This is a genomic window from Ignavibacteriota bacterium (assembly GCA_016212665.1).
In the GTDB taxonomy this organism is placed as follows: Bacteria; Bacteroidota; Ignavibacteria; order UBA10030; family SZUA-254; genus FW602-bin19.
Genome location: JACREZ010000015.1, coordinates 1 through 57,671 on the forward strand (window position 1 = coordinate 1; position 57,671 = coordinate 57,671).

Below are 57,671 nucleotides of genomic sequence, written 5' to 3' on the forward strand. Positions count from 1 at the left end.
ACTTCTACAAGTTAGAAGCGACAACGACCGATGAAAAAGGAAACCGGAATACGTTCAACAATATCAAGAAGATGATGTTGATGAAGTAACGCCACGTGCTTATCAAAAGCGCAGGTTGGGAACAACCTGCGCTTTTTTTTGCACTAAACTGTATTGTGTTGATTTAAAACTTGCAAAAAAAGTAGAAAGCCGATACCTTACGCATGATTAGTTTTTTCAAACAAATAGCAGTAAAATTTATTCGATACGAAAATGATGAAATCAGATGATACTAGTAATTGGCTCAACGCGTTCAAGCCGTTGTTTAAAAAGTACAGTGCAAGAAAACACCCGCTTGACCATAAAAGCCGTTATCAATTAGTGGTGATGGTGATTCTTTCTGCGCGTACCTCCGATAAAAGTGTGAACGTTGCGGCGGAAAAATTATTTCAACAATTTCCGACTTTTGCTTCTCTCTCAGAAACAACAATCGAAGAGTTATACCCATTCATCAAATCCATTCCCGGTTTTCGGAAGAAGGGCGAATGGCTGATTACCTTGGCAAAACAAGTGCGAACGGAAGAACAGATTCCACACTCGCAGAAAGAACTCGCGAAACTGCCCGGCATCGGAAGGAAATCTGCCAATGTCATCATGAGTGAATCAGGCGATATAATGGAAGGAGTGATTGTTGATTTACATGTACTGCGTACCGCTCCGCGTATCGGTATTGCAACGGGAACGAATCCTGAAAAAATCGAAAAGCAATTGATGGAAAAAATTCCACAGAAGTATTGGAAGCAACTTGGAATGAGTCTGACGTTTCTCGGTAGAGAAATTTGCCGACCGACAAATCCAAAATGTACGGAGTGTCCCGTAAATTCTGTTTGTGAATATTTCAAAACGTTGAAATAAAATCATAAAGAACGAAGAACTAACAGTGGCAGAGCTCATCCCCATCTCCTTCGATAAACTTCTGAAACGCATCTACTACGAATATCAGAAGAACGATTCGATTTTCGATTTGCCGTCGAGAAAATTTTATCGTCCGAATCCTGAGTTGGATTTATCGGTGATGTTTTGCGGGAACAGGGCGGCGAATCCTGTCGGACCGGCGGCGGGCCCTCATACACAACTTGCTCAAAACATTGTACTCTCGTGGCTTGCAGGCGCGCGTATTCTTGAACTGAAAACAGTTCAAATCAAAGATGAACTCCAACTAACACGTCCATGCATTGACATGGCAACAGTTGGCTACAACACTGAGTGGTCGCAGGAATTACGGTTGGAAGATTCGCTTCGAGAGTATGTGAAGGCGAGTATGATTATTGAGATTCTGAAAGAATCGTTTGGAGTTTCGGGTTTTGAGTTTCGGGAGAATGAGAAACTAACCCAACCCCCCAACCCAAAACTCGAAACTATATTCGATATAAGCGTCGGTTATGACCTTGCGGGAATCCACTCTCCCCAAATCAGAAGTTGGTTGCAAACTATGCGCGATGCTTCAGAATTGATTTCAGATTTAAGATTTCAGATCCCCGATGAGTTTGGAGTGTTTCGGGATTTGCCATTCAAATCGGAAATCGGAAACAGCATCACGCTTTCTACATTTCATGGATGTCCGGCAAATGAAATAGAAAAGATTTGTGAGTTTCTGATTTCAGAGATGGATTTTCATGTTATCATCAAAATGAATCCGCCGATGCTTGGGAAGGAACGGCTTGAACATTTACTGTATGAGAAACTCGGATACACTGACATCGAAGTTCATCAGAAGGCGTACGATACGAGTATCAAGTTCGATGAAGCGGTTGATATGGTGCGACGGTTACAATCAGTTGCAATGCGTTGCAACAAGACAATCGGTGTGAAGTTCGGCAACACACTTGAAGTCGTCAACAAAGGAAATTTTCTGAAAGATAAGATTCAATATCTTTCAGGTCAGCCGTTGCATATCCTCCATCTTGCGCTTGTGAATGAATGGAGAACGGTGTTCAGCACAGAATTTCCGATTTCTTTTTCTGCCGGAGTTGATGCGAACAATTTCGCTGATATAGTTTCTATCGGACTTGTTCCCGTAACAACCTGCACTGATTTGCTTCGCCCAGGAGGATACGGGCGGCTTCCCCAATATCTCTACAATCTTGAACGGAAGATGCTTGAACTTGAGGCAAGAACGGTTGCAGAGTTTATTCAAAAAAGTGATATGCGATATGAGATATGCGATATGGACAATGATAAACTCACATCACACGACTCATATCCAACATCCCATATCTCACATCTCACATCAAGAGTGTTAGAACAGAGCATTTCCAATCCACGATATCATTTTTCCACCAACACAAAAGCCCCGCGGAAAATCGGAAGCCAATTGCATCTTTGGGATTGCATCAACTGCGACAAGTGTATTCCTGTCTGCCCGAACGATGCAAACTTCTATTTTGAAATTGAACCGTTTGAAATTGTAGTTAAAAATATCGAAATTGTAAACGGCTCGTGGCGATTGATAGACGGTGGCGTGTTTTCTATTAAAGAAAAACATCAGATAGGAAACTTCGCCGATGCGTGCAACGAGTGCGGTAACTGCGATGTCTTTTGTCCAGAAGACGGCGGACCATACATAGAGAAACCAAGATTTTTTAGTTCGTTAGAAAATTGGAAGAAGTGGAATTCGCAGAGCGGATTCCATTTTGAAAAATCAAATGGTTCGATAATTCTCTATGGAAGATTTGCAGAAAAAGAATTCACTCTGACACAAGAGGGTGATACGACAAAATTTCAATGTGGTAATATTTGTATCGTGATGGATCCGATTACGAATTCTTTTCTTGATATAGAAATTCATGAATCCATAAACAAAACTATCGATATGAGATATTATTTTGTGATGAAAACATTAATACGCGGTATGATGAATAAAAGCCGTGTGCATTTTGTGAATGTTGGTTTGTTTGAAACCACATAAAAGAGCCGAAACCCCACAGATTCACACTTAGTAAGTTAATCAGAAACCAAATTAGCGTCAAAAAATGAAATTAGATTTCACCCTCAACGGTCAACAATTTCAATCAGAAATTTCAGACAATCTCTCGTTGATGGATGTTCTCCGCGAGCAAGCGGGATTGATTTCTCCCAAGAACGGATGCGCGCCACAAGGTTCGTGCGGTGCGTGTACGGTTATCGTTGATGGAAAAGCGGTTTCATCGTGCGCTGTTCCCGCGAAGAATGTCGAAGGGAAATCTGTGCATACACTCGAAGGGTTGAATGAGAACGAACGCGACATCTTCGCACGCGCATTTTCCTACTCAGCCGCGATGCAATGCGGTTTTTGTATTCCCGGAATAGTTGTTCGAGCGAAGCACCTTCTATCTAAAAATCCCGAGCCGACACGAGACGAAATTGCTCATTCATTGAACAATAACATTTGCCGATGCACGGGCTACGTGAAAATCATTGATGCGATTGAACTTGCAGGAAAAGCATTTCGGGGCGAGCCGTTGCCGGAACCGGATTATTCAGGAAAAATCGGGACAAGTTTGCCGAAGATGGATGGCGAAAAGTTTGCTATGGGCGAGCGTCCGTACATTGATGATATGAAATTGCCGGGCATGTTGTATGCTGCGTTTCTCTTTTCTCCGCACCCGCGAATCAACATCAACAAAATTGATTACACTGACGCGGAAATACTTCCCGGCGTTGTTCGTGTTGTCACCGCAAATGATGTTCCCGGTCAACGGAAGCAAGGATTGATTTACAAGGATTGGTCCCTGTTCATTGCTGAGGGAGAAATCACTCATTGCATCGGAGATGTTCTCGCGGCCGTTGTAGCCGATGATGTTCGGACGGCGAGGAAAGCATGTGAACTCATCAAACTCGATTACGAAATACTCCCCGGGGTATATGACCCTGAAGAGGCATTGAAACCCGATGCGCCACGAGTTCACTCAGACCATGACAATCTTCTTTCAAAATCTGTCATCAAGCGGGGTGATGTTGATTCAGCGCTTGCAGAATCTGCGTTTGTTGAGACGCGAACATTCGAGACGCAGATGATTGAACACGCGTTCCTCGAACCGGAAAGCTCGATTGCTCTGACAAACAACGGAACGCTTGAAGTGTTCAGTCAGGGGCAAGGCGTGTTCGATGACAGAAAACAAATCGCTTCTTTTCTTGGATTATCGGAAGAGAACGTGAAGGTTACACTCATCACCAACGGCGGCGCGTTTGGAGGAAAAGAAGATTTAAGCATTCAAGCGCAGGTTGCATTGATGGCAATGCTGGTTGGAAAACCTGTTAAGGCGACCCTGACACGCGAAGAAAGCATTCGACTTCATCCGAAACGCCATCCGATAAAGATGACGTACACAGTTGGTTGCGACAAGAACGGAAAGTTGACTGCTGTTCGTGCGCGAATGATTGGCGATAAAGGAGCGTACGCTTCGGTCGGTACGAAAGTGTTGGAGCGAGCGGCAGGACATGCGTGCGGTCCGTACAATATTTTACATTCGGATGTTGAAGCGCTTGCAGTGTACACAAATAATCTCCCTTGCGGCGCGATGCGCGGCTTCGGAGCGAATCAGGCGGCATTTGCGATTGAAGGAATGATGGATATTCTCGCGGAGAAAGTCGGGATTGACGGATGGGAAATGCGATGGAGAAATGTTGTGGATGTCGGCGATACGTTCTGCACGGGACAAGTATTCGAGAAAGCGGTCGGCATCAAAAAAACTCTCCTTGCAGTGAAAGACATTTTTTACTCATCGAAGTACGCGGGTATCGCGTGCGGTATTAAAAATGTCGGTATTGGAAACGGGATGCCGGAATACGGACAGGCGATTGTGCGAATTCATCCTGACGAAACAATTACCATCAACACCGGCTTTACAGAAATGGGACAAGGTTTTTGCACGGTGATGATTCAGTTTTTTTCTGATGTTACAGGAATTGACCCGCGCAAGGTCCGTGTTGATATTGACACGACACAACCAACCCCCTGCGGAATGACTACTGCTTCCCGTGCGACGGTACTGGGCGGACGCGCTGTTATCGAAGCGGCGAAGAAAATGAAAATTGATTTGGATTCGGGATTGAAGATTCAGGATTTAGTCGGGAAAGAATATTTCGGTGAAGTGGTGATTGACTACACAACAGCTCTCGACGCAACAACGAACAAACCGATTACTCACATGACGTTCGGATTTGCAACACAGGTTTGTATTCTTGATGATTCAGGAAAATTGAAAAAGTTTGTCGCCGCGCATGATGTCGGAAAAGTCATCAACAAAAAAATGCTCGAAGGACAACTCGAAGGTTCGATTCACATGGGACTCGGTTACGCATTAACGGAAGAACTGAAGTTGAACAACGGTATTCCCGAATCGTTCAAACTCCGCTCGCTTGGATTGCTGAGGGCGAAGGATATGCCGGAGACGGAAATTATTCTCATCGAAGAACACGAACCGGAAGGTCCGTTTGGTGCGAAAGGTGTTGGCGAAATCGGTCTTGTGCCGACTGCCGGCGCCGTTGCTTCTGCGTTGTATAAGTTTGATGGCATTCGTCGGTACAAATTGCCGATGAAAGATTCTCTTGCGGCGAAGGCAATTCACCACGGATAAACACGGATGCGACGGAATAACACATATGATGCTTCATCAGGATATAACAGATAAAATCATCAACGCATTTTACACTGTGTACAATACGCTTGGTTCTGGATTTCTTGAGAAGGTGTATGAGAATGCCTTTGTCATCGAACTTGAGAAAAAAGGATTGCATGTTGAACAGCAAAAGAGGATTGATGTCTTCTACAAAGGCAAGAAGGTCGGAGAGTATTTTGCTGACATCTGTGTTGAAGGACTGGTCGTTCTTGAATTAAAAGCAGCAGAAGGTATCGCACCCGAACATGAAGCACAACTCATCAATTATCTCAAAGCAACAAATATTGAACTTGGATTTTTATTTAACTTCGGACCTAAGCCGATATTCATCAGAAGAATTTTAACAAACGATAAGAAAGGAATTAACCACGGATGAACACGAATGCGACGGATTTTTCACAGAGATATCAGTGAACATCCGTGCTTCTACAGTGTAAATCGGTGGTGAATTGAAATGATCATCAAGAAATTTAAACAAGACGTAATTAAAAAAACTGCTGCTCGCTGTAAAAAACACGGCATTACCATTCCCACATTCGCGCAGATGCGAAACCCGAATCTCGTTCCGCAATCAGTCAAGGAGAAACTTCCAAAGATTGGTTTGTGGGATGTTGACCCGGCTAATCTCTTCCGCATAACATGGAAGAACGACACGCAAACGGGACTGTATGGCGGAGTCAATTATCTTGAAATTCCGAAAGAGATTACGGGAGTAAAAGCGAGAATCATCGGACTTATCGGAAAATATTTTCCGACAGGAGCGCATAAAGTAGGTGCGGCGTTCGGTTGTTTGGTGCCGCGACTTGTCAGCGGCGAGTTTGACCCGGACAAACACAAAGCAGTGTGGCCCTCGACAGGAAATTTTTGCCGCGGCGGAGCGTTTGTTTCTTCCTTGCTTGATTGTACTGCGGTTGCAATCTTGCCTGAGGGAATGTCGAAAGAACGGTTCGCTTGGCTGAAAGAAATCGGAGCGGAGGTGATTGCAACTCCCGGTACCGAATCGAACGTGAAAGAAATTTATGATAAGTGCTGGGAACTGAAACGAGACCCGCTCAATGTCATCTTCAATCAGTTTGAAGAATTCGGCAATCCGATCTGGCATTACAATGTAACGGGTCCTGCAATTGAAGAAGTGTTTCAATCGCTTGGAAAAAATCTTCGGGCATCGGCGTACATTTCGGCAACCGGTTCGGCGGGAACGATCGGCGCGGGGGATTATCTCAAAAAACAATTTCCACATCTGAAGGTTGTTGCGACAGAAGCGTTGCAATGTCCGACTCTGTTCATGAATGGTTTCGGTGCGCATCGTATTGAAGGCATTGGTGACAAGCACGTGCCGTGGGTTCATAATGTTTTGAACACAGATGCAGTTGCGGCAATTGACGATGAAGATTGCATGAGAGTTCTTCGGTTGTTCAATGAACAGGAAGGTCAAAAATTGTTATGCGGTGAGCAGGGAGCGGTGAGCGGTGATTTGTCTATTCTTGGAATCTCAGGGATCTGCAATATGCTTGCAGCAATCAAGACAGCGAAGTATTACGAGATGAATGAGAACGACGTCATCTTCACGATTTTCACCGATTCGTCTGACTTGTATCAATCTCGTTTGAAAGAGTTGGAAGAGGAGCGCGGCAAATATTCGATCATGCAGGCGGCAAAAGATTTCGCCGGACCGCTTGAACATCAGAGCATTGATTACTTCAAAGAACTTTCGTACTATGACCGGAAAGCAATTCACAATCTCAAATACTTTACGTGGGTTGAACAGCAGGGACGAAGTTCCGACGAACTGAACGCTCAGTGGAACCCTGATTTCTGGACGAGAATGTTTGAGGAAGAAGTGAATGAGTTTGATAATCTCATAGAAGAGTTTAATCGTCATGCGATGTGAGATATGCGATTGAAAGAATAGTAAAACACCAAGTACAAAGAACCAAAGAGTTGGATATTCAAGATAAAATAAGATACGCCGGTATCGTCGGCGCAGGCGGCGGCGGGTTTCCCGCGCACGTGAAAGCCGCGTCGAAGGTTGATACCGTCATTGCGAACGGCGCTGAATGCGAGCCGCTCATCCATAAAGATTATGAGTTGATGGTGAACTATCCTGAGCGAGTTGTTCATGGACTTCTTCTCTTGATGGAATCAACGGGTGCGAAGCGGGGAATAATTGGCGTGAAGGAAAAGAACAAAGCGGCGATTGAGGCATTGAACAAGGTGATTCAGGATTTAGGATTAAAGATTCAAGATGAATCAACGACTACTCACCACTTTCACCCGCCTACGGCGGGCATGCCAATAACGATTCACCAACTGGGCGATTTCTATCCGTCCGGCGACGAGTACATTCTCGTCTATGAAGCAACGAAGCGGTTGATTCCTCCGCAGGGAATTCCGCTCGATGTTGGTATTGTGGTGAACAATGTTGAAACGCTCTACAATATTTCCAAAGCGAAAGATGATGAGCCGGTGATTGAGAAATTTATTACCGTCTCAGGCGCGGTGAAGCATCCTGTTTCATTTCTTGCGCCGATTGGAATGAGCTATCGTGAGGCGATTGAATCGGCGGGTGGTGTGAGTGTGAAGGAGTATGGCGTGTTTGTCGGCGGGGTGATGATGGGGAAATTGGAATTCGATTTGGAAAAACCAATTACGAAAACAACTGCCGGGTTGATTGTTCTTCCGAAGGAACATACGCTCATTCAGCGAAAGAGTCAACCGGAGAAAGCAATGCATCGCATCGGGAAATCGGCGTGCGACCAATGCAGTTACTGCACGGAACTTTGCCCGCGGTATGTTCTTGGTTACGATGTTCAGCCGCATAAGGTGATGCGAAGTCTCGGCTTCACAACAACAGGAGAAAACATCTGGAATCAGTTTGCGCAACTTTGTTGTGCCTGTGGCTTGTGTACGTTGTACGCATGTCCCGAAAGTCTTTTCCCGAAAGAAGCGTGCGACAAAGCCAAGCACGACTTGAAAGAACAAGGCATCAAATGGTCTGGAAGAAAGGAAGTCGAACCGCATCCAATGTATGAAGGACGAAGAACACCGCTCAAACAACTGATGAAGCGACTCGGCGTTGAAGAGTACAATCACGCATCGGAATTTTGTAAGGATGGCTGTAAGCCATCGAAGGTTGAAATTCAGTTGTTGCAACATATCGGTTCTCCTGCGTTGCCGATTGTCCGAGTCGGTGAAACGGTGAAGCGCGGACAGTGCATTGGAGAGATTCCTGAGGGAAAACTTGGGGCGAGAGTACATGCGAGTATTGATGGAGTAGTTACTCATATCAATGGAAGTATTATTATTCAGGCAATGCAAAATTAAAAATGCAAAATGCAAAAAAGGGTTTAGAAATTCTTATCTTTGAATTATCATGACACGAAACTCCATAGGACTTATTGAACTGACGAGCATCGCCGCGGGATATCAGGTTGCCGATGCAATGTTGAAAGCGGCTGACGTTGAGATTATTCTCTCACGGACAATTTGCTCGGGCAAATACATGGTGTTAATTGGCGGAGATGTTTCTGCGGTTACCGCGAGCGTACAGGCAGGCGGAGTTGCCGGGCGCGGCTCTATTATTGATGTGTTCATCATTCCCAATGTTCACCCGGCGGTGTTTCCCGCAATTTCGGGGATGAACAAGGTTGAAATGCTTGAAGCGCTCGGTATCGTTGAATCGTTTTCGGTTGCTTCGTTAATTGAAGCCGCCGATGCCGCAGTAAAAGCATCGCGTGTAGAGTTGATTGAAATCCGGCTTGCGATGGCGCTTGGCGGAAAAGCGTTCTTCACTCTAACCGGCGATGTTGCCGCAGTGCAAGCTGCCGTTGACGCAGGCGCAGCAGTCATTGCAGAAAAAGGATTGCTGGTGAATAAAGTCGTTATTCCGCATCCGAGGAAAGAGTTGTTGTCGGAAAAGATTTAGATATTTTGTACTTTCGATTGCAATGAGCATAGACCTGAAAAATCCTTTGACTATAGATATTCAAAAAAGACTTCATTCTTGTGGAGTTGAACTTGTTTATCTTTTCGGTTCGCACGCGGAAGGAACGGAACATCCTCTCAGCGATGTGGATATTGGCGTTGTTTTCTCTTCACCGCTCTCTGATGAAAACGTATCAGATATGTACAATGAACTCTATGATATTTTTACAGATGTTTTCCCACAGCATAGCGTTGATATTGTTTTGTTGCAACGAGCAGGTTTAGAATTGTGTTTCGATGTTATCTCGCATGGAAAAATTTTGTTCGAAGCGAAACCGGGGTCAAGATACGACTTTATAGAATACATACAGATAATGTATGCAGATTTTCGACCGCACCTGGATGAGTTTAACAAACAAGTTCTGGAGAGAATAGGATGATGGAAACGCCGCTCAAAGCACAATCTATTATTCCACGGATTGATGGAATACAACGGGATGTAGAAAAACTCAAGGAACTTGTTGGGCTTTCATTTGAACAATTTGAGAACGAAACAAACTTTGTCCTTGCTCAATATTATTTACGTCGTGCATTGGAGGGAGTCTTCCATATTGGTTTGCACCTTCTCTCCCGATTACCGGGCAACCGTTCTACAGAATACAAAGCAATAGCAATTCAACTCGGTGAGTGCGGGGTTGTTGAAAAACAATTTGCACAAACCGCTCTCAAAAACATGGCTGGCTATCGAAACAGGTTGACTCACTTTTATGCTGATGTTACACCGAAAGAAATTTATTCAATACTGCAAAAGAATCTCGGTGATTTTGATGTTTTTCTAAAAGCAGTAAGAGAAGTTATGAAACATCCTGAGAAGTACGGCTTTAGTGTTGAGAAGTAACTGAATGACATTTTATTGAAAAGAGTACTTACTATGAAAGCTACTTTTACACTTAGTATCTACATTCTGTTCTGCTCACTTGTATCCGTCACAAACGCGCAGTTTGTGAACGACAACCTATGGGCAACGGATGGACGAGTGTATGCTATTGTTACTTCCGGTAATACTATTTATATAGGAGGACAATTTACGTATGTTGGACCGCCGACGGGGCCTGGAGCAGCGATTGATATTGCAACAGGGCAACCTGACCGAGCTTTACCAAAAGTGAATGGAGATGTTTATGCAGTGGTTTCCGATGGCGCGGGAGGATGGTATATTGGCGGATACTTCTCTGAAGTTGGAGGGGTACCGAGGAACAATATCGCCCACATTAAAGCTGACAAAACGCTAGACTTGAATTGGAATCCGAATGCAAACAGTAATGTTAATGCTATTACCGTTTCAGGAACAACTGTGTATGTAGGAGGGGAGTTCACAAGCATCGGCGGACAGGCAAGGAATTATATTGCCGCACTTAATGCCTCATCGGGCAGCGCAACAAGTTGGAATCCGAATGCAGACAATAGGATTTATGCATTTGTTGTCTCAGGAACGACTGTGTATGTAGGAGGGCAGTTCACAAGTATCGGCAGACAGGCAAGGAATTGTATTGCCGCGCTTGATGCAACAACTGGTAATGCCATAAGTTGGAATCCGAATGCAAACAGAACGGTTGATGCTCTTACAGTTTCTGGAACAACCGTGTATGCAGGAGGCGCTTTCACGAACATCGGCGGTCAATCAAGAAATCACATCGCCGCTCTTGATGCTACTACGGGTAATATTACAAACTGGAATCCGAATGCAAGTTCTTCAGTTATAGCACTTGTCGTCTCAGGAACCACTGTGTATGCAGGAGGATGGTTCACAAGCATCGGCGGACAGGCAAGGAATTATATTGCCGCGCTTGATGCCACGACAGGAAACGCCACAAGTTGGAATCCCAACGCGAATTACGTAGTTAACGCTCTTACTATTTCAGGAACAACTGTTTATACGGTAGGAGGTTTTGATAGCATTGGTGGTCAGTCAAGAAATCGTATCGCCGCTCTTGATGCTTCAACTGGGAACGCGACAAACTGGAACACCGATGCAAACGGAGAGGTTAATGCTCTTGCTATTTCAGGAACTACGGTGTATGCCGGAGGTATGTTCACGAGCGTTGGTGGACAATATAGAAATAACATTGTTGCTCTTGATGCTACAACAGGAAATGCAACAAGTTGGAATCCGAATGCAAACGATGTGGTTCGTGCACTTGCAGTCTCGGGAACAACCGTCTATGCCGGAGGATACTTCACAAGTATTGGCGGTCAAACAAGGAATCGTATTGCCGCGCTTGATGCTACGACAGGTAACGCAACAAGTTGGGACCCGAATGCAAATGGTGATGTTGATGCTCTTGCAGTTTCAGGAACTATTGTGTATGCAGGAGGACTTTTCGGTAGCATCGGCAGTCAATCAAGAAATTTCATCGCTGCACTCAATACCACAACGGGCTACGCTACAAGTTGGAATCCGAATGCAAACGATTTTGTTGAAGCTCTCGCCATTTCAGGAACAACCGTCTATGCCGGAGGATACTTCACAAGTATTGGTGGACAAACAAGAAATTGTATCGCCGCACTCAATACCACAACGGGCACCGCAACAAGTTGGAACCCGAATGTAATCGGCGGGGTTCTTGCACTTACTATCTCAGGAACTAAAGTGTATGCAGGAGGACAATTCGACAGCGTAGGCGGGCAAGCAAGGAATAATATTGCCGCGCTTGATGCCACTACTGGAAATGCAACAAGTTGGAATCCGAATGCAAACAGTGATGTTCGTACACTTGCTGTCTCCGGAACAACCGTGTATGCGGGGGGAAGTTTCGATAGCATTGGTGGTCAGTCGAGAAATTATATCGCCGCTCTTGATGCCACCACGGGAAATGCCACAAACTGGAATCCTAATGCAAACAGTGTTGTTCGTGCACTTGCTTTTTCCGGAACGACGGTGTATGTAGGAGGAAGTTTCGATGACATTAATTACAGTGGACACTCTTATTTTGCCGGAATTGTACCGCAACTGTTTAACGTAACTTCATCAGTGGCTGGTAATGGTACTATCTCTCCAATCGGTAACGTCAATGTCGTAATAGGAGAACAGCAAAGTTTTACTGTTACCCCAATTACTAACTGGCACACTGACAGCATTGTCGTTGACGGTCAACGTGTTGATTCACTGTCAAGTTATACGTTTTACGACGTAGATACAACCCACACCATTATCGCTTATTTCACGCCGGATAGTTCTTTCTCGACCATACAAATGAATGCAAGATGGAATCTTGTTTCTGTTCCCGTTCTGTCAAATGATTACAGAAAAACCACGTTGTTTTATTCTGCAATGTCATCTGCCTTTGCTTATCAAGAAGGTTATGAAGAGAAGGATACACTCGCCGTTGGTGTCGGTTACTGGATGAAATTCTCTACTGCAGAGCCGGTGTACATTCCGGGTTCAGTCGTTACTACCGAAACTGTGAATGTTGCTGAAGGATGGAATATCATAGGTTCAATTTCTCAGTCTGTTCAAACATCAAACATTACAAGCCTTCCTCCGGGAATTGTTACCACTGAATTTTTCGGGTACAATGCAGGCTATTCTCCAAGTTCAACAATTGAGCCGGGCAAAGGTTACTGGGTAAAAGCTAACGAAGCAGGGCAACTTATTCTTTCTTCTGTTATCTCTTCATCAGTTTCAAGCAGAATAAAAATTATTCCAACTTCGGAGTTGCCTCCGCCTCCGCCCGATGGTGAAATCACTAATCACGAATCACAAATTCCGAATCACTTTATTCTTGAACAGAACTATCCCAATCCGTTTAATCCATTAACCGTTATTCGTTATCAGTTACCTGTAGGTCGAGACGCTGTCTCGACCGGACGACTCGGCGAGTCGTCCTACAATGTTACACTCAAAGTGTACAATCTCCTTGGCGAAGAAGTCGCTACGCTTGTAGATGAGATGCAAGAAGAAGGAAACAAGTCGGTAAACTGGGATGCAAGCGGGATTCCGAGCGGAATATATTTCTATCGCCTTCAAACTCAATCATTCAACGAAACAAAAAAACTTGTCCTGATACGTTGAACAGTCAACAGTAACGAGTAATCAGTAACCTGAAATCGGTAACCCAAAGCCCAAAACTTGAAACACGAACCCCAAAACCATACTCATGAAACCTTCATTCGAACACATCTACAAAACAGCACAAAAGAACGAACCACAAGTCGCTCAATTTCTTCGCGACATTATTGCCATCAAATCATTAAGTTCGCAGGAGGAGCAAGTCATTCATCGCATCAAACAGGAGATGGAGAAATGCAACTTCGATGAGATTACGATAGACGGCATGGGTAACATTCTCGGTCGCATCGGTCACGGGAAGCACATCATTGCGATGGATGCGCATGTGGATACGGTTGATGTCGGTAACCCGGCAAACTGGACGATTGACCCGTTCAAAGGCGCGGAGAAGGACGGTATCATCTACGGTCGCGGCGCATGCGATATGAAAGGCGCGCTCGCTTCAATTGTCTATGGCGGAAAAATTATCAAAGAACTTGGACTTGAAGACGACTACACGCTTTATATTGTCGGAAGTGTGCAGGAGGAAGATTGCGACGGACTCTGCTGGCAATATATCATCAATGAAGATAAGTTAAGACCGGAAGTTGTGGTGATTACCGAGCCGACAAACCTTGCTGTCTATCGCGGTCACCGCGGGAGAATGGAAATTGAAGTACGCACAAGAGGAATTTCGTGTCACGGCTCTGCGCCGGAACGCGGAGTAAATGCTGTCTATAAAATGGCGCCAATCATTCAGGATATAGAAAAGTTGAATGAACGTCTTGGCGGCGAACCGTTCCTCGGAAAAGGAACGGTGACGATTGCTGAAGTCCGTTCGACTTCGCCTTCGCTCTGTGCCGTTGCTGATTCAGCAACGATTCATCTTGACAGACGACTTGCCGCAACCGATACGCTCGAATCAGCCGTCAAAGAAATTCAAGAACTGCCGAGTGTGAAGAAAGCGGGAGCCGAGGTTGTCGTTCTCGATTATGCAGTCCCGAGTTGGAAAGGATTAACATATCCAACAAAAAAATATTACCCGACATGGCTGTTACCGGAAAATCATTCTGTGCTTGATGCTGGCGTAAAAACGTTTGAGGGATTATTTGGCACCAAGCCGGAAGTGAGTCGCTGGGTATTTAGTACGAACGGTGTTGCCGTGATGGGAATGCATGGTATTCCTTGTATCGGCTTTGGTCCCGGAAACGAAATTTATGCGCACATGGCAACCGAGCAAATCCCGATTGAGCATCTTGTGAAAGCAAGCGCGTGGTATGCGGCGTTTCCTTTGAATTATTTTAATGGTCAACGTGAACGGTGAATCTTCAACGGTGAAATGTATTTATCGCGAGAATTTCCTACATTGTAATACAATCAAACATTGAACAATAAGAAATATATTTATGGCTGAAGCAATTCGAGCAAATTCAAATTTGAAATCAAGGAACAATACTACGAAGAAAAAATTTTCCCAAGAGGAGATTCGTCGTGTTTTGAATTTGCTTCAATCTGCACAATTCGATCTTGGTCGAAAGACGGATTCGGTGAAGATTATCCGCAGAGAACGCTCCTCATGATTCTTTTTGACAGTTCTGTTTGGGTAGCGTATTTTCACAAAAGAGACGCTCACCATCAAAAAGCAGTTCATCTTGTATCGAATTCATTTCAAAACAATGAACAGATTATTGTACCGGAATTCGTGTATGCAGAAGTATTGAATTCAGTATGGAGACTCACACAAAACGAGCATGATGTTAACTCTTGCAAACGTGTTTTTCTTCAAGGCTCACCTCTCATACAATTAGAATTAGGTGGCTCTGTTTTCTGGTATCAACTAATAGAACAAACAATGATGAAGGTGAACCTGAAAGCTTCAGACTTAATCGTTGCTGCATCTGCTGTATTTTATCAAGTTCAAAAATTTGAAACGTTTGATGAAAAACTTCGTCGTGAAATGAAAAAATTATTTTTTTAGTATTTTTAAAAAGGAACATATGCCAACAAAACTCCCCATTCTCCCGAACGCCGTTCGGGGAAAAGACTATATCGAAACCAAAGACTGGTCAATCAAAGAAATTGAACTCGCGCTGAAAACTTCTTCAGATTTGAAGAAGATGTTCAGAGCAGGAAAGTCGCACCGGTATTTACCGGACAAAACGATTTTCTTATTCTTCTTTGATAAATCAACACGCACAAGAAATTCGTTTGAAGCAGGAGCGACACAACTTGGAGCGCACGCGCATTTCATCGCGGCGGAAACATCACAGGTTGCTCATGGAGAATCGCCGAGAGATATGGGAATCATTCTTTCGAGTTACGGTCATGCGATTGCCATTCGCCACGACCTTGTGCCGGGGGAAGGAAATTCATACATGCGCGAGGTTGCAAAGAATTCAGACCGACCTGTGCTGAACATGCAATGCGATATTGACCATCCGTTTCAAACGCTTGCCGATTTGATGACAATCAGAGAAGAATTCGGAAAGAATTTGCGCGGGCGAAAGATTGCTGTTTCGTGGGCGTACGCACCGAGTTATGCGAAGCCAATGTCTGTCCCGCAAGGATTGATTACATTGATGCCGCGCTTCGGACTTGATGTTGTTCTCGCTCATCCGCCGGAATATAAATTGATGAAAAGCGAAATGGAGTACGCGAAGAAAGCCGCGAAAGAAAACGGAACCAAGTTTGAAGTTGTTGATAACATGGATGAAGCGTTCAAAGATGCCGACATCGTGTATCCAAAATCGTGGGGAATTGAGACACTGTTTCATAAGCCGGAAGAAGCATTGAAACTCTCAAAGAAATACAAGTATTGGATTTGCGATGAGAAGAAAATGAAACTCACAAAGAAGGAGGCGATTTACATGCACTGTCTTCCGGCAGATCGAGGTTACGAGGTCACCGATGCAGTGATTGATGGTCCACAATCGCGTGTGTTTCCCGAAGCAGAAAACCGTCTCCATACTTGCAAATCAGTGATGGCGTTGACAATGTGAAATCAGTTGCAGGTTTGAGGTTAGGGGTTCGCGTATGAAGCCGTACTGTTCAAACCTCAAACCTGTAACCTCAAACCAAGAATCTATGGATATATACTCAGAAATACTTTCCGCGCTCGAAACAGAAGAGAGCATCATGCTCGCAACAGTAATTTCGACGAGCGGTTCGACTCCGGCTTCCGCGCTTTCAAAAATGCTTGTGAAGCGTGGCGGTGTTTTGACTGTCGGGACGATTGGCGGAGGTTGCATGGAAGGTGAAGTTGTGCAACATGCTAATCGGATTTATGGAAGCGGGAAAGCAGAAATTCATTCATTTGAATTAAATGAAGATGAAACTGAATCGGGATTGATTTGCGGCGGAACTCTCGAAGTGCTTCTCGAACCGATTACGAGAGAGCATATCAAACTGTTCACAGAGGTTAAAGCGATTCGCGACGAAGGCGAAGATTGTGTTGTAACCACATTGGTTTCGCCTGAAGGAACAATCGCGATGAAAGAAGTTCTTCCGATCGCGCCGCAACATACAACCGAGTGGGGAAGCCGTGTTGTCAAGAAAATGGAAAAGTTGGTGTTCGCTTTTTCTGACCCGGAATTTCAATCGAAACCGATTTCCGATATTGTGAAGAAAGCCTTTCACAATCAGCAGACAAAACGAATGAAGACTGAGCAAGGAGAATTTTTCCTTGAGCCGGTACGCGGTACGCCTTCGCTTATTATTTTCGGAGGTGGTCATGTCTCAAAATATATTTCTTCATTTGCTTCGATTGCCGGATTTCAGGTAACGATTGTTGATGACCGTGAGAAGTATGCAAACCCGGTCCGGTTTCCGGAAGCGACAGCAACGCTTGCGCTTGATTACGGACAAGCATTAGAGAAATTGAAAATCCGCGAATCAACATACGTTGTGATTGTCACGCGCGGGCATCAGTATGATGAGGAGATTCTCAAGCGTATCATCAAGACTCCGGCACGGTACATTGGAATGATTGGAAGTAAGAGGAAAGTTCTGACGACGTATGAACACTTACTTCCCCGCGGAATTTCTATTGAGGCGTTGAAACGCGTTCACGCTCCGATTGGAATTGAAATCGGCGCAGTGACTGCGGAGGAAATTGGCGTCAGCATCGTTGCACAACTTATCAATGAACGCCGCGGAGGAGTCCCGTTACGAAATAAATCTGCGGAACTGAATGAGCAACTCCGGGCGTTTGAGCAAAAGAAATCAATTGCCTGAAATAGTATGAGATACAATCTGAAGACACTAACATTGTTGCTGATGTGTTGTGTTACGGTAGTAATATCGCAACGTCAACGTCCGATCGTGCTGGAAGAGGCAACGGTGATAGATTCGTGGAATACGGGACCAATCACAAATTGCTTTATCGTGATTGAAGGAAACAAAATCTCGTACATCGGAAAACGGTATGAAGTTGAGATTCCGGAAAATGCTCAGAAATTTAATTTAAAAGGAAAATACGTCATTCCAGGATTAATTGATGTTGAATCCCGGTTCAGAACACCGGAAGAACTCAGGACGCTTCTTTCATGGGGAGTTACTTCGGCGAATTGCTCGTTTGAATCTATTGAAGAGGGAGAGCGATTTTCTCAAATGACAAAAGTTGATTCCGCTCAATTTCCCGACATCTATGTTACGGCGCCAATGTTTGGTTCGCCGGGTAATGATGTGGTTCTCAACGTCAAACCAAAAACACCGGAGGATGCACGCGCTCAGGTTCGATTGCTTCATTCAAAGAAAATCAGCCGCTTCAAAATATTGTGTAACAAAAAACAGACGAACGAAGGTTTACCGGTTGAACAATTGGATTCATCCGTTATTCTCGCATTGATTGATGAAGCAAAGAAACTTGGAATCTCTACGGCGATTCAGACATCGTCAATCAAGGAAGCACAGATGGCGATTGAAGCGGGAGTTTCCATACTCGTTGGAGGAATTCAGGATGAGCAATTGGGAAGTTCTCTTATTGATGAGATGGTACAGCGAAATACGTACTATGTTTCCACTCTCTCGCGATATGAAGCATTTTCCGATGCAAAAAAATTCCTCAACAATATTTTGTCCGATTCTCTTTTTCGTTCAACATTGACACAATCTGAACTTACAACCTATGCTCAGCCAGAAGCCGTACGTCTCAATGATAACAGGTTCCCGGAGTTCACTGTTTCTCCCGAGCGTCTTGCTCTAGTGTATGGTAATTCCGGTGCGATAGTGAAGCATTATATTCCTGTGCCGATGGGAACTGATGTTCCGTCTCTCCCCGGCATCAGCGCACATATTGAATTGGAAAATTTGGTGAAAGCCGGATTGACACCGATGCAGGCTATTGTTTCCGCAACAGCAATTTCTGCCGAGTGTCTTGGTCAGAGAAAGAACTTGGGATTTCTCTACATGAATTATCAGGCAGATATGCTCGTGTTGGAGAAAAACCCTCTCGAAGATATTCGTAACACACGCACAATTTCGATGATTATCAAAAAGGGGAAAATATTTACCCCGAAAGAGTTGCGCGAACCGGTTCAGAAATAACTACGCAATGATAGTCGGTGTTATTCTTGCGGCGGGGGCTTCCAGCAGAATGGGAACTCCCAAACCATTATTGAAAATTGGGGAGGAAACATTTCTTCAGCGTATTGTTCGTGTTCTCCACTCAGCAAGAGTGATGGAAAATATTCTGGTTCTTGGTTCACACGCAGAGCAACTTCAAGCCTCGTTGTCGTGGTTTGATGGAAAAATTGTAGTGAACAATCATTGGGAACAAGGGCAGATGTGTTCGTTACGAGCAGGACTTTCAGCAGTAGAAATTGAAAAAGCGCACGGCGTTATTGTTTGTCCGGTTGACCGACCATTGCTGACACAATCGCTTGTAGTTGATTTATTGCAGGGCTTCTGGAAATCAAACAAAAATATCGTTCTCCCCAAGTACAACGAACGACGGGGACATCCCGTAATTTTTGGAACCTCTATGTTTGATGCGCTTCAAACTGCACCGATGAATGAAAGCGCCCGGTTCATCATCCATAACCATCCGGAAGAAATTTTGGAAGTTCCTGTTGATGAAGAAGGTGTCCTTGTGAACATTGATACGCCGGATGATTACAAGTTTTTGCAAATGAAATTTGCTCAATGATAAACGCACAGGAAGCATTACAAATTGTTTCAGACTCAGTCCAATCTCTTGGTACGGTAACTATTTCGTTTGAGAACGCACTCGGTTACGTCCTTGCTGAAGATATTCTATCAAGTGAAAACATTCCGTCGTTCGATAACTCAGCAATGGATGGATTTGCCATTCGATCGGAAGATGGCAAAAACGTTCCCGTTGTTCTGCAAATCGTTGATGAAATTTCAGCAGGAACTTTATCAAGCAAAACTATAGAACGAGGAGAGTGTACGACAATTATGACCGGTGCGAAAATTCCACCGGGTTGCGATGCTGTCATTCAACACGAATGGACAGAAAAGATACATGAACATGAAGTGCGATTACTCCGAAGTGTAATTCCCGGACACAACATTCGCCGTGCGGGAGATGACATCCAACAAGGAGAAACAGTTTTGGAACGCGGGCAACGGATTCGACCTCAGGAAGTTGGTGTTCTTGCTTCACTTGGAAAACAATTTGTCTCTGTGTACAGAAAACCAACGGTTGCCATTCTCGCCACAGGAAACGAACTAGTGGAAATTAACAAACCTCTGACAGAAGGAAAAATCAGAAACAGCAATCTCTACGCGCTGAAATCATTAGTACGTGAACTTGGTTGCAATGTTATGGATTTGGGGATAGCAAGAGATGACAGAGAGGAGTTAAAAACAAAAGTGGGACAAGGCTTACTTGCTGATATGCTCATTACGTCTGGCGGAGTTTCGGTCGGTAAATTTGATTTCGTCCTCGAAACAATGAAAGAACTCGGGGTAGAAAAAAAAAATTGGAAAGTCAACATCAAGCCGGGAATGCCGCTTTTCTTTGGGATGGCTGGAAATGAACCTGTGTTTGGGCTTCCGGGAAATCCTGTCTCTTCCTTTATAACATTTGTCGAGTTTGTGAAACCGGCAATTCTTCAGATGTCAGGAAATAACGTATCGAGAGAACGAGTACCGTTGATGGCAACACTCGCGACAGAAATAATGAAGAAAGATGCCAAGCGGCATTTTGTTCGTGGCATTCTTGAAAACAGAAACGGGACGTTACACGTGAAAACGACAGGAACACAATCATCGAACGTGTTGACTTCATTGACGAAGGCAAACTGTTTGATTCATTTGCCTGAAGAGAAAGAGGCGTTTCGCGTGGGTGATGTTGTAGAAGTTGAGTTGCTATGAACATACAAGTGAAGTTTTTCGCTGTAACGCGAGATATTGTGGGGGCAAGCCAGAAAACTATCGCTTTGCCCGAACAGGCAACAACGAATGATTTACTTGAGCATCTCATTCATTGTTATCCGAAGTTCGCTGAATGGAAACCATTTATTCGTATTGCTGTAAACCATGAGTATATTATTCAAGAGAGAGTTTTGTCTGAACAGGATGAAGTTGCACTTATTCCTCCGGTAAGCGGCGGATAAATTCAATACAAAATGAAATAAAGTAGATGAGTAGTTGAGTCATTGAGTAGTTGAGATTTTCTTAGCAAAGAGATTTTATCCGACTGTCATAGAAGTACAAAGTATATAACTTTATCACTTCAATACGAATGACTAAAGACCATCAGCTAAATTTAAGAACAGCAACTGCAAACCACGAACCAGCAACCACGAACCTTCTACTGTCAACAACTATGATAAATATCGTACAACATTCAATAAACATTCAGGAAGTTATTGCAAGCGTGAGCGACGCAGGCGCGGGAGGAATTGATGTATTCATAGGAACAACACGAGACAATGCTAAGGGCAAACGCGTTCTCTGGCTTGAGTATGAAGCCTACGAACCGATGGCATTGAAAACGATGCAACAGATTGTGGATGAGGCAAACGGGCAATGGAAATTGAAAAAGGTTTCAGCCGTGCATCGCATTGGTCGAGTTGATATTGGTGAAGCGAGTGTTGTTATTGCAGTCTCTTCCGCTCACCGAAAAGAAGCGTTCGAAGCATGCCGATTTTTGATTGACCGACTGAAACAAATAGTTCCCATTTGGAAAAAGGAATTTTTTGAAGATGGAAGTGTTTGGGTTGATTCAAGAATTAACAATTTGAAGGAATAATCCCCCGATTTACTTTATTTTTGAATTTATTGTTCAAGTGAAAAATATGAACCGACAAGAAACTTTCTCACACGGATGCAGTGTTATAAAAGGCGTTAATTCACATCAATGTTTAATAATCACAAAAGGTAAAATTTTATGAAAAAAATAATTTCAATATTTGTACTTCTTGCTGTCTTTTTCACAGTCCAACTCACAGCAGTGGCACAAAATAAAACTGCAGAAAAGATGGAAAAGAAAGGGGAAAGGATGCAGAAAAAAGGTGAGGTAATGGAGAAAAAGGGAGAAATGATGCAAAAGAAAGCAGAAAGGATGGAAAGGAAAGGTGAAGCAATGGAGAAAAAGGGGGAAGCAATGCACGACCACGGAATGGAAAAGCACGGAGAGATGATACAAAAGAAAGCGGACAAAATGGAAAAGCGCGGCGAGATGATGGAGAAGAAGGGGGAGAAAATGCAAAAGGTTGGTGAGAAGATGGAAATGAAAGCAGAGAAAATGAAAGACCATGTTTGTACCGGCGATTGTAAGGGTGGTAAGCATAGCTACGCGCACGGAGAAAAAGGACATACATGCGGAAAAGAATGTGAACACATGATGAGAATGAAAGAACACAAGTGTTCTGGTTCTTGCAAAGATGGAAAACATTCTTACGCTCACGGGGAAAAGGGACACGTGTGCGGAGAAGAATGTAAATCGCACACGCATTAATTACGGATTGATGAACAGAACGAAGAGCGACGGAGACGTCGCTTTTTGTTTTATTGGGGAAGGGGAGTTGGAAATTTGAGCGACGTGATGACGCTCTGTTGCACTGAAAAAAGATTAATCAAGAATGTTCCGTCGAACAAGCTATTTACCGGAGTTGCTTCACATTCAAAGAAATGATTATTTATTGAAAAGACAATAACGCGTTTTGTTATCACCGCGGAATGTTGTTCATAACTAAAAAACTTCGTCTTTCCGGAAGAAAATTCTAATTGATGTTGATAGGTCGTCGAAGTATCAGTTTCACCGAAAGATTTACTTATCTCTGCAAGATATTCCAATCCTTCCTCCTCGACCTGTCGTTTGGCTGTTTCATCCAAATGTAATTCTCTGATGACGATTGCAGCCGTAAAGTCATCGTTCAGCAACCACGCTTCTAGCGATTGAGCGACCGAGGTATCGGATGAAGAAAACCATCCTTTGGGGATTGTTCCGGAAAAATATCCGCTTCTGGAATGGAACGTTTCATCGCTCATTGGAGAGGTGAGTGAGTATGGGATTTTTGTTGCGCAAGAACAGAGTAGAACCGCGCAGGCTATCAAAAAAAGAAATGAACGAAGCAATGTCTCAGTAAAAAGAAATTATTCCGATGCCCGTTTGAATTGTTCCGCTTCGAGCGTAAAGGTAAGCGAAACGCGATGGGTGTTGCCAAGTTGGTTTTCCGCATCGAACTTGGCGAACGTGTAATCAATATCGAGTTTCGGAAGATGAATCCCCGCTCCGAAGTTCAGCGAACCAATATCACTGTAACCAACACGGAGCGCGGCGAATTGCTGATACTGAATTTCTCCGCCAAGATGAAAATCCAAACTTGCCGGACCGAGGTGCGCTTGTGCAGAATATTCCCTTCCTTCAAAACGTATGTCTGTATCAATCGTCGGAATCAAACGGAAGTCACCAAGCGGTTGAATGTATGCGCCGCCAAGTTTGAATGTCGGCGTAAGGAATTCATTTCGTCCGGTATTCCATGCAATCAATGTCGTTGTGATGTCCTGAATGGTTGCGCCGAGAAAGAGATTCTCTGTTGCATGATATTGCGCGCCTGCATCAAACCCGATTCCTGTTGCCGAGCCTTCGTCTTGGTCGCGGCGAATGATTTTCAAATTCGCTCCGTAGGAAAAATCTTCGCTTTGTTGTTTTGCGTAGGAAAAATACAATGCCCAATCCGCCGCATTAAAATAGGTGACGCGTGACGGGTCAATTCTAGAAAAATTCTGAATTTGGTCGGGAGGTAACAAATTGCCGTTCGCATCAAGTCCGGCAAATTGTGTGTTGGGAATGTTATCAACACCAAGCCGGATAGCGCTCACTGCAAATGTTGTTCGTTTTCCAAACGGTAGCGCGAGCGCCGCGAAATCATAATTCACCAAACCGGCGAATCGTTCATCGTGCATGAGTGAGATTTGCGGGTACTGAAGTTTGGAAAGCCCGGCAGGATTCCAATACGCCGAAGTCGCATCGTTCGCGAGTGCAACGTACGCACCGCCAAGTCCCAATGCTCTTCCGCCAACGCCGATTGCAATAAACTCACCGGCATATTTCGCGCCTGCATAAACGTTTATAAAACTACAAACTACAAACCACAAACCGCAAACCACAAACCACAAACCATTGTTCTTAACCATAAACGTCCTTCTTATTCAACAACCTCACATCCAAACTCTTTAATTATGAGTTGAGTAATTGGATGATTCAGTAAGTCATTGTATGCAGTTGGAGGTGCGGCGTTCGTTGGTTCTGCCTGCTCGGAGTTTGTTCCGGCAGAATGTTGCAACGGTTCGACTTGTGAGACAATCGCTTCAAGCCGGACTTTCGCGCCATAGACCTGTTCTGCAAGCGTAAACAAAAACTGTTTGTGGCGGTTAAAAGTTTCCAGATGAAAATCATCGGGGCAGGAAATCTGAAGACGGTTTTCTTTTACGTCTTTCAGTTTGCTTTCGGAAAGCATCGTGCCGACGTGAATCTTCTCTTTTTTCGCTCCGTTGACAAACATCTGCCACTTACTGAACGCTTCATCCATACTGATGGGCGTGACACGTTGTTCAAACGATTGTGTTACAGTTTGCTGTGGCGTAGTAATATTCTTTGATGTTGCCACGTATGTTCTCGTTGGTTCGGATGTTGCCCGCAACGGTTGCGACGGAAGATTGGTTTCATCGTCCATCTTTTTTAATGGGGATTTCAACGCAGGTTTTCCGGTCGTCGCTCCGCCGAACAAATCTGATTCACCGCTTGCTTGTTTGGAAAAACCTCCGTTCATCTTCTGTTTGATGGATTCAAGTTGTTGCAGAAGTTGGTCAATCAGGATACTGCTATCCATCTTTTGCATTTGCAACAAAGCGATTTCCAATTTGTAGCGCGGTTGTTGGCTCCATTTGATTGCCGCTTCTGTATCCGTTCCGATTTTGATGAGCCGCAATAAATCCGTTTCTGTGAACGAAGAACTTTCCTGTTGATACCTTTTCTTGAACGCATCCGATGCTTCGATGAATTTCACCGAACCGGTGGAGCGGGCAATCAACAAATTGCGGAGATGCTCAATGAAGCCGTTGACAAACTCGCGGAAGTCGTATCCCTTGCTCATGATTTCTTCCACGAGCGATAACATTCCCTGCGGCTCTTTTGATTTGATGAGCGAGGTAACACGGAAGTACAATTCCTGGTCAACGATGTTCAACGCCTGCATGATTTGCTGAGCGTCAATGTTCGTACCGCAGAACGAGACAACCTGGTCGAAGAGACTTTGAGCGTCGCGCATCGAGCCATCTGCCTTGTGCGCAAGGAGAAACAGTGCTTCATCATCAATGACGATGTTTTCTTTTTCGGCGATGAAGCGAAGCCGCGAACAAATTTCTTCAACCGTCACACGGCGGAAATCGAATCGTTGACAACGGGAAAGAATAGTGAGAGGAACTTTGTGTATTTCTGTTGTTGCAAAAACAAAGATGACATACGACGGTGGTTCTTCGAGCGTTTTCAATAACGCATTGAACGCCTCTTTCGTGAGCATGTGAACTTCGTCTATGATATAGACTTTGTATTTTCCTTTTGCCGGACCGTACCGCACCGCCTCGCGCAACGAACGGATTTCTTCGATGCCGCGATTGGATGCGCCATCAATTTCAAATACATGAACGCTCCGTCCTTCGGTTATTTCCGTGCAGAACTCGCACGAGTTGTCCGGGTCAATATTATTCGGGTGAAGGCAGTTGATGGCTTTCGCGAGAATCCGCGCCGTAGTCGTTTTGCCGACACCACGCGGTCCGCTGAACACAAATGCATGATGCAACCGGTTGGTTGCAATTGCATTTCGCAACGTTGTCGTCACATGCGATTGCCCGACAACATCGCCAAACACCATTGGTCGCCACTTACGGGCGGTAACAATAAAACTCATTTATTTTTTCCTACCAACGCTTCTATTTCTTTGATAACTTCAGAGAGTTGTGGCGCTCGTGACGAAACTACTCGTAAAGCAGTATGTTTGTGATGAGGAAAGTTTTTCATGCCAGGATAATGTTCAACGTTATCGTATCGGAACACTAATGTATTTTTCTTATCCTGAAGATGATATGCGTACATATATCGCACGGGCGAAGTGTGCGCCAATTTGATAAACTCTCTTGCTGAAAATCTATAGCCGCCAATAAGCGAACAATCTGCTTTGAAAAAGCCTATCGTCTCCGAACGTTTTTCTTTATGGATTGTATAGAATCGAATTACCGGACTTACCATAAATAATCTTTCAACGGAATCAAGATAACTCTGTATCAAGAAAGACGAATCTCCTTAAGAGTTTGGTACTCTTCGTTCAACATCTCAAGTGTTTTCGCCTCACCAATCCATTCGATGAAGTCCATGTTGGAATCATCGAATCCTTTCTTGATTTTCGAGAGGAATCGTTTCGTCGGCATTTTATATTGAGATTCAAAGAGTTGTATTTTCTCTCTCGTTTTGCCAAGACTCATTTCGAGCAAATTCAATTCTTGTTCCAAGGCATTGGAAATCAATGCTCGAACTGTCTGTTTCTGTTTCGATGTTTTAATCGTGAGAGTTGTCATGTCTGTTATTGTTTCATCTGATATTTATTAAAAAACTCAATTCTTATCCTGATACACTTCTTTACGATGTTGAATTCTTTGAACGAATATCGTTCGTTGAGTATGAGCAATTTGATAAATGATTCGATAATCTCCAACACGGAGTTTATAACAATCTTTCCATTCTTTCCCATGTAATCTGTAGTGGGGAATGTTTTCAAAATTGCTTCCTAGCCATTCGAGTTTGTCAATAATGCGCTCGGAAATTATTGACGATAAAGAAGATAAGTCCGTTATTGCATTTTCAGAAAGTTCAATTTCAAACATGAATCAAATACCTAATGTTTTCCTCACTTGTTGAAGCGGTATAGTCTTTCCTTTTTTGGTTTCTCTTAGGGATTTCCGCAATCCCTTCTTGAAGTCTTCCCGCAATTCAAGATGGTCTTCATCGTCCTGAATCAGAGCAATCTTGATTCCATGTTCATCCTCGTAGAAAGGGATAAAGTTCTTTGTCAGTTCTTCTCTGACAATCTTCCGTACAATCTGTTTGAACTCTGTAAGACTAATGTCTGCAATTGTTTTTTTTCGTGCTTGTGCTACCATAGTTACTTACTTTCTTTCATCAAATGTTTCTTAAAAAATTCTTCAATGCGTTTGTATTCATCCAACCAACTTTCCGGTTGTGAAAACGAGTGTCCTTCATCGGGATAGACCATCACTTCAAAATCTTTTTTTGCTTTCTGAAGTTTGTCAATCAACTGCGCGGCATCCTGAAAAAAGACGTTGTCGTCAGCCATGCCGTGAAGAATCAGAAGCGGTTTCTTCAAACTGTCAACAAATGAAATCGGAGAACTTTTCTTGTACGCTTCAGCATTCTCTTCGGGCTTGCCGAGCCGTGCGCCGGTGTACCATTGATTGTGGCGGTAATAATTTTCCCAACTCGTTACCGCGCGCAACGCCGCACCGCACGCGTACTTATCCGAGAGCATCAAGCCCATCAATGCCATGAAGCCGCCGTAACTTCCACCGTAAATTCCCACACGCGCAGGGTCAATGTAGCCAAGCGAGTTCAAATAATCAAGCCCGTCAAGTTCATCCTGCAAATCTTTTCCGCCGAGGTGCATGGAAACATCCGTGCGGAAATCTTTTCCCAATCCGGCGCTTCCTCGATACTCGACTTCAAATACGACATAGCCAAGTTGTGTCAGCCGATGATGAAACATGTATTCCCGGTAATAATAACTCCACCCGCGATACACATTCTGCAAATATCCCGCGCCATGGACGAACACAACAACCGGGTATTTTTTTGATGCGTCGAAATCGTTCGGTTTGTAAATCATCGCGGGAATTTCTTTTCCATCCGAACTTTTGAACGAAACGATTTCCGGCTTCACCCAATTGATGTTGGCAAATTCATCAGGGACAGATTGAGTGAGTTGTGTGACTTCCGCTTTGAGCGGAAGCAGAAGCGACATTCCTTCATCAACCGCGACCTGTGCGCTCGAATCGCTCAGATGTGTTTCCACCCGGACAAGTTCTGTTGGTCGTGCAAAATCCGAATGTTTTGCAATAATGAACTTTCCGTTCTTTGAAAGAGTTGCCTCTTCATACGAACCGACGGTATCGCTGATGAGTTGCGCCGAGCCGGTGTTCAAATCAATATCATACAACAGCCATTGCTGATGACTTAACTCGTTGGCGATGCAATACATGTGGTTTCCTTTGGGCTCAATATCGAACCACTGAATTTCCCATTTGCCTTCCGTGAGTTGTGCCAAATCTTTTCCGTCCGGCAAAATGCTGTAAAGATGGTTCCATCCGTCCTTCTCGGAAGTGAAGATTATTTCGTTGCTGTTCGGCATCCACTTTGCCATTGTTTGACCCCCTTCAATCCATCCCTTGTCTGTTTCTTCGTAGATGCGTTTTGCTTTGCCGCTGTCGGAATCGGCAACGAATAATTCGCGCTTTTTCAAATCGGCAGAAATACGCTCGACCAATATTTTCGCGCCATCGGGGGAAATGGAAATATCTCCGATGTACGCTTTTTCTTCATCAGGAAATTTGAGCCAGATGGTTTTTCCCGTATCAACCGGAGCGATGCCGAGTCGGGTTTTTCCCAATCCCGCTTTGAACGTATTCGACGTAACATCTTTTCCTGTGAAGCGAGGCACGACAAATTCTTTCAATCCATCCTGGTCGGTTTCGAGAAACAAGATGCGCTTGCTGTCGGGAAAGAAATCAATCATGCGGACGTACGAGTTTTCGGAAGAAGGTTTTGCGATTTCATAGAGCGAAAGCTTCCAGACGGATGCGGCATACAACGTTTTGTCGGAAGAAAAAGCAAGTAGTCTGCCGTTCGGCGACCAACGAAGTCCGCGTTCCCACGATTGTGTTTTCGTAATTCGCTCGAAGTTGGTAAAACTTGTATCGGTGATAAAAATATCTCCGTTACGTGTGCAGGCAACCGTGCGGCTGTCCGTCGAAAGTTCAAATTCGCCGATGGTTGTATCTGATATTTGCCGCATGTTTTTTCCGTCTGAATTCAAAAGCCAGTAACGATACTTGTTCATCGCTTTATCGTCCCATGAAAAGATAATAAAGCCGCCGTCGTTAGAAAGCACCGGGCTCAATGGTCGTGTTCCAGCGATGTACGGTTTCAGGAAGATACGTTCAAGTGAAAGAAGCGATTCGGAAGAAGTTTGGCAATACGAGACGGAAATGAAGAAAGAACAGAAAAGCCACAGTGTGGCGGTTCGTTTAATGAAGAAACGATTCATAAGTGTGTGGAAAAGTATCGGGCGAAAATTGAAAATAAACTCTGAGAATATACAGAAGGCGGGAAAGACTTACAAGGGTTTATTGCACAATCGAGTAAACTTGATGACAGAATATTGATTTGATTTTACTCAGTATATTGAGTAAATTTACTCAATATACTGAGTGAGAATCACTACCATGAAAAAAGATTACAAACGAACTGTCTTTCATACGCTTCATACACGGCTTTCGGAAAAGCGAAAATTTATCCAAGTCCTTTCCGGTCCACGACAATGTGGTAAAACTACTCTTGCCCGTCAAGTTATCGAATCACTAAAGTACCCTGCTCACTATGCATCTGCGGACGATCCTTCGCCGCACAATACAATATGGATTGAGCAACAATGGGAGATTGCACGTATGAAAGCGAAAGCTGTTGGCAGTATTCTCGTTCTTGATGAGATACAAAAAGTCCACTCGTGGTCGGAAACAGTGAAGAAACTGTGGGATGAAGATAGTGCAAAAAAAATCCCTTTGAAAATTTTGCTCTTAGGTTCGGCTCCTCTCTTAATTCAAAAGGGACTTTCGGAAAGTTTGGCGGGACGTTTTGAAATAATTCCATTGACGCACTGGTCGTTTAAGGAAATGCATGATGCGTTTGGTTGGACGTTGGAAGAATACATTTACTTTGGCGGTTACCCCGGTACTGCCGATTTGATTAGCGACCATTCACGGTGGTCAAACTATGTTCGCGATGCGCTCATTGAAACAACAATCTCCCGTGATATTCTCTTGCTTACAAGAGTTGACAAACCAGCGCTCTTGCGACAGTTGTTTCATCTTGGCTGTGCATATTCCGGGCAGATTGTATCATATCAGAAAATGCTTGGACAACTTCATGACGCAGGGAATACCACAACGTTAGCGCATTATCTTCAACTTCTCCATGCGTCGGGGATGTTAACGGGGTTGCAGAAAGTGACAACATCGGCAATCCGGCAACGGGCATCAAGTCCAAAATTCCAAGTCCTGAATACCGCTTTAATCTCTGCTCAGTTTTACAACTCGTTGGAGGATTTGCTACGGCAACGAAATATTTGGGGTAGATTGGTTGAGTCGTGTGTGGGAGCGCATTTACTAAATAGTACAGTAGGTACAAAAATACAGGTAATGTATTGGCGTGAAGGTACGAGTGAAGTTGATTTTGTTCTAGTTGACGGGAAGAAACTTACCGCTATAGAAGTGAAAAGCGGAGCAGAAAAAGGAGTGATTCAAGGAATGCAGGTATTTGCAAAATTATTTCCACAGTGTAAGAAGTTGCTTGTGGGAGGGGATGGAATACCTGTCCGGGAATTTCTCGAGACTCGCTTGCATGACTGGTTGACTTAACTATCGAATATTCCCAGATTCTTTTTACAATTTCTCCCGATGTTCCAGCGCAAACCTAAGAAGCGCGTTCGTTCCCGTGATTTCTAATTTCGTGCAAATGTTGTGTCGGTGCGTATCAATCGTTTTCGGGCTGAAGAATAATTCGTTTGTGATATTTTTTGTTGCTTTGTTATTTTCCAAATGCCATCGTTTATTGCAATCAATTCAAAACGAATCTATCCTTGAAAGAACAGAAATGCTGGGGAAGAAACAATAAGTATTCTGCATTGTTTGTTCGAAAGTAGAGGGCGGAATCTGAGTGGGATTGTCAACAGAACTTTGACACAAGTTTGCATTATTAGGCGGTTCTTCTTATACTCTTGCCATGAATTTCAGACGCTTCTACTTTTATTACTTTTACTTTAGCCCGATCTCCCCGAGCCCGGACTTGGAGCGTCGTTCTTAAAAAAACATAAATCAAGAATGTACAAACCCCGCCGAGCAATCAGCGGGGTTTTTTATTTTATCACCAAACAAAAAGGAAATCATTATGGTTATTGTTATGTCATCAAAAGCAACGGAAGCGGATGTGCAGGTCGTGACCGAGCATGTGGAAGCGCTCGGATTGAAAGCGCATCCGATTTTTGGCGTCGAGCGAATCGTCATCGGCGTGATTGGCGATGAACGACTGATTCAGAAAGACCAACTCTCGCTCATCCCGCATGTTGAAACCGTCATCCCGATTCTCAAGCCATACAAACTCGCAAGCCGTGAGTTGAAACAGGAAGACTCAATTATTGATGTCGCCGGAGTGAAAATCGGAGGGAGGGAAATGGTTGTTATTGCCGGACCGTGCTCAGTGGAAAATGAAGAACAACTCCTTCAAACAGCACACTCGGTGAAAAATGCGGGAGCGAAGCTGTTACGCGGCGGCGCGTACAAACCTCGCACAAGTCCCTATGTGTTTCAAGGCTTGGGTGAAGAGGGATTGAAGTTGCTGATGAAAGCGAAAGAAGAAACCGGGTTGGGAATAGTGACGGAAGTTATGGAGACGGCGGATGTTGAATTAGTCGCTGAGTACGCTGACCTGCTTCAGGTTGGCGCACGGAACATGCAGAACACGCGCTTACTTCGTTCGCTCGGAAAAATACAGAAGCCGGTTCTTCTCAAACGAAATTTCTCAGCGACGCTGAATGAATTTCTGATGAGCGCGGAATACATTCTCTCCGGCGGAAATGAGAAAGTAATTTTATGTGAACGCGGCATAAGAACGTTTGTCGAATACACACGCAACACACTCGATCTGAATGTCGTACCGGCAGTAAAGCAACTCTCTCATTTACCCATCATTGTTGACCCGAGTCATGGAACAGGACGCCATGATTTAATTATCCCGATGAGTCGCGCCGCAATCGCCGCCGGCGCCGATGGGTTGATTATTGAAGTCCACCCCAATCCCGCTGTTGCCTTCTCCGATGGCGAGCAATCACTTACTCTCGAAGTATTTCAAGAACTGATGAAAGAAGTCAGTCTCATCTCCAAAGCAATGGGACGAATCGGTCAATCACAGTAACATCAATCCGCAATCGGCAATTCGAAATTCGAAATCACTAAGGTGGGTTATGAAAAATATTTTGTTTATACTTATGCCCGCAATGAAATTCACCATCATACAAGGAATTGAAAAATGATAGTTGTCATGAAATCCGGCGCAAAAAAGTCGGACGTACAGAATGTTCTCAAACTTATTAAACGCTTAAAACTCAAGCCGCATCTTTCCGCCGGCATTGAGCGAACGATTATCGGCATCATCGGCGATGAGCGGTTGTTCAAGAAAGAACAGTTCTCGATGTTGCCGGGAGTTGAAAATGTTATTCCCGTTCTCAAGCCGTACAAACTTGCAAGCAGGGATTTCAAAAAAGAAAACTCAATCATAGACGTTGCCGGAGTGAAAATCGGAGGCGATGCACTTGTCGTGATTGCTGGACCATGTTCCGTCGAAACGAAAGAACAATTGTTGAGAACCGCTAAGTTGGTGAAGAAAGCCGGAGCGCATCTGATGCGGGGCGGAGCGTACAAACCGCGCACAAGTCCGTATGCATTTCAGGGTTTGGGAAAAGAGGGATTGAAATATCTTGCCGCGGCACGAAGAGAAACCGGACTCGGCATTGTTACGGAAGTGATGGAATCTCAGGATGTCGAATTGGTTGCCGAGTACGCTGACATGTTACAGGTTGGGGCGCGCAACATGCAAAACACAAAACTTCTCCGTTCGCTCGGAAAAATCCGCAAGCCGGTTTTATTGAAACGAAATTTTTCTGCCACGCTCAGCGAGTTCCTCATGAGTGCGGAATACATTCTTGCCGGCGGCAACGAACAGGTTGTTCTGTGCGAGCGCGGCATTAGAACGTTTGTTGAATACACACGCAACACGTTCGATTTAAATGTTATTCCTGTCGTCAAACAACTTTCCCACTTGCCGATTCTTGCCGATCCAAGTCATGCAACCGGCAGACAGGACATCGTTATCCCGATGAGCCGCGCGGCGGTTGCCGCGGGTGCGGATGGATTGATTGTCGAAGTCCACACAAATCCTGCACAGGCATTTTCCGATGGCGACCAATCGCTCACGCCGCAAATGTTTGGCGAGATGATGAAGGAAGTGAAAGCGGTCGCTAACGCAATCGGGCGAACTCTTTCTTAGTGTTTCTTCGTGTCGTTCGTGGTTTGATTCATGCAAGCATCGGTCCTCAAAAAACTCAAAGAACTTCTCGGTTCGGAGAATGTTTTTGATTCACCCGAAGCGCAACTTGCGTATTCGTATGACTCGACCACCGGATTAGCCTCGCTTCCCCTCGCGGCTGTCCGACCATCTTCCGCTGAACAGATTTCACAAATTGTACGACTTGCAAACGAGGAACATTTTCCAATCGTTGCACGCGGCTCGGGGACAGGATTAAGCGGCGGAGCGATTCCGCTGAATAATGCAATCGTCGTTCTCACCAATCACTGGAACAAGATTGTTGAGGTTGATGAAGAAAATCTGACGGTGACAGTTCAACCGGGAGTTATTACAGGACAACTTCATCAGGCAGTAGAAAAACTTGGATTGATGTATCCGCCCGACCCTGGAAGTTCGACGATTTGTACCATCGGTGGCAACATTGCTGAAAATGCGGGCGGCTTGCGCGGATTGAAATACGGCGTCACAAAAAATTATGTACTGGGGTTGGAAGTTGTTCTGCCGAACGGAGACATTATGTTCACCGGAGGAAAGATGGTGAAGGATGTCGCTGGCTACAATCTCAAAGATGTCCTTGTCGGTTCGGAAGGAACGCTCGGTATCTTCACAAAAATTCTTCTTCGACTTATTCCCAAACCTGAAACTTCAAAAACTATGCTTGCATTTTTCCCGACAATGGATGATGCGGCGAAAACCGTTTCCGCAATCATCGCGGCGAAAGTTACTCCCGCGATGCTGGAGTTTCTCGACAACACCACGATTCGATGCGTGGAAGATTATGCGCATCTCGGCTTACCGGTTGAATCGGCGGCGATGTTGTTGGTTGAAGTGGACGGGCGGAGTGTGGTGATTGAGGAAGACGCACTTCGAGTGACGGAAATTTGTAAGAAGCATAACGCTACGTCGGTAAAAGTCTCTGCCAATGAGCAGGAATCTATCAAATTGAAAGCGGCGCGGCGTTCCGCATTTACATCGCTTGCACGGGTGAAACCGACGACAATTATGGAAGATGTCGGAGTTCCCCGCTCTCGCATTCCCGAACTTGTTGAACATATCAATAATGTTTCGCGAAAGTATGACGTAATGATTGGAAACTTCGGTCACGCAGGAGACGGGAATCTTCATCCGAATTATCTCACCGATTCGCGGGATAAAGAAGCGTTCGCCCGCGCAGAAAAAGCGGTGATTGAAGTAGAAGAAGGAGCCATCAATCTTGGCGGGACAATCACCGGCGAGCATGGAGTCGGTTTATACAAAAAGCGATTACTTGAAAAAATGGTTGGTTCTCCCTCTGTTCAAATGATGAGAACACTCAAGCAGATGATGGACCCGAACAACATCATGAACCCGGGAAAAATCTTCGACCTGAAACCGAAGTGCGAAGGGAAACTTCCGAGAGAGCGGGAGGAGATTAAGAAGTTTGAGGAAGTTGCGTGGATGTAATTGATAGACAATTCTAAGTTATATAGTATTCTATGGCTTTTTTATAAACAACAAGAGGTTGTCTCAAAAGTTAGGTTTCATCGTAGGCGCAACCTTCATGGTTGCGCTTCCGCTATGATGTTCAAGAAATTGTGTACACTTCTCCCGGGACAACTTCTTGAAGTTTGGTAAGAACAGATGGAACCAAAGGACGTACATACTCTAAACGGTTAAACGGGGTATCAAGAACAAGCACAGCAAGAGAATACCTTTTGATAGTTTGTTGAAACTGAAGTCTCTTGTCTATTGTAATGAAGGCTTGGAATCCATTGCTTGAAGCCAGCGAAAGCAGTTCTCCGTTCACTTTGCCTTCCCACCCCATATCCTGAACCGTAAAAGATTCATGAGGCATCAGTTCACGTTTCAATCTCCAGTTCAAACATTCATCAAGCAACAACTTCATTATACTCTTCACTAACCAAAGAATGTTCAGCAGTTTCAAGCAGTTCGATAACCTGTTCTCGTTTTACGGTAGGGAAGTCTAACAAAAAATTGTCTATTGTGTCGCTACACTCAAGATAATCGAAGAGTGTTTTGATGGGAACTCGTGTTCCTCGAAAGACCGGCATTCCACTGAGGATGTCGGGCGAAATGGAGATAACGGATGTATTCATGGCATTTCTTTTTGAGAAGATACAAATTTTTGCATTTCAGTACAATGCCAGCAAAAGCATGCAAGTTTCGAAGTATCGGCGGTTCAATTCCGTCCCTGTCCACAAACATGTAGGGCGACTCGCTGAGTCGCTTTTTTTTGTGACCCTATAATATATTAATCAGAACATTCTTGGGTTAATTAAAAACGCTTTAATATCATAATATCATAATATCATTCTGCGGCTGAAAGAGGTTGCCCCGTACTATTAACTACTTGTTTCCAAAACATTCCTTTGATTGGAACACTTTTTTTTCCAAGCTGTACAAGAGTTAATGGTACCAAAACGAATTCTGTTAACCAAAGAGAAATCATACAATCAGTATATCCTGCTAATGCATTATCTACGGCTAACGCACCTAATCGCTCACAGTAAATTTGATCATGTGCATTTGCAGGTACGGCGCGAATATTATGTCTTGGTTGATTCGGAAATACGGGCATGTAAGAACCATGGGCATCTTTAACTTTTTTCTCTATATACAATTGAAATGAATTGAGAAAGTTCTTCTTTGTTACTCGTTTCCCATCTATCTTGACATTATTGTTTTCTAGTATCGTACCTACCCCTTCTGCTACAACAATTAGTGCGTGAGGATTGTGATGATTTAAATCCTCATCTCCTACTCGTTTTTCAATATGTTCAATAATATCATCTAAATATTTTTTTACTTGTTTATTATCAAGTGCTTTAAAAACCTCAGGAATTAATACAGCATCCACGTGACCACTTGCTAATGTAGAATTAGCTGCGACAAATCCGGATTCGGCACCAAATAACTCTATTAAGCAAATTCTGCGCGTTGCCTCTGCCTCACTCCTTAAAGTATTAATAACTCTAGTTGCTTGTTCTACCGCTGTATCGAATCCAAATGATTGCCAGACCCATAATACATCGTTATCCATTGTTTTGGGAATACCGATAATACTCCTCTTAGGATTTCTTATTGCGATTTCATGTGCAGTTTTCAAGGAACCATCTCCACCTATAATATACAGGATATCAATTCTATTCGATTCTAAATTTTTTGTTATTTCAGAAGCGAGAACCTCTATTACCTTTTTTCCTTGATGTTCACTCCCTTCGGTATTGTGGTAGTATCTCACAATGCCTAATTTTGAACCCCCTTGATCTAACCATTCTTCTGTTATTGTACTGTCCAATTCGATAGTATTGGAAGCCATATCGCATAAACCACGAAAACTGTTATATACTCCAAAGATTTTTCCTTGAGCCGCTCCATATGTATCTCTATGTCGTTTAACAATACTATGAATTACGCAATGTAAACCTGGAGCTAATCCACCGGTTGTTACGATTGCAACACGTACGGTTTGGGGGTCAAAAAGCAATTTAGACCGGGGACCTGCTTCATAAAAAGACGGGATTATTTTATTTTTCTTTCTAAAATTTTCAATTAATTCAGTGTCGGCAATAAGCACTTTTTTAGAATCAAACTTACGATATAATCCTAGAATTCTTTCATTCAGTCTATTGGATAAAAACGTCTTTTTATCAATAAAATGAACTTCAGTATTGAGTTCACCTTTCTTCTTTAATGAATCTAGAATAAAAGTTCGTTCACTTGTCAACGATGTAATATCAGTAATTCTTTCAAGCATTTTTTTCTAATAATAATTTTGTTAATACGGTTTGCAAATTAGAATTAAGTAAGGAGTTGCCACAGTTATAATCATTATAGATACACAATTTTGATAACTGAATTATGTAGATATGTGTAACTGCAACAATTATTTCTTAGAGGCAACTCGTTACACTATTTTACTTTCCTAAGCAAGGCAAATTTTGATTCATCTTCTACGGCGCCGGAGGCGGCGCAGGAGGTTCTTCCGTCTTCTCCTCCTCATCCATGCCGTACAACACGAACCGTTGGTAGCGCGCATAATCATTTGCATACAACAACTTCCCGATATTGGCGACATCGGAAGTTCGTTCCCACACCTTATTCAAGAGTAGGATGCGGTCTTGCGCTTCAACCGTCCGGTGGTCTTTCTCCACTTCCTGTGAGGTATTTGCGCTATCAAGTTGTGTGTGGAGTGAAGCAAGTTCATCAATGCGAGCCTGTGTACAATTTGCAGCAAGCAACTCCGGCGTATATTTTACCGCCGCCATCGAAACCTTCTTCATAAACAGAATTAACTTCGGTTGCGAGCGTATGGCTTCCTCGTAGTCGTCAAACCCGAACTCCTTCTGCTTCGCGAGGTTATTCGGAAACGCATCCAAGACAAATGGTTTGAACAACTGGAACGCACTGCCGCACGAGGTCATCAGTGTTTTCACCGATGTCGTTGCGCCAGTTAATTCAGCCCGGATTGAAGAATCCTGCTCGGTTGCCTCAGCCGCTGTAATATCAGCGAGCCAATCGCTTCCGTATGGCGACTTATATTTGATATTATAGTTTTGAAAATCCGAATTATACTCCGTAAACGCCGCGTGTTTCTCCTTCGAGATCTCGAGCATTTTCGCATCGTCTATCTTATAAATCCGGACTACTTCATTAGGTGCACCCATAATGTTTTCCTTATGATGTTGTAATAAATGAAAAATGAATTACGTGGATTTTCCACACTCGCATCGTGCCGCCTACAGCGGTTTCTTTGATAGATATCATTAATCGATTAATAAAAATAATCATACATGTTTTTCTTCCATAGAAACGAAGTTGAGGAACGCTCCAATTATCAGAAGGAACAACCCTGTAGAATGTCGGAAGAACGTGATACACCGGAAAAAGTTATCGCTTGGATGGCGGAAGCAACCCTTCGTGGTACGGAAGAAACAGAGAGTATTTCGGAAACATGTGATAGGATGTCGGAAATTTCCCATCAGGTTTGGGAAGAAGTCGCTTCGTACTTGGAAGTTACGTCTATGGGGTCGGAAGCAGTAAAGAGGGGGTCGGAAGAAGTCGCTCGGCGGCAATATGGCGCTTCCCAAGCACAAAAACCCTGTTTGTGGTAGTAAAGTGGGAACTCCATGATGGAAAAACGTGTGTTTTATCCCCGCAGTGGAGGAAACCAACAAATACGCATTTCTGCCATATTTTTTAAGAAAACGACAAATCATTCAAAGACTGATAGACAACAACAATAACTAATGCCTGTCTCCTGCCTGAGAGCATCCTTCGGGGACTCCCGCAAGTTAATCCTTACCACACAAGGTTCGCTCGATGTTGGCGATTGAAAAACTCCAAAACCGAGAACAACCTGATGCAAAGAAGAAACAAGGTTGCTTCCTGACAAAGAAGAAAATGTTTTATGAAATACAGTATATGATATGAAATCGTTTTGCCTGAGGGAGCGTCGCGGAAATAATGACGGCGACAGAACCATGCCCAAGTGGCATGGAGATATACAAGAAAAATTAGAGGGTAATTAAACTGCGGAGGAAGTCACCCTTCAACTCCAGTCCACCATGCGGACTTCGTATATCAACGACGGGGTAACGTAAGAAATTTTTTGGAAAAAGGCAAGCGATAAATAAAAAAATAATAAAGTAGGAAGTAATATATCTGGTTCAACCAAATGTACTTTAAGTCTCATTATCTATCAAAAGATATTCCCATGTCAGTAAACATAGGTCTTAATTCTGATTCGGTTAATGGCCATTTATTCCTGAAAACATTTTTTTGTTTTTCTATCATAAAATAGATAAATAAAATAATCGGTTGCTTGTAAAGAAACGATAGATCCAGATTTCTTTTAATAACATTAGCTAAATAAGAATGACGTGAAATAAAAGCTTCAATGTCCGCAATGTTTGTATTGTTAATGGTTTCTCGATAAGCATCCAAAATATAAATATTAATTTTAGGTTCTATGTCTGTGGTTTCATAACATTTATATATTTGAGTTAAAGCATTAAAGAATTTATTAATGTTTTCGTCTGCATTTCTTAAAGTCATATCAACCTCAGAAAAAATTTTATCTGTTGTTTCAATTAATGCCATACTACGAGCAACAGACCTGATAACTTGTGGAGATTTGTACGATGTAGGTTTATAAATTAAATCATGTGTGAGTTCTGAGTAAGCATGTTGTAAGAGTGTTCGAATTTGTACTTCGCATGGAGTGGATTGAGGAATTTCAATTCCATTATAAGAGAGATTTTCCTTACTTCTTAAAATGTAATGTACAGACTGGTAATCAAAGATAAGAGGATTCCTCAACCGTTCTTCTTCGAAATCTCTATCTTTTGAATAGATCCAGGTCATATTAGTATTTTCAATAATACCTTTTATGATCTCGATATCTTCAATAAGTAAAACTACATATCTAACTCCAACCTTGTCTGTAATATCTTCATATGGATTGTTATAATTTTTATTTCGATAGAATGCCTTGGCGACAAGTGAGTCAATCTCTTTAGTTCTTGGTTTCGGATTTATTTTAATAAATGAATCAAGCTTTCCTTTATCTCCGAGTTTGTGTGTTAAATGTTGGTTTAGTTGTTCCAGGACGTAATTACCCCATGCCGTGTAAACTTGTTTCTCAGAAGAGTATCTTGTTCTAAATTCCTGTTCTGTCATTAGTCCACTTTCTTTATAGTACCTTTAATTGAAACGATAGTTCTGTCATCTTCAGTCTTTGAAATAATATGAACTAAATCTTCAAAATTATCTGATGGAGATGATATTTTTACATCTGACGTAAATTTAATATTTCTCCGTCGTAGTTTATACATAATGTATGTTATATCCTTATTTATTTGTCTGTCAGGTAATCCTTTGTCAAACATAAATTCCGAATAATTATCTTTTTGTTCTGGCTCAAGATATTCATCAGCAAATTCTGTGACTGAAATAAGATTATTTTGTGAGACTTTTAAATATGTATAAAGACCTGTTTCCAAATCTAATTTGGTATCCTCGGGAATATTGAGTGTTTCAAAAAACTCCTTTGTATAATGATAGAAATCACTTGTAAGTTTTTTGTCAGAAGGTGAAAACGTACACCCCAAAAATGTTTCATAAAAATATTGTGCGGCCTGCTGCGTTTCAGATTTGGTCATGTTATGGTCGTAGACAAAAACCAAATAATTTTCCGGTAAGATTGAACCATTTTGTGGAGAATTATTCTCAATAAAGAGAGCAATTTTATATAATTTTTGTTGTGGCGTTAATAGAAGATCGGATAAAAATTCTAACGATAGAACATTGTCATCTTCGATAATATTAAACCCACTATGTATTTCAGCTTTTATTATTCCTAAAAATCTTTTGTTATTTGATCCAATAGTTCCATCGAAAACTACCACTACTCCACCGGGAATAATTCGCGAAGTTTGTGCTTGTGCTAACTTTAGAGGCAACTTTTTTGATATTTCCTTAAAGTCGTTGTCAGCAGAAGCTATTAATTTTGTACTAACATCAAATACACTTTCTGGATTAGTTCCATTAATTTGCATCTCCAGACTATACGATTCATTGCCTAAAGCATTAATAATACGCTCTTGCAACGTAGCAATTCCCTTGATATCAAGCGTGGTAAACTCTGTGCTATATTTCGGTGGAACAATATCACGATTATCAGATCTTTGATAAACCTCATGGACAATTATTCGTTTAATTAGAAGATTATTGAATCCAAATGGCATTTTTACTCCTTAATATGTGCATTAATTTTCAATAGATATTTGTAGATACCGTTATGTAATAACAATATATGTCGAAAATATTTATTCCTCTTTCGCTCTCATCGTATCCCACAACGCATATCCAAACAATAGCAGGAACATCACCAATCCGAGTATTTCGCCGCCCTGTGATTCTGCCCAGTGAGCGTTGAAGTATTTGTCGTTCCAGTCTTTATCAACAAAGTGGACGATGGCGTTGAGAACGCCAAAGAGTGAACCGCCTGCGATGAAGCCGGAAGCGATGAGCGTGCCACGGGAGAAACGAGCGTTGTTCAATTTTTCGTTCTTTGTTCTTGTTGTAACAAACCACGCAAGTAACCCACCGATGATGAGTGGTGTGTTCAAATCTTGCGGGAGATACATGCCGAGTGCAAATGCGAGAGGTGAGATTCCAATCGTAACAAGGATGAGGGAAATCATCGCGCCGACGAGATACAACACCCACGGAGCGGGAACATTCGACATCAAGGGCTGAATGATTGCCGCCATCGCGTTTGCCTGCGGCGCGGGAAGTTGCTTCGAATCTTTGAAGCCGAACGCATCATTTAAAATAAAAATCACCAGAGCAGTGGAAGCGGCGGAAACGAGGATGCCGAGAAATTTCCATGTCTCCTGTTTCTTTGGCGTTGTGCCGAGCCAATAGCCGACTTTCAAATCGGTGACGAAACCGCCCGCAACCGATAGCGCGGTACAAACAACTCCGCCGATAAGAAGCGCACTTAACATACCGGTGTTGCCGCTCAATCCCATTCGGACAAGAATGAAAGAAGAAAGTATCAGCGTCATCAATGTCATTCCTGAAACAGGATTGTTGCCGGTGATGGCGATAGCGTTTGCCGCGACGGTGGTAAAAAGAAATGAGACGACCACAACGATAAGCAATCCGCCGACAGCATGCATCGGGTCGTCAACAACATTGCCTGCAAAAAATGCAAATGCGAGAACGGCGGTAAGGACCAACCCCACAATTACGTGAAGCATTTTCATATCGGTCTGCCATCGCACGGTGGTTTCCTGATGCGATGTTCCTTTCCCGATTTCTTTTACGGCGAGAGAGAGCGCACCACCGATTATTTTTCGTGAGCGGATAATGCCGATAATTCCCGCCATCGCAATTCCGCCGATGCCGATTTGCCGGACATACGCACGGAAAATTTCTTCTGCACTCATATCGGCAATCAGTTTTGTCGCTGTCGCACCAAGCGGAGTTGTCAATCCGTGTCCGATTTCATACACAAGAGGAATGAGAACATACCACGCGAGGAACGAACCTGCGGCAATAATCGTCGAGTATTTCAACCCGACGATGTAACCGAGTCCGAAAATCATCGAGGAGGAATTGATTTTTGCAACGATTTTTAATTTGTCTGCAACAGTCGCTCCCCAGTCGAACATTCTGGTTGAAATGACTTCAGCCCATGCACCGAATGCGCTGAAGAGAAAATCAAACACGCCGCCAATCAATCCGCTGATGACAAGTACTTTAGCCTGGCCGCCCCCTTTTTCACCGGCGACAAGAATTTCCGTTGTCGCTGTCGCTTCGGGGAACGGCAACTTGCCGTGCATATCTTTGACAAAATATTTTCTGAACGGAATGAGGAATAAGACGCCAAGAAATCCGCCTAGAGAAGAAGCCGCAAACATCTGAAAGAAACTTGCAGGTAAATCAAGAATGTAAAGAGCGGGAATAGTGAAAACCGCTCCCGCAACAATCACTCCCGAACTTGCGCCGATGGATTGGATGATGATGTTTTGTCCAAGTGCGTTTTTCTTTTTTGTGACTGCCGAGATTCCGACGGCAAGAATTGCAATCGGGATTGCCGCTTCAAACACCTGCCCGATTTTCAGACCGGAGTATGCGGCGGCGGCGGAGAAAAGTACCGCCATGATTAATCCCCACACAACGGAGTATGGTGTTACTTCCTCCTGTGGTTGGTTCGGGTCCATGATGGGGCGATAGGTTTCGCCTTCTTTGAGTTCTTTGTACGCGTTGTCGGGAAGACCGCTTGTAGTTGGAATGTGTTCCATGGTTGTTCCTGTTTTTCTATGTTAGTAAAAGGTTTGAGTGTTTACAGGTTTCGGGTTTCAGGTTACTTATTAATTGCTTGCACAAGCAACGGATAATATTCTTAATATCTATTGACTATTATCCGTTGACTATTGACAATTAATATTATCTGCTCTTCTCCACCCACACCTGCGCAACATTCACCACGGTCTCGACTGCTTTTTCCATTCCCCAAACGGAACACCATTCGGTTTTGCCATGGTAATTTTGTCCCCCGGTGAAAATGTTTGGGCAGGGAAGTCCCATTGCTGTCAGACGTGAACCATCAGTGCCGCCGCGAATGGGAACCCACTTCGGTTCCATTCCGGCGCGTGTTGCGGCTTCAAACAAACAATCAAGCACACGCACGTCTTTCTCACAACCCTCGCGCATGTTGCGGTATTGTTCTTTGATTTCAAGTTCGATGCGCGCTTTCGGGTGAAGCGGCTTTACTTCTTCGATAATCTTTTCAAGTTTTTTCTTGAGCGAATCAAGTCCGGTTGTATCAAAATCTCTCAGGAGGAAGTTCAATGTTGTTTTTTCTTCTTCACCCTTCAACACATGAGGATGGAGGTATTGTTCGTAGCCTTCCGTCGTTTCGGGCGAACAATCTTTCGGCAGTCGAACGATAATATCAGCCATTGTTTTGATGGAGTTGACCATAATTCCTTTTGCTGTCCCCGGATGAATGTTCCGGCCATGAACGGTAATTGTTGCGGAGTTTGCCGAGAATGTTTCTTTGTTCAATTCGCCGGGAGAATCGCCATCAACGGTGTAGGCAAACTGCGCTCCGAATTTTTGGATGTCGAAGTATTTTGTTCCCGCACCGATTTCTTCATCGGGAGTGAATCCTATTTTGATATCACCGTGAATGATGTTCGGATTGTTGAGTAATGTTTGAATAGCAGTCATGATGATTGCAATTCCTGCCTTGTCATCCGCGCCGAGAAGAGTCGTTCCATCAGTTGTAACAATTGTTTTGCCGATGTTCCGTTTCAATTCTTTGTTCTCCGATTCTTTGATGATGACCGACGGGTCGCCGGGGAGAATGATGTCGCCGCCCTGATAGGTTATCACTTGCGGTTTCACGTTCGTGCCGGAAGCGGAAGGAGATGTATCAACATGCGAGATAAATCCGACAGCAGGAGTTTTGCCAAACGCTTTGTCCGATTGAGGAATGTTGCTTGGCAGTGTTGCCATCACGTATCCATACTTATCAATGGTAACATCGGGCAAGCCGAATGCTTTCAATTCCTGAACAAGCAGGTTGAGCAAGTTCCATTGTTTGTCGGTGCTGGGATACGTGGTTGATTCTTCGGAAGATTGAGTATCAATCTTCACGTAACGGAGGAGGCGGTCGAGTACGGTTTCGTTCATAGTAATACTTTCGGAAATTCTGTTGAGATTATTGAGGCAAAAAAATTATATACATGAGGTCGCCTTCGTCAGCGCTCAGGCTACGGGCGGTGACCTTGTGAAAAACGCGTGTGATTCTATGAATTTTCTGCATAAAAACCAAAAGAAATTGCCCGCTTTTTCTTACATTTGTACCGATGAAACAATCAAACAAATCTCTGCTTAGAATACTCCCGGTTACTCTTCTTGTTCTCGTACTCTTCCCTGTTCAATTGGTTTTCGGACAAATAGAAAACCTGAGTGATGAGTGGCGTTGGGTGCATTTTACTTCGGTGTATGGATTGCCGTCGGAAAATGTCATTTCTATAGTTGAAACAAAGAGCGGAACGATTTGGGCGCTCACTTCCAACGGCGTTGTTTGGTACGATGGTTACCAATGGATTCTTGCAGAAGAAAAAGAATTGCCTTCATCTAAACCGACGTGGCTTGGCGATTGGATAGCCGACAGTATCGCTTTGGGATTTGAAAGCGGAGTGTATATCGGCGTTCAACATCAGTTCAGGAAATTACCAAATTACATATCAGCGCCTGTTTTTCCGTTCAATGAGCGGGAGATTCTTTTTCTTGAAAAAAATTCTGTGGTAAAGCATGATGGAAGTGTGAAAACTGCTGTTGATGAGTTGTTGACATCAAACAAAACAATGAATGTATGGAAGACAAATGCTCAACAGATATGGCTCAATACTTCTTCATCGTTAAGCCGATGGAACGGTGAACAGTTCGAGACGGTCATTGCTGACTCGACGGAATTGATTCGTGTGAACATACTGAAAGAAAATATTCATAGAACGGGTATCGCTTCTGTGGTTAGCCCGATGGAGATGAGAGGAATTTGGGAGTGGGATAGCACATCGGTTCCGGTGTTAAATGTGTCGGAGAAAGGGAGTCAGGTGTTATGTTTGGATGTTGCGCCGAACGGAGACGCTATTGCCGTGTATGCTTCGGGAGAAGTTCGCGTCAGAAAGCAGGGAGTGTGGAGTTCGCCGGAACATGTGCCGCGCTTTTTGCAGGAATGTAAGTTCCTCAGGTTTGCTTCGAATGGCGATTTGTGGGTTGCTACAAGTAAAGGATTGTATCTCCTCAAGCGGTCTGTTGCGTTATGGTCGAACATCACCCACAAGGAATTGACGTTACGTAACAATGTGAATGAAATTCTGTTTGCCCGCGATGGAACGCTCTGGCTTGGAACGGGAGACGGAGTAGAGATTCACCGAAACGACAGCACAGTAGAGTGGATTTCCGAAATTGAAGGAAAACATTTGTATGGTGTAACAGGATTAGCGCAGGATGTGTTCGGAAATATCTGGATTTCGAGCGGGACAACATTCAGCGGCGCATATCGTTGGGATGGAACTCGCTGGCAACATTTCGATATTGGTGAACACCCGGAAGAAAATCGTTTTCACAAAATCAGAACATCGTTTGATGGTACGCTCTGGTTTCTCGGGCTCGCAAGTCGGGGAACTGCATCAGGGATTGTACAACCCGGTGTGTTCCGGTTCATGAATGATGAGTTTATTTCATTCGGTGATTCGACGAATGTCTACCGTAATCGCGTGTACGCGTTTGCAGAAGGACATGATGGAGCAAAATGGTTCGGAACAGTAACGGGAATTTATCGCTTCAGAAATCAAACATGGACACATTGGGGAATTGAAGAAGGATTGAAAATTGCCCGAACATTTACACTTGCTATTGATGATGAAAATATTCTCTGGTTCGGCGACCAGGATGCAGGCGGCGGGTTAGGGTATATTGATGAAGAAGATAATGTTCACTACTTCACGACAACCGATGGACTGATTCACAATCAGGTGTGGGATTTGGTTGTAGATACTCTGGGAATATTGTGGGTTGCGACGGAAGGCGGGTTGTGCAGTTATACAAACGGAACGTGGACTACGTACGGAGAAAAAACCGGTTTAAGTTGTTTATCGCTCTGGACAATTCTCCCGCGAGAAAACCAAGTGTATGTGGCAACGCGCGGAAAAGGATTGGCGATTCTTCATCGCGGAGCAACTGCGGCTTCATTTCCCCGTGTTGTAATAGAAAGACCATTGATTGATGGAGGCAACGTGCAGATTCGCTGGAGTGTGTTTGCATTCATGGGTGAACTTTCGGCTGAGGAAATTCAAACGCGCTACCGGTTCGAGAATCAAACGTGGTCGGCGTGGACGACAGAACGAGTTTTCCATCTCGAACATCTTCAACCAGGTACCTACTCGTTATCTGTGCAGGCGAAAGGATTGTTCGGTCAGGTTGACCTGAGCGGGAAAACAATTTCCTTTACGATTCCGCCGCCGATGATTCAACAGCCCTTGTTTTATCTTCCCATTGGGGGATTGGCTCTTGCGTTCGTGATTCTCGCGTTCACGTATTTCATCAGGAAACGAAAAGCAGATGCGGAACTCCGGCGGAGCGAAGAAAAATTCAGAACGGTTACGGAAACGACGCCTGTTGCAATTTTTATTTTTGATGAGACCAAGACGCTGTTTCTCAATCCTGCGGCAGAGAAGTTGACCGGAAGTTCTTCGAGCAATTTGATGCAAATGAAGTTGATTGAATTGTTCAGCGAAACAAGCCGGGAAGCATTTCTTGCTGAATCAAAATTGCTTGATGAATCTTCAAACAGAACAAGAAATCTCGAAGTGCAACTTCAAGCACAATCGAATGGAGAGCGATGGGTGGAATTCACGCTCGGTCGAATCGTGTTCGAAGGGAATCCTGCAATCCTTGCGGTTGCGTTTGATGTTACCGAACGGAAGAACGCAGAGGCAAAACTAGTCTCACTCGCTTCCGAACTTTCGGGAACGGAGGAACGTGAGCGACAACGGATGGCAACGTACCTGCACGATTATATCAGTCAAAATCTTGTTTTTTGCAAGTTGAAATTGCACGGGTTGCAACAAGTAATTTCGGATGAACAATTTCTTCAGCAGGTTCGTGAAGTGCAGGCGCTTGTCGAGCAACTCATCCGCGATTCTCAGACGCTGACGTTTGAATTGAGTTCTCCGCTGTTGCATGAACTCGGACTTGAAGCGGGACTGGAATGGCTTGCCGAGCAAATCGAGCAGCGGCACGGAGTGAAATGCTCGTTCGAGGCAAGTCAGCGAACGATACAACTTGAACATGAATCGGTGGTGTTATTGTTCACCATCGCACGGGAACTCTTGATGAACGTAACGAAACATGCACAGGCAACGAGCGCACGAATCGCTTTGCTTTATCAACCGAACAAAGTTCTTCTCAGCGTGAACGATGACGGGAAAGGATTCAATGTCGAGATGCTCGGTTCGAGAATATCCAAGCAAGGCGGGTTCGGATTATTTAATATCAAAGAACGACTTGTGTATGTTGGCGGCTCGTTGAATATCGTTTCGAAACAAGAACGGGGGACGACGGTGACGGTAACTCTGCCGATGAAGAAAAAGGAGTGAACATGAACGAACAACAGAAGTCAATCAATGTGTTTTTAGCCGATGACCACACGCTCATGCGTCAGGGACTTGCATCGCTCATCGAGAAAGAGTTGAATATGAAAATCGTCGGTCAGGCGGAGAACGGAAAGGAAGCGGTGGAGAAATGTTTGCAACTTCGTCCGCACGTTATTCTCATGGATATTTCCATGCCGGAGTTGAACGGCATTGAAGCGACTCGGCAAATTACACAAGCAATGCCCGATGCAAGAGTTATTGCGCTTTCGATGCATATTGACAAACGATACGTGACGGGAATGTTGATCGCCGGTGCAAAGGGTTACATGTTAAAACATTGTGCGGTTGACGAACTTGGAACTGCAATGGATACAGTACTGCGCGGGAAAATCTATCTCAGTCCTGAGATTACCGGAGTCGTGGTTGAGGATATTGTTGCTCAAGCAGATAAACAGAAAGAACATCAAACCGTTTTGCTGACTGCAAAAGAGCGTGAAGTTCTCCAACTCCTTGCTGAAGGAAATTCAAGCAAAGACATTGCAGAGAAACTGAACCTGAGTATTCACACCATTGATTCACACAGGAAGAACATCATGGATAAATTGCAAATGTTTTCGGTTGCTGAATTGACAAAATATGCTGTGAGGGAAGGGTTGACGGGGCTGGAATGAGACTTTGATAAGCTTGTTATTCTGAGTACATTCAGGCAATTAGAAGACCACAAATAGCAATTCTATTTTACTTCACAACAATTTCGGATAGATATTTCAAGAAAGGATAGCATTATGAAACACTTGTTTTTATTAGCGCTAATAATCTCCGTTTTGAATTATGAATCATGGGCTTGTACATGCGGAGAGAGGGAAACTCCCACAATAGCTTTAGCAAATAGCAATGCGGTATTTATCGGTAAGGTGATAAACGCAGAACTTGATACATTAGATATCCCTGGTTTTGGTGAACTCTATCGTATTACTTTTCTTGTCTCAGCATATTGGAAAGGTATTGACAACGACACTATTATTTTGAGAACAGCCTATGATGGAACTGCATGTGGGTATCCCTTTTATCAAGATGGAAGTTATTTAGTGTATGCATTAAATTTAGAATTTGGTTTGTTTACAAGTTCATGTAGTAGGACAATAGATTCATTTAATATGTCGGATGATATAGTTGAAATAGGTAATCCTATTCCATTAGAAGCATCTTTTGAAGGAGAGAACGAAACAAAGAGTTTTAGCAACTTCACACTAAACCAAAATTATCCCAATCCATTCAACTCTTCCACTATCTTTAATTATTTTTTGCCTAAGTCTGATTATGTAATATTAAAAGTTTACAGCGTCCTTGGTGAAGAAATTGCAACCGTTGTGAATGGCTTACAAAGTGGAGGGAATAAATCGGTAACGTTTGATGCAACAAATTTAGCAAGTGGAGTATATGTTTATCGTCTCTTCACTTCGACATATAGTGAAACGAAGAAAATGATTTATCTCAGATAACTCCGTGTTGTATCAGTTACCCTTTGTAGAATAATCGATGAATAAGTTGAAGATTTTCGTAAGCAGTGTGCAATCAGAATTTGCCGAAGAAAGGCAAATGCTGTATGATTATTTGACGACTGATGCTTTGCTGGGTCGTTTTTTTGAGCCATTTCTTTTTGAAAATCTTCCGGCAACAGACAGAGATGCTTCTACCGCCTATCTTGAACAGGTAAGACAAGCGGATGTTTACCTTGGTATTTTCGGAAAGAAATATGGCTACGAAAATAATGATGGAATTTCTCCCACTGAACTCGAATATCATCTTGCCTCATCAGAACATAAAACCCGTTTGATTTTTATTAGCCATGTAGCTGATAGTGAGAGACATCCAAAAGAAACATTACTCATCAAAAAAGCAGAAGATGCGGTCGTCAGGAAAAAGTTTAGCAGTACCGTTGAACTCAAGACCGCAATTTATGCTTCGCTCATAAATTTACTTGGTGAAAAAGAACTCATTCGTTCCGGTCCGTTTGATGCTAGCATGTGCAAAAGCGCTACTGTAGCAGATTTGGATACAGAGAGAATAACATGGTTTGTAAAAGAAGCTCAGGCAAAAAGAGGGTTCCCGCTTTCTTCCACAGCTACAATGGAAAGCATACTTACTCACCTGAATCTTCTTCGTGACAATGGACTTGCAAATGCGGCTATTCTTTTATTCAGCAAAAAACTACAGCAATTTTTCATTACTGCTGAAATTCGTTGTGCGCTTTTTCATGGGAATGAAATCATGAAACCAATTCCGGCATACCAGGTTTATAAAGGTGATATTTTTGAGCAGGTCAATCAGGCTGTTGATTTTGTTTTGTCCCGGATCAACCTTTCAGTGGGTGACAGAAGCGCCTCAATAGATGTTCCAGTTACTTATGAAATTCCACGCTCAGCCGTAACAGAAGCAATTGTAAACGCAGTGGCACACCGTGATTACAACAGCACCGGCTCTGTGCAAGTCATGCTTTTCAGAAACCGTCTTGAAATTTGGAATCCCGGGCATTTGCCATTCAATCTAACAATCTCAAAACTCAAACAACCTCATCCGTCATACCCAGCCAATCCACTCATTGCAGAACCGCTTTATCTTGCTGGATATATTGAACGGATGGGAACCGGTATTCCAGATATGATTCAGTCTTGTTTGGCAGCAGGTCTTAAAGAACCTGATTTGGTTCAGGAAGAATCGTTTAAGGTAATTCTTTGGAGAAAACAGCAGGCTACCGACCAAGCTACTGGGGAAGTTGGTGGGGAAGTTGCTGGGGAAGTTGCTGGGGAAGTAGCGGAGACAGTAAAAAGGGTAGTTTTTGTTCTGAAAGGTTCTATGAAACGGGCAGAAATTCAAGAATTATTGCAACTGAAACATGATGATTTTTTCAGAGTCAGTTATATGTTACCCGCAATTGCCTCTAACTTTGTAGAAATGACTCTTCCTGAATCTCCTAATAGCCCAAAACAAAAATACCGGCTCACTTCAAAAGGTATAGCGTTGCAACAACAACTCAAAAAACAAAAGAAATAGCGCGGGCATAATTGGTAACACTAAATACGAATAGGCAGTCCGCAATAAAAATTCTTTTCATCACACTAACAATTTCCGTTCTTTTCCGTACACAAATCCGAAACTAACTAACTAATCCATTCATGAGCCGAATCTATATAGAGAGCAGGCTCACATTTAGGAATATTATGAACAAAACTCTAATTCTCATTACTCTGTTATTACTTGCAACAACCGTTTCGTTGGTTGCGCAGGATGAAGCGCGTTTGCTTCGTTTCCCAACAATCTATGGAAACCAAATCGTGTTCAGTTACGCAACTGATTTGTACACGGTTTCCGCTACGGGCGGCGTTGCACGAAAACTTACTAACGATGAAGGCGTAGAACTCTTTGCCCGATTTTCTCCCGACGGCAAGTGGCTCGCTTTCACCGGACAATACGACGGTAACACCGAAGTCTATCTGATGCCATCGCAAGGCGGCGTTCCCAAGCGGCTTACCTACACAGCAACGCTTGGTCGTGACGATGTCTCTGACAGAATGGGACCGAACAATCTCGTCATGGGATGGAAGCACGATAACAAAAGCATCGTCTTCCGTTCGCGCATGAAAGAGTTCAACGATTTCAAAGGACAACTCTATCTTGCATCGGTTGATGGCGGCTTGGTGGAAAATCTCCCGTTGCCCCGCGGCGGTTTCTGCTCGTACTCTCCCGACGACAAGAAACTCGCGTACAACCGAATCTTCCGCGAGTTCAGAACATGGAAACGATATCGCGGCGGCATGGCTGACGATATTTCCATTTATGATTTTGAAACAAAGAAGACTGAAAACATCACGAATAATCCTGCGCTCGACATTATCCCGATGTGGAGCGGCAATAAAATCTATTTCATCTCCGACCGTGACGAAGCAAAACGAATGAATTTGTATTCGTATGATTTGACATCGAAGGAGACGAAGCAACTCACGACGTTCAAGGATTATGACATCAAGTTCCCGTCGCTCGGTGATAAAGCAATTGCGTTTGAAAACGGCGGCTACATTTACAAGTTTGATTTGGCAACTGAGAAAACGGAGAAAGTTTCTATCAGGATTGATGATGATATGGTCGGAAGCCGCGGCGGAATTTTGAAAGTCAATGACCAAGTCACCAACTACGAAATTTCTCCCGACGGCAAGCGTGCATTGTTCGGCGCACGCGGTGATGTATTCACGGTTCCGGCAAAGAACGGAGTTGTTCGGAATATCACGTCAACGCCCGGCATCCATGAACGAAATTCAAAATGGTCCCCTGATGGAAAATGGATTGCGTACATCTCCGATGCAAGCGGTGAAGATGAAATTTATATAGAGCCGCAGGATGGAAGCGCGCCGCCAACACAACTCACAAAGAATGGTGATTCGTACAAATTTCAAATCTATTGGTCGAACGATAGCAAGAAGCTTTTGTGGGCTGATAGAAAACAACGCCTGCAATTTGTTGATGTTGATTCCAAAGACATAACGCTTGTTGCTGAATCCAAAGCATTTGAATTCAATCAATACGGATGGTCTCCGGATAGCAAATGGATAACGTACACGATGCCTGAGGTTGAGATGATGAATAAAGTGAATCTCTATTCGCTTGAGAGCGGAAAATCAACTGCAGTAACCGATGGTTGGTACGATGCTTCGCAGCCGGTCTTCAGTTCGGATGGAAAATATTTATTCTTTGTTTCAGACCGTGACTTCAACCCACTCTACAGCGCGACAGAATGGAATCATGCGTATCAGGATATGTCGAGAATTTATTTCCTAACGCTGGCGAAAGATACCGAGTCGCCATTCAAACCGAAGAGCGATGAAGTGTCAATCAAAGAAGAAAAGAAGGAAGAAAAGAAAGACGCGAAGGATAAGAAGGAGAAGAAAGATGAAGAGAAGAAAGAGGATAAAGTTGTTGTCAAAGTTGACCTTGACGGATTGAAAGACCGAATCGTTGGTTTGCCGATTCAAGCGGCGAATTACGGAAATGTGAATTCCGTCGGTAACACTCTTTACTACACAAGACGAGGAAGCAAAGATGAACAAACACAATTCATGATATATGATTTGAGCGAGCAGAAGGAAACCAATCTTGGTGAAATCGGCAGTTATGAAATTTCCGCTGACCAAAAGAAAATGCTTGTTTCGAAAGACCGTTCATATGCAATTATTGATTTGCCGAAATCGAAAATCGAAATGAAAGACAAACTCGATTTGAGCGGCATGGAAGTGAAACTCGACCGCAAAGGCGAGTGGAATCAAATCTATAACGAGTGCTGGCGGCAGATGCGTGATTTCTTCTACGACCCGAACATGCACGGTGTTGATTGGAAAGCCATGCAGAAAAAGTATGCACCGTTAGTTGAGTATGTAAGTCATCGTGTTGATTTAACCTACATCATCGGTGAAATGATTGGTGAATTAAATGTTGGTCATGCGTACGTCGGAGGCGGTGATTATCCCAAAGCACCGCGTGTTCCTCTTGGATTGCTTGGTGCGGAACTTGAGCGAGATGCCTCATCGAACTATTATCGCATCAAGAAAATTCTGAAAGGACAAAACTGGGAGAAGAGTAAGCGTTCTCCATTGACGGAGATTGGCGTCAATGTGAAAGAGGGCGATTACATTCTTGCTGTTGATGGAAAATCAACTAAGGAGATGAACAACATCTATGAAGCATTAGTAAACACAGCAGGCAAACAAGTGAAATTGAAAGTCAATTCGGATGCAAATGAAAAAGGGAGCCGTGATGTTGTTGTTATTCCGACAGACAATGAAGCGTCGCTCTATTACTATACGTGGGTACAAAACAACATCAGGAAAGTTGACGAAGCAACGAATGGAAAAGTCGGATACATTCATATTCCTGACATGGGCGTGAATGGTCTGAATGAGTTTGTCAAATATTTCTATCCGCAGTTGAAGAAGAAAGCGCTTATCATAGATGACCGCGGAAATGGTGGTGGAAATGTATCTCCTCAAATCGTCGAACGCTTACGGCGTGAAGTTGCAATGATTAGTATCGCGCGCAACACTGTTCCCACAACCGACCCCGACGCAATGGTCTGGGGACCGAAAGTTCTTCTTCTTGATGAGTTCTCTGCATCTGATGGAGATATTTTTCCGTATCGTTTCAAGAAATATAAACTTGGTAAACTCATCGGCAAGAGAAGTTGGGGCGGAGTTGTCGGGATTCGCGGCTCGCTTCCGTTGCTCGATGGAGGATTTCTGAACAGACCGGAGTTTTCGCGATTTGGTCTTGATGAACAGAATTGGATTATGGAAGGATATGGTGTTGACCCGGATATTGTTGTTGATAACGATCCGGCAAAAGAATATGCCGGAGTGGATGAGCAACTTACCAAAGCAATCGAGGTAATTCTTGAGGAACTCAAGACTCAAGAGAAGAAGTTGCCGCCTGTGCCGAAATATCCTGACAAACGGTAAAATATTTATTTATTGTTTTGATAAAGCCTCAGTCTGAAAAAGATTGGGGCTTTCTTCTTTTTGGGGTATGTACCGTCCTATAATATGTTGACACTGTAGGATGTAATATATGATTGCACAATATTTACGGTTGTTTTAGACTATGATGTTCGACAACAGATAGACAATTTTTTACAAAATCTATTGACATATTCATTCATGTTAATTATATTATGCCCGGTTTGACAATCATATTGATTGTGATTCTCAAATTTACTGAAGTAACATTAGTACTGAGGTACTATTGAGAAAATATCATTCTCTCCTCCGGTTCTTTCCTATCATTGTAGTGTTGTTCTTTTTACAGACTTGTAACAAGTAAAATAGTAGGCTACTATTTTTTCTGTATCGCTATGACATTATTGAGTCATAGATTACGTTAGAAGATAAATTCGTAGCACTCCATAATTTCTTTATTAAATATTTATTAAACAAAACAAAGGATAACACCTATGAAAAATTCTCATATTATTTTTTTGATGGTTGCAGTCGTTATTACTTTATTTAGTGGTGCATCACTGCTCCCTGCTCAAACTATCCAAGATAATCTTTGGGTTACGAACGGAGCTGTATATTCCACAGTTCGTACTGGTAACACAATTTACATCGGGGGACAATTCTCACAAGTAGGACCAGCAACAGGTTCTTGTGTCAACATTAATTCAAGTACAGGTATCCGAGATGCCGATTTTCCAAGATTCAACGGAACCGTGTATGCAGTTGTTGCAGATGGTTCCGGGGGGTGGTACATCGGTGGAAATTTTACGATGGTGGAAGCCACTGCACAAAAATATCTTGCACATATACTTTCCGATAACACTTTGGATGCAACGTGGTCTCCAAATCCAAATGGTTATGTAACAGAACTTGCATTATATGGTTCATACATTTATGTTGCCGGTCAATTTACAGTGATAGGCGGGCAATCAAGAACGAAGCTTGCTCAGATAGAACTTTCTACGGGCTTAGCGACTTCGTGGAATCCTTCACCAAGTAACACTGTATCATGTCTCAATATAAATAGTACCGGTACCACGCTATACGTTGGAGGTGCATTTACGACGATAAGTAGTTCAACGAGAAACCGTATTGCTTCCTATTCAATTCCTTCGGGGAGTTTAAGTAGCTGGAATCCTACTGCAACGGGCTCTGTTTCTGCCATTGAAATATCCACATCAACAGTATATGTGGGTGGAAATTTTACTACGATAGGAGGACAGCCAAGGAATTATATTGCTGAACTTGATGCTTCAACAGGAAATGCAACAACATGGAATCCGAATGCAAACAGTTCCGTAGTAGCGTTAGCAAAAAGTGGAAATTATGTCTATGCAGGAGGATATTTTACAACCATGGGAGGTAATACGGTACATTATTTTGCACGTATTAATACAACTTCGGGTTATGCTTCTAGTTATGCAAATCCAAATGACTACGTGTACACAATAACAGTATCCGGTGCAAAATTGTATGTCGGGGGAGGGTTCACTACTATCGGAGGCGAATCGAGAAGGTATATAGCGGCACTCGATATTGATGGTCAGATTGCTACATCGTGGAGTCCGAGTTTGAACGGCTCGGTCAGGACAATTGCATTAAATGGAACCGATGTTTGTACCGGCGGTACTTTTTCCAGTATGGGAGGAGTCCAAAGATATGGACTCGCGGCAATTGATGCTTTGAGTGGTGAAGCGACAGAATGGAATCCGGAAACGAATGGATATATCTTAAGTATGGCACTCTCTGGAAATACTCTCTATATAGGTGGTCAGTTTTCAAGCGTTGGCGGAGAATATAGAAATTCCCTTGCCGCCGTTGATGCATCAACGGGAAGTGTATCAAGTTGGAATCCGAATGTCGAAGGTGAAGTTTGGACGATGCTCTTATCAGGAACAAATCTATTTCTTGGTGGAGATTTTTACACCATAGGGGGAGTAGCAAGACAATTTCTTGCTTCTGTTGATGCAACTACAGGTAACCCAACTAGTTGGAATCCAACATTGGACGGTTCCGCACGGGCATTACTTCTTTCCGGTTCAACACTCTACATAGGTGGAGAATTTACCACGATAAATTCTCAGGTCAGACAGTTTCTTGCCGCATTTGATGTCGGTACAAGTTCATTGAAAAGTTGGAATCCAGCTGCTGATGGTCCCGTTTATGCACTTGCCTTGTCAGGCAATACAGTGTATGTCGGAGGAGATTTTTTGACTATCGGTTCCCAGACAAGACAATTCGTGGGAGCGATAGATGGCAGTACGGGCGACCCGACAGCATGGAATCCTATGTCAGATGTTACCGTTCGTTCGTTGGCTATCTCAGGAAATAATGTTTATGCTGGCGGTGATTTTGGAGTGATAGGAGGACAAACACGATATGGCTTGGCATGTCTTGATGGTACAACGGGAAATGCGACAACATGGAATCCAAGTAATGATTACGCGTCGTTATTTTCAATTGTTTTATATGGACAAACTGTATATATCGGAGGTGAATTTTGGAGTATGGCAAATTCTTCGCATGCATATTTCGCAGGCATATCCGATACAAGTATGTCGTTCTCAGGAACATCTGCGGTTAAGTACAGAACATTCACCCCTGATACTTTAGGATATATTTATTATCAGAAGCCTGCAACGCGTCCGAAATATCCGAACACTGCGAATGTCATCTATGAAACGTATAAGCGAATGCCAACAGCCCTCTTACGTGTTGGAAAACCCGGTCAATACAATCTGGGGCTAAAAGAAAAAGCCTATGTCCAACCCAAAGCCTATACGGACGTATTGAAAACATTGCTTAAAGGAACTACGATTCATACCGGGACTGCTCGAGGATTAGATTTTGATAACAAAAATGCTCTTTTAGTCAAAAAATATCTTTCACTGGATCCGGTGAAACACAACAATACCCTGTTAGCAAATTTAATGGCTCTCCAAG

General features: G+C 43.4%; 49 protein-coding genes (1 of these 49 running past the window's edge). 32 read left to right on the forward strand and 17 right to left on the reverse strand.

Annotated elements, in window-relative coordinates:
• Window positions 1-255: 255 nt before the first annotated feature.
• The 21 genes from HY960_04705 (at window position 256) to HY960_04805 (ending at window position 22,537) form a co-directional block, all read left to right on the forward strand.
• Window positions 256-894 (forward strand): endonuclease III, encoded by a 639-nt coding sequence (locus tag HY960_04705; protein MBI5215030.1) that lies wholly within the window; start codon window positions 256-258, stop codon window positions 892-894.
• Window positions 895-919: 25 nt separating this feature from the next.
• Window positions 920-2,947: a 4Fe-4S dicluster domain-containing protein gene (locus HY960_04710; protein MBI5215031.1), complete on the forward strand. Its 2,028-nt coding sequence runs from the start codon at window positions 920-922 to the stop codon at window positions 2,945-2,947.
• A gap of 64 nt (window positions 2,948-3,011) precedes the next feature.
• Window positions 3,012-5,597: a selenium-dependent xanthine dehydrogenase gene (xdh, locus tag HY960_04715; GenBank protein MBI5215032.1), complete on the forward strand. Its 2,586-nt coding sequence runs from the start codon at window positions 3,012-3,014 to the stop codon at window positions 5,595-5,597.
• A gap of 28 nt (window positions 5,598-5,625) precedes the next feature.
• Entirely contained in the window at window positions 5,626-6,015 is a 390-nt protein-coding gene (locus HY960_04720) for a GxxExxY protein (protein ID MBI5215033.1), read from the forward strand.
• Between the two features lie 78 nt (window positions 6,016-6,093).
• The gene (locus HY960_04725; protein ID MBI5215034.1) at window positions 6,094-7,530 is read left to right on the forward strand and encodes a pyridoxal-phosphate dependent enzyme; all 1,437 of its coding nucleotides are present in this window, start codon (window positions 6,094-6,096) and stop codon (window positions 7,528-7,530) included.
• A gap of 50 nt (window positions 7,531-7,580) precedes the next feature.
• On the forward strand, window positions 7,581-8,963 hold the full coding sequence (locus HY960_04730) for an SLBB domain-containing protein (GenBank protein MBI5215035.1): 1,383 nt from the start codon (window positions 7,581-7,583) through the stop codon (window positions 8,961-8,963).
• Between the two features lie 49 nt (window positions 8,964-9,012).
• Window positions 9,013-9,564 (forward strand): BMC domain-containing protein, encoded by a 552-nt coding sequence (locus HY960_04735; protein ID MBI5215036.1) that lies wholly within the window; start codon window positions 9,013-9,015, stop codon window positions 9,562-9,564.
• A 22-nt stretch (window positions 9,565-9,586) separates the two neighbouring features.
• Window positions 9,587-10,003, forward strand: coding sequence for a nucleotidyltransferase domain-containing protein (locus tag HY960_04740; GenBank protein MBI5215037.1), 417 nt, complete (start codon window positions 9,587-9,589; stop codon window positions 10,001-10,003).
• Window positions 10,000-10,461 carry a DUF86 domain-containing protein gene (locus HY960_04745; GenBank protein ID MBI5215038.1) on the forward strand — a complete coding sequence of 154 codons (462 nt, stop codon included), beginning with the start codon at window positions 10,000-10,002 and terminating at the stop codon, window positions 10,459-10,461. Before HY960_04740 ends, HY960_04745 begins: the two co-directional genes overlap by 4 nt.
• Before the next feature lie 33 nt (window positions 10,462-10,494).
• Window positions 10,495-13,635: a PQQ-binding-like beta-propeller repeat protein gene (locus HY960_04750; GenBank protein ID MBI5215039.1), complete on the forward strand. Its 3,141-nt coding sequence runs from the start codon at window positions 10,495-10,497 to the stop codon at window positions 13,633-13,635.
• Window positions 13,636-13,720: 85 nt separating this feature from the next.
• Window positions 13,721-14,935: a YgeY family selenium metabolism-linked hydrolase gene (locus HY960_04755; GenBank protein MBI5215040.1), complete on the forward strand. Its 1,215-nt coding sequence runs from the start codon at window positions 13,721-13,723 to the stop codon at window positions 14,933-14,935.
• A gap of 82 nt (window positions 14,936-15,017) precedes the next feature.
• Window positions 15,018-15,191, forward strand: a complete 174-nt coding sequence (locus HY960_04760) for a hypothetical protein (protein MBI5215041.1) — start codon at window positions 15,018-15,020, stop codon at window positions 15,189-15,191.
• A complete protein-coding gene (locus HY960_04765; protein MBI5215042.1) occupies window positions 15,188-15,589 on the forward strand; it encodes a type II toxin-antitoxin system VapC family toxin in 402 nt (133 codons plus the stop codon). The genes HY960_04760 and HY960_04765 overlap by 4 nt, the downstream gene beginning before the upstream one ends.
• A gap of 19 nt (window positions 15,590-15,608) precedes the next feature.
• Window positions 15,609-16,610, forward strand: a complete 1,002-nt coding sequence (locus HY960_04770) for an ornithine carbamoyltransferase (GenBank protein MBI5215043.1) — start codon at window positions 15,609-15,611, stop codon at window positions 16,608-16,610.
• Window positions 16,611-16,695: 85 nt separating this feature from the next.
• The gene (locus HY960_04775; protein ID MBI5215044.1) at window positions 16,696-17,844 is read left to right on the forward strand and encodes an XdhC family protein; all 1,149 of its coding nucleotides are present in this window, start codon (window positions 16,696-16,698) and stop codon (window positions 17,842-17,844) included.
• Between the two features lie 6 nt (window positions 17,845-17,850).
• Window positions 17,851-19,155 carry an amidohydrolase family protein gene (locus tag HY960_04780; GenBank protein ID MBI5215045.1) on the forward strand — a complete coding sequence of 435 codons (1,305 nt, stop codon included), beginning with the start codon at window positions 17,851-17,853 and terminating at the stop codon, window positions 19,153-19,155.
• A 7-nt stretch (window positions 19,156-19,162) separates the two neighbouring features.
• A complete protein-coding gene (locus tag HY960_04785) occupies window positions 19,163-19,756 on the forward strand; it encodes a nucleotidyltransferase family protein (protein MBI5215046.1) in 594 nt (197 codons plus the stop codon).
• Window positions 19,753-20,949 (forward strand): molybdopterin molybdotransferase MoeA, encoded by a 1,197-nt coding sequence (locus tag HY960_04790; GenBank protein MBI5215047.1) that lies wholly within the window; start codon window positions 19,753-19,755, stop codon window positions 20,947-20,949. The genes HY960_04785 and HY960_04790 overlap by 4 nt, the downstream gene beginning before the upstream one ends.
• Window positions 20,946-21,191, forward strand: a complete 246-nt coding sequence (moaD, locus tag HY960_04795) for a molybdopterin converting factor subunit 1 (GenBank protein ID MBI5215048.1) — start codon at window positions 20,946-20,948, stop codon at window positions 21,189-21,191. The genes HY960_04790 and moaD overlap by 4 nt, the downstream gene beginning before the upstream one ends.
• A 212-nt stretch (window positions 21,192-21,403) precedes the next feature.
• Window positions 21,404-21,829, forward strand: coding sequence for a molybdenum cofactor biosynthesis protein MoaE (locus HY960_04800; GenBank protein MBI5215049.1), 426 nt, complete (start codon window positions 21,404-21,406; stop codon window positions 21,827-21,829).
• Between the two features lie 138 nt (window positions 21,830-21,967).
• Window positions 21,968-22,537 (forward strand): hypothetical protein, encoded by a 570-nt coding sequence (locus HY960_04805; GenBank protein ID MBI5215050.1) that lies wholly within the window; start codon window positions 21,968-21,970, stop codon window positions 22,535-22,537.
• Between the two features lie 50 nt (window positions 22,538-22,587).
• On the opposite strand, the gene HY960_04810 is transcribed toward HY960_04805, so the two are convergent.
• From HY960_04810 to HY960_04845, 8 genes are all read right to left on the reverse strand, one after another.
• On the reverse strand, window positions 22,588-23,070 hold the full coding sequence (locus tag HY960_04810; GenBank protein ID MBI5215051.1) for a hypothetical protein: 483 nt from the start codon (window positions 23,068-23,070) through the stop codon (window positions 22,588-22,590).
• Window positions 23,071-23,175: 105 nt separating this feature from the next.
• Window positions 23,176-24,219 (reverse strand): PorV/PorQ family protein, encoded by a 1,044-nt coding sequence (locus tag HY960_04815; protein ID MBI5215052.1) that lies wholly within the window; start codon window positions 24,217-24,219, stop codon window positions 23,176-23,178.
• An 11-nt stretch (window positions 24,220-24,230) separates the two neighbouring features.
• A complete protein-coding gene (gene dnaX / locus HY960_04820; GenBank protein ID MBI5215053.1) occupies window positions 24,231-25,991 on the reverse strand; it encodes a DNA polymerase III subunit gamma/tau in 1,761 nt (586 codons plus the stop codon).
• Window positions 25,988-26,329 carry a hypothetical protein gene (locus HY960_04825; protein MBI5215054.1) on the reverse strand — a complete coding sequence of 114 codons (342 nt, stop codon included), beginning with the start codon at window positions 26,327-26,329 and terminating at the stop codon, window positions 25,988-25,990. Before HY960_04825 ends, dnaX begins: the two co-directional genes overlap by 4 nt.
• Window positions 26,330-26,364: 35 nt before the next feature.
• Window positions 26,365-26,655, reverse strand: a complete 291-nt coding sequence (locus tag HY960_04830) for a hypothetical protein (GenBank protein ID MBI5215055.1) — start codon at window positions 26,653-26,655, stop codon at window positions 26,365-26,367.
• 36 nt (window positions 26,656-26,691) lie between these two features.
• Window positions 26,692-26,961 carry a type II toxin-antitoxin system RelE/ParE family toxin gene (locus HY960_04835; protein MBI5215056.1) on the reverse strand — a complete coding sequence of 90 codons (270 nt, stop codon included), beginning with the start codon at window positions 26,959-26,961 and terminating at the stop codon, window positions 26,692-26,694.
• Window positions 26,962-26,964: 3 nt separating this feature from the next.
• The gene (locus HY960_04840; GenBank protein ID MBI5215057.1) at window positions 26,965-27,237 is read right to left on the reverse strand and encodes a hypothetical protein; all 273 of its coding nucleotides are present in this window, start codon (window positions 27,235-27,237) and stop codon (window positions 26,965-26,967) included.
• A 2-nt stretch (window positions 27,238-27,239) separates the two neighbouring features.
• Window positions 27,240-29,414, reverse strand: coding sequence for a S9 family peptidase (locus tag HY960_04845; GenBank protein MBI5215058.1), 2,175 nt, complete (start codon window positions 29,412-29,414; stop codon window positions 27,240-27,242).
• Window positions 29,415-29,592: 178 nt separating this feature from the next.
• On the opposite strand from HY960_04845, the gene HY960_04850 reads away from it, so the two are divergent.
• Entirely contained in the window at window positions 29,593-30,783 is a 1,191-nt protein-coding gene (locus tag HY960_04850; protein MBI5215059.1) for an ATP-binding protein, read from the forward strand.
• A 24-nt stretch (window positions 30,784-30,807) separates the two neighbouring features.
• On the opposite strand, the gene HY960_04855 is transcribed toward HY960_04850, so the two are convergent.
• Window positions 30,808-30,963: a response regulator transcription factor gene (locus HY960_04855; protein MBI5215060.1), complete on the reverse strand. Its 156-nt coding sequence runs from the start codon at window positions 30,961-30,963 to the stop codon at window positions 30,808-30,810.
• 349 nt (window positions 30,964-31,312) lie between these two features.
• Between HY960_04855 and aroF (HY960_04860) the strand changes: the two genes are divergently transcribed.
• The 3 genes from aroF (HY960_04860) (at window position 31,313) to HY960_04870 (ending at window position 34,948) form a co-directional block, all read left to right on the forward strand.
• Window positions 31,313-32,335, forward strand: a complete 1,023-nt coding sequence (aroF, locus tag HY960_04860; protein ID MBI5215061.1) for a 3-deoxy-7-phosphoheptulonate synthase — start codon at window positions 31,313-31,315, stop codon at window positions 32,333-32,335.
• A gap of 114 nt (window positions 32,336-32,449) precedes the next feature.
• A complete protein-coding gene (aroF, locus tag HY960_04865) occupies window positions 32,450-33,466 on the forward strand; it encodes a 3-deoxy-7-phosphoheptulonate synthase (GenBank protein MBI5215062.1) in 1,017 nt (338 codons plus the stop codon).
• 30 nt (window positions 33,467-33,496) lie between these two features.
• Window positions 33,497-34,948, forward strand: a complete 1,452-nt coding sequence (locus tag HY960_04870; protein MBI5215063.1) for an FAD-binding protein — start codon at window positions 33,497-33,499, stop codon at window positions 34,946-34,948.
• A 121-nt stretch (window positions 34,949-35,069) separates the two neighbouring features.
• On the opposite strand, the gene HY960_04875 is transcribed toward HY960_04870, so the two are convergent.
• The 4 genes from HY960_04875 to HY960_04890 all read right to left on the reverse strand — a co-directional run bounded on the left by HY960_04875 (window position 35,070) and on the right by HY960_04890 (window position 38,172).
• Window positions 35,070-35,390 (reverse strand): DUF5615 family PIN-like protein, encoded by a 321-nt coding sequence (locus HY960_04875; protein MBI5215064.1) that lies wholly within the window; start codon window positions 35,388-35,390, stop codon window positions 35,070-35,072.
• The gene (locus tag HY960_04880; GenBank protein MBI5215065.1) at window positions 35,374-35,601 is read right to left on the reverse strand and encodes a DUF433 domain-containing protein; all 228 of its coding nucleotides are present in this window, start codon (window positions 35,599-35,601) and stop codon (window positions 35,374-35,376) included. Before HY960_04880 ends, HY960_04875 begins: the two co-directional genes overlap by 17 nt.
• 212 nt (window positions 35,602-35,813) lie before the next feature.
• A complete protein-coding gene (locus tag HY960_04885) occupies window positions 35,814-37,262 on the reverse strand; it encodes a 6-phosphofructokinase (GenBank protein ID MBI5215066.1) in 1,449 nt (482 codons plus the stop codon).
• Between the two features lie 196 nt (window positions 37,263-37,458).
• A complete protein-coding gene (locus HY960_04890) occupies window positions 37,459-38,172 on the reverse strand; it encodes a hypothetical protein (protein ID MBI5215067.1) in 714 nt (237 codons plus the stop codon).
• Window positions 38,173-38,364: 192 nt separating this feature from the next.
• On the opposite strand from HY960_04890, the gene HY960_04895 reads away from it, so the two are divergent.
• On the forward strand, window positions 38,365-38,619 hold the full coding sequence (locus HY960_04895) for a hypothetical protein (GenBank protein MBI5215068.1): 255 nt from the start codon (window positions 38,365-38,367) through the stop codon (window positions 38,617-38,619).
• A 580-nt stretch (window positions 38,620-39,199) separates the two neighbouring features.
• Here HY960_04895 and HY960_04900 read toward each other — a convergent pair.
• From HY960_04900 to pepT, 4 genes are all read right to left on the reverse strand, one after another.
• A complete protein-coding gene (locus tag HY960_04900; protein MBI5215069.1) occupies window positions 39,200-40,186 on the reverse strand; it encodes a hypothetical protein in 987 nt (328 codons plus the stop codon).
• Window positions 40,186-41,253 (reverse strand): nucleoid-associated protein, encoded by a 1,068-nt coding sequence (locus HY960_04905; GenBank protein ID MBI5215070.1) that lies wholly within the window; start codon window positions 41,251-41,253, stop codon window positions 40,186-40,188. The genes HY960_04900 and HY960_04905 overlap by 1 nt, the downstream gene beginning before the upstream one ends.
• An 81-nt stretch (window positions 41,254-41,334) precedes the next feature.
• Window positions 41,335-43,320 (reverse strand): oligopeptide transporter, OPT family, encoded by a 1,986-nt coding sequence (locus HY960_04910; GenBank protein ID MBI5215071.1) that lies wholly within the window; start codon window positions 43,318-43,320, stop codon window positions 41,335-41,337.
• Window positions 43,321-43,465: 145 nt separating this feature from the next.
• Window positions 43,466-44,716 carry a peptidase T gene (gene pepT, locus HY960_04915; GenBank protein MBI5215072.1) on the reverse strand — a complete coding sequence of 417 codons (1,251 nt, stop codon included), beginning with the start codon at window positions 44,714-44,716 and terminating at the stop codon, window positions 43,466-43,468.
• 176 nt (window positions 44,717-44,892) lie between these two features.
• On the opposite strand from pepT, the gene HY960_04920 reads away from it, so the two are divergent.
• The 6 genes from HY960_04920 to HY960_04945 form a co-directional block, all read left to right on the forward strand.
• Window positions 44,893-48,192 (forward strand): PAS domain S-box protein, encoded by a 3,300-nt coding sequence (locus HY960_04920; protein ID MBI5215073.1) that lies wholly within the window; start codon window positions 44,893-44,895, stop codon window positions 48,190-48,192.
• 2 nt (window positions 48,193-48,194) lie between these two features.
• Window positions 48,195-48,860, forward strand: coding sequence for a response regulator transcription factor (locus HY960_04925; GenBank protein ID MBI5215074.1), 666 nt, complete (start codon window positions 48,195-48,197; stop codon window positions 48,858-48,860).
• 114 nt (window positions 48,861-48,974) lie between these two features.
• On the forward strand, window positions 48,975-49,691 hold the full coding sequence (locus HY960_04930) for a T9SS type A sorting domain-containing protein (GenBank protein ID MBI5215075.1): 717 nt from the start codon (window positions 48,975-48,977) through the stop codon (window positions 49,689-49,691).
• Between the two features lie 37 nt (window positions 49,692-49,728).
• On the forward strand, window positions 49,729-51,243 hold the full coding sequence (locus HY960_04935) for a DUF4062 domain-containing protein (GenBank protein MBI5215076.1): 1,515 nt from the start codon (window positions 49,729-49,731) through the stop codon (window positions 51,241-51,243).
• Between the two features lie 167 nt (window positions 51,244-51,410).
• Window positions 51,411-54,692: a PD40 domain-containing protein gene (locus HY960_04940; protein ID MBI5215077.1), complete on the forward strand. Its 3,282-nt coding sequence runs from the start codon at window positions 51,411-51,413 to the stop codon at window positions 54,690-54,692.
• Window positions 54,693-55,183: 491 nt separating this feature from the next.
• Window positions 55,184-57,671 carry the 5' portion of a T9SS type A sorting domain-containing protein gene (locus tag HY960_04945; protein ID MBI5215078.1) on the forward strand. Its footprint extends 659 nt past the window's final position, so only the first 2,488 of its 3,147 coding nucleotides appear in the window; the start codon lies at window positions 55,184-55,186; its stop codon lies off the right edge, out of view.

Excerpts from the sequence above, each read along its gene's own strand:
- HY960_04705 (MBI5215030.1), top strand. The coding sequence starts at position 256 with ATGAAATCAGATGATACTAGTAATTGGCTCAACGCGTTCAAGCCGTTG.
- xdh (MBI5215032.1), top strand. The coding sequence starts at position 3,012 with ATGAAATTAGATTTCACCCTCAACGGTCAACAATTTCAATCAGAAATT.
- HY960_04720 (MBI5215033.1), top strand. The coding sequence starts at position 5,626 with ATGCTTCATCAGGATATAACAGATAAAATCATCAACGCATTTTACACT.
- HY960_04725 (MBI5215034.1), top strand. The coding sequence starts at position 6,094 with ATGATCATCAAGAAATTTAAACAAGACGTAATTAAAAAAACTGCTGCT.
- HY960_04735 (MBI5215036.1), top strand. The coding sequence starts at position 9,013 with ATGACACGAAACTCCATAGGACTTATTGAACTGACGAGCATCGCCGCG.
- HY960_04740 (MBI5215037.1), top strand. The coding sequence starts at position 9,587 with ATGAGCATAGACCTGAAAAATCCTTTGACTATAGATATTCAAAAAAGA.
- HY960_04745 (MBI5215038.1), top strand. The coding sequence starts at position 10,000 with ATGATGGAAACGCCGCTCAAAGCACAATCTATTATTCCACGGATTGAT.
- HY960_04750 (MBI5215039.1), top strand. The coding sequence starts at position 10,495 with ATGAAAGCTACTTTTACACTTAGTATCTACATTCTGTTCTGCTCACTT.
- HY960_04755 (MBI5215040.1), top strand. The coding sequence starts at position 13,721 with ATGAAACCTTCATTCGAACACATCTACAAAACAGCACAAAAGAACGAA.
- HY960_04760 (MBI5215041.1), top strand. The coding sequence starts at position 15,018 with ATGGCTGAAGCAATTCGAGCAAATTCAAATTTGAAATCAAGGAACAAT.
- HY960_04765 (MBI5215042.1), top strand. The coding sequence starts at position 15,188 with ATGATTCTTTTTGACAGTTCTGTTTGGGTAGCGTATTTTCACAAAAGA.
- HY960_04770 (MBI5215043.1), top strand. The coding sequence starts at position 15,609 with ATGCCAACAAAACTCCCCATTCTCCCGAACGCCGTTCGGGGAAAAGAC.
- HY960_04775 (MBI5215044.1), top strand. The coding sequence starts at position 16,696 with ATGGATATATACTCAGAAATACTTTCCGCGCTCGAAACAGAAGAGAGC.
- HY960_04780 (MBI5215045.1), top strand. The coding sequence starts at position 17,851 with ATGAGATACAATCTGAAGACACTAACATTGTTGCTGATGTGTTGTGTT.
- HY960_04785 (MBI5215046.1), top strand. The coding sequence starts at position 19,163 with ATGATAGTCGGTGTTATTCTTGCGGCGGGGGCTTCCAGCAGAATGGGA.
- HY960_04790 (MBI5215047.1), top strand. The coding sequence starts at position 19,753 with ATGATAAACGCACAGGAAGCATTACAAATTGTTTCAGACTCAGTCCAA.
- moaD (MBI5215048.1), top strand. The coding sequence starts at position 20,946 with ATGAACATACAAGTGAAGTTTTTCGCTGTAACGCGAGATATTGTGGGG.
- HY960_04800 (MBI5215049.1), top strand. The coding sequence starts at position 21,404 with ATGATAAATATCGTACAACATTCAATAAACATTCAGGAAGTTATTGCA.
- HY960_04805 (MBI5215050.1), top strand. The coding sequence starts at position 21,968 with ATGAAAAAAATAATTTCAATATTTGTACTTCTTGCTGTCTTTTTCACA.
- HY960_04810 (MBI5215051.1), bottom strand. The coding sequence starts at position 23,070 with ATGAGCGATGAAACGTTCCATTCCAGAAGCGGATATTTTTCCGGAACA.
- HY960_04815 (MBI5215052.1), bottom strand. The coding sequence starts at position 24,219 with ATGGTTAAGAACAATGGTTTGTGGTTTGTGGTTTGCGGTTTGTGGTTT.
- dnaX (MBI5215053.1), bottom strand. The coding sequence starts at position 25,991 with ATGAGTTTTATTGTTACCGCCCGTAAGTGGCGACCAATGGTGTTTGGC.
- HY960_04825 (MBI5215054.1), bottom strand. The coding sequence starts at position 26,329 with ATGGTAAGTCCGGTAATTCGATTCTATACAATCCATAAAGAAAAACGT.
- HY960_04830 (MBI5215055.1), bottom strand. The coding sequence starts at position 26,655 with ATGACAACTCTCACGATTAAAACATCGAAACAGAAACAGACAGTTCGA.
- HY960_04835 (MBI5215056.1), bottom strand. The coding sequence starts at position 26,961 with ATGTTTGAAATTGAACTTTCTGAAAATGCAATAACGGACTTATCTTCT.
- HY960_04840 (MBI5215057.1), bottom strand. The coding sequence starts at position 27,237 with ATGGTAGCACAAGCACGAAAAAAAACAATTGCAGACATTAGTCTTACA.
- HY960_04845 (MBI5215058.1), bottom strand. The coding sequence starts at position 29,414 with ATGAATCGTTTCTTCATTAAACGAACCGCCACACTGTGGCTTTTCTGT.
- HY960_04850 (MBI5215059.1), top strand. The coding sequence starts at position 29,593 with ATGAAAAAAGATTACAAACGAACTGTCTTTCATACGCTTCATACACGG.
- aroF (MBI5215061.1), top strand. The coding sequence starts at position 31,313 with ATGGTTATTGTTATGTCATCAAAAGCAACGGAAGCGGATGTGCAGGTC.
- aroF (MBI5215062.1), top strand. The coding sequence starts at position 32,450 with ATGATAGTTGTCATGAAATCCGGCGCAAAAAAGTCGGACGTACAGAAT.
- HY960_04870 (MBI5215063.1), top strand. The coding sequence starts at position 33,497 with ATGCAAGCATCGGTCCTCAAAAAACTCAAAGAACTTCTCGGTTCGGAG.
- HY960_04875 (MBI5215064.1), bottom strand. The coding sequence starts at position 35,390 with ATGAAGTTGTTGCTTGATGAATGTTTGAACTGGAGATTGAAACGTGAA.
- HY960_04880 (MBI5215065.1), bottom strand. The coding sequence starts at position 35,601 with ATGAATACATCCGTTATCTCCATTTCGCCCGACATCCTCAGTGGAATG.
- HY960_04885 (MBI5215066.1), bottom strand. The coding sequence starts at position 37,262 with ATGCTTGAAAGAATTACTGATATTACATCGTTGACAAGTGAACGAACT.
- HY960_04890 (MBI5215067.1), bottom strand. The coding sequence starts at position 38,172 with ATGGGTGCACCTAATGAAGTAGTCCGGATTTATAAGATAGACGATGCG.
- HY960_04895 (MBI5215068.1), top strand. The coding sequence starts at position 38,365 with ATGTCGGAAGAACGTGATACACCGGAAAAAGTTATCGCTTGGATGGCG.
- HY960_04900 (MBI5215069.1), bottom strand. The coding sequence starts at position 40,186 with ATGACAGAACAGGAATTTAGAACAAGATACTCTTCTGAGAAACAAGTT.
- HY960_04905 (MBI5215070.1), bottom strand. The coding sequence starts at position 41,253 with ATGCCATTTGGATTCAATAATCTTCTAATTAAACGAATAATTGTCCAT.
- HY960_04910 (MBI5215071.1), bottom strand. The coding sequence starts at position 43,320 with ATGGAACACATTCCAACTACAAGCGGTCTTCCCGACAACGCGTACAAA.
- pepT (MBI5215072.1), bottom strand. The coding sequence starts at position 44,716 with ATGAACGAAACCGTACTCGACCGCCTCCTCCGTTACGTGAAGATTGAT.
- HY960_04920 (MBI5215073.1), top strand. The coding sequence starts at position 44,893 with ATGAAACAATCAAACAAATCTCTGCTTAGAATACTCCCGGTTACTCTT.
- HY960_04925 (MBI5215074.1), top strand. The coding sequence starts at position 48,195 with ATGAACGAACAACAGAAGTCAATCAATGTGTTTTTAGCCGATGACCAC.
- HY960_04930 (MBI5215075.1), top strand. The coding sequence starts at position 48,975 with ATGAAACACTTGTTTTTATTAGCGCTAATAATCTCCGTTTTGAATTAT.
- HY960_04935 (MBI5215076.1), top strand. The coding sequence starts at position 49,729 with ATGAATAAGTTGAAGATTTTCGTAAGCAGTGTGCAATCAGAATTTGCC.
- HY960_04940 (MBI5215077.1), top strand. The coding sequence starts at position 51,411 with ATGAACAAAACTCTAATTCTCATTACTCTGTTATTACTTGCAACAACC.